The sequence below is a fragment of the Campylobacter concisus genome (assembly GCF_902460715.1).
Lineage (GTDB): Bacteria > Campylobacterota > Campylobacteria > Campylobacterales > Campylobacteraceae > Campylobacter_A > Campylobacter_A concisus_AK.
This window is the reverse complement of the sequence record NZ_CABPUX010000001.1, coordinates 691,431-749,101: the sequence shown is the minus strand read 5'-3', so window position 1 is coordinate 749,101 and position 57,671 is coordinate 691,431. Positions and strand designations below refer to the sequence as shown.

Here is a 57,671-nt window from a genome sequence, read left to right as displayed (position 1 = left end):
CACTTCAAGCAGGCGACGTGCCAGCGACATTTGCTGATGTGAGCGATTTAGTGACTGACTTTGACTATAAGCCAAATACAAAGGTAAATGACGGCGTGGCTAAATTTGTCGAGTGGTATAGCGAGTTTTACGGCATAAAAATTTGAAATTTATAGCCATTTTCTTAGTATTTTGCCTTAGCTTTGCCTTTGGAGCAGGGCAGGGCAAGCTTGAGTTGCTACGCCTTAGCGAATTTAAAGATCAAAACGTCAGTGGCTGGTTAGCTAGCGAGAAGCTTGATGGCGTGCGTGCCTACTGGGACGGAGAGAATTTGCTCTCAAGGCAGGGCAAAAAGTTAAATGCACCGCTAAGTTTTACTAAAAATTTCCCCAAATTTGCACTTGATGGTGAGCTTTACGCAAAGGAGCTTAAATTTGAAGAGATTCAAGCAAGCGTGATGGATAAGCTGCCAGATGAAAAGGCGTGGAGCAGGCTTAAATTTCACGTTTTTGACGTGCCAGAGGCGAGCGGCGGACTACTTACCAGACTGGAAATTTTGGCTAAATTTCTAAAAAATAAACCAAATCAAAATTTGATCATCATAAAGCAGATAAAAATGCGTAATAACGCTCAATTTTTAAAATTTGCTGAAAGTATCATCGCAAAAGGCGGCGAGGGGGCAGTCGTGCGTGAGCCAAATGCGCCATACGAGCGAAAACGAAGCAAAAATGCGCTCAAATTTAAGAAATTTAAAGACGCCGAGTGTGAGGTTATCGCCGTAAATAAAGGCAGCGGCAAATACGCAAATTTTGCTGGCTCGCTTACCTGCAAGGCACTTGGTAGCAAAGATGATAAAGAAAAAGCTGGCGAGCCAAAAGAGGGCACTATCTTTAAAATAGGCTCAGGACTAAGTGACAAAAACCGTCAAGATCCCCCAAAGATAGGCTCTATCATCACATATAAATTTCAAAATTTAACCTCTAATGGCAAGCCAAGATTTCCAATATTTTTAAGGATTAGAGAGGATTAAATTTTGTCCGCGATCTCTTTTAACGCCCTAAAAGAGTCAAGCTGCGCCCTTTCATCAAAAATAAAGCTTTGAGCCATGATCTCATCGACTTCAAGTCTGTTTTGAAACTCTAAAATTTGCTCTTTAACGCTTTGCTTTGAGCCTATAAAAGAGCACGCCATCATCTCTTCCGTGACGCTTCTTTCTCTATTTTTTAGCTCTATTTGCCTAAAGTCGATCGGTCCAAAATGTGGAGCTTTGGCACCTGTTTTGTAAGACGCAGCAAATACTTCGTCGTTATCCTTTTTTGGTGGTTGCAAATACTCTTTTTCGCCAGTTACTATGTTTAAGAAAAACTGCGTTTGCGTAGTGGCTAAACTCTTTGCTAGCTCGTCACTTTGGGCTATTATCACATTTGCTCCTGCGATGACATAGGGTGCTTTTAAAAAGGGCGATGGTTTGAAATTTTGACGATAAATTTCTACCGCTTTTTCTAGCGCATGTGGTGCAAAGTGCGAGGCAAAGGCGTAAGGCAGGCCAAACTCAGCCGCCACGTATGCGCTATATATGCTTGATCCAAGTATATAAATAGGCGGAAATTTTTCAATTTTTGGATAGGCTTTTACGGCTCTTTTGGCGTTAAAATAGTCCATTAGCTCGTTTATCTGCATGTTAAATTCCATCTCTCTTGCGCCTCGTCTAAGCACCGCAGCTGTCTCTTGGTCAGTCCCTGGAGCTCTGCCTAGTCCAAGATCGACGCGGTTTGGATATAGAGTCTCAAGAGTGGCGTACTGCTCGGCGATAGAGTAGGGGCTGTGGTTTGGTAGCATCACGCCACCAGAGCCCACACGAAGGCTTTTTGTATGCTCTAAGATGTGCGCGATGATGAGCTGCGTGGCTGAGCTTGCTAAATTTTGCATGTTGTGATGCTCGGCAACCCAGTAGCGATTTATGCCGATATTCTCGGCAAATTTAGCCAGTCTGACGGCCGCATCTATGGCTTCTTTTGCGTCACCGCCTTGTTTTATCGGTAGTAAATTTAAGATTGAAACATTCATTTTTGTCCTTTTTTGTAGATGAGGGATTATAAAGATTAAATTTAAAATAGATTGTAAGTCTATTTTAAATTTATAAAGGCAAAGACCTATCCACGCAGCTTTCAAGCAAAATTTAAAAACTAACCTTGCTTTACTTTTGCTTTACTCTATTTTTGATAAAATTAACCACTTTTTTATGAAAGGCTTAAACTTGAAGATTTTAGTAACAGGTGGAGCTGGATATATCGGCAGCCACGTAGTAAAAGCACTTTTAAAGCAAGGCAAAGATGAGATAACCATCATCGACAATCTCTGCAAGGGCTCACAAAAAGCACTTGAGGCACTCCAAAAGATAGGAAATTTCAAATTTATAAACGCAAATTTAGAGGATGATCTAAGCGAAATTTTTGCAAATGGCAAATTTGATGCGATCATCCATTTTGCAGCGTTTATCGAGGTCTTTGAGAGCATGAGCGAGCCGCTAAAATACTATCTAAACAACACCGCAAACGTCGCAAGGGTGCTAAGATATGCAAAAACTTACAATGTAAATAAATTTATATTTAGCTCAACTGCCGCAGTTTATGGCGAGCCAGATGTGGCGGAGGTGAGCGAAACGACAGCTACAAATCCGATAAATCCATACGGCAGAAGCAAGCTAATGAGCGAGCAGATCATCAAAGACTACGCTACGTCAAATGAAAATTTCAAATTTGCGATTTTGCGCTATTTTAACGTCGCAGGCGCAGACGAGGAGGGGCTTATCGGTCAAAACTATCCAAACGCCACTCACCTTATCAAAGTAGCCGTTCAAACAGCACTTGGCAAGCGCGATAGCATGGGTATCTTTGGCGATGATTACGCGACAAAAGATGGCACATGCGTAAGAGACTACATCCACGTTAGCGACCTAGCAGACGCCCACATCAGCGCACTTGATTACATCAGTCAAAATGGTAGCGAAACTTTTAACGTGGGATATGGCAGGGGATTTAGCGTAAAAGAGGTAATCGAGACCGCAAAAAAAGTAAGTGGGGTAAATTTTAAGGTGCTAAATGCACCAAGAAGGGACGGCGACCCAGCTATCCTCATCTCAAACGCAAGCAAACTGCGCTCGCTAACAAGCTGGAAGCCAAAAAGAGACGATCTAGCGCTCATCATAAAAACCGCCCTTGAGTGGGAAAAGAGAATTTAGGGGAAAACATGAAAATAGCAGTAATTGGAACCGGATATGTTGGGTTAGTAAGTGGTGCATGCTTTGCGAAAATGGGCAACAGCGTCATCTGCATTGATGTCGATAGCAAAAAGATCGAGGCGCTAAAAAACGGCGTCGTGCCGATATATGAGCCTGGGCTTGCTGATATCGTGAGTGAGTGCTACAAAAATGGTTCGCTTAAATTTAGCACGCAGATAACCGAGGCGTTAGAGCATGCAGATGTGCTATTTATTGCAGTTGGCACGCCTATGGGTGCTGATGGGCAGGCGGATTTGAAATATGTCCTATCAGTTGCGAAATCTATCGGAGAAAATTTAAGCAAACCGCTAATTGTAGTCGATAAATCAACCGTTCCAGTAGGCACTGGAGCTAAGGTGCATGAGGTGATCGAGGCTGAGCTTAAAAAGAGAAATGTAGATGTTAAATTTGAAGTAGTCTCAAACCCAGAGTTTTTAAAAGAGGGCGCTGCGGTCGAGGACTTTTTAAAGCCAGATCGCGTAGTTATCGGAGCTAGCAGCGAGTGGGGCTTTAGCGTTATGAGAGAGCTTTATGAGCCATTTATGAAAAATCACGACAGACTCATTTGCATGGACGTAAAATCAGCCGAGATGACAAAATATGCTGCAAATTCGATGTTAGCAACCAAAATAAGCTTTATAAACGAGATAGCAAATATCTGCGAACGCGTGGGCGCTGATGTAAATTTAGTAAGAAAAGGCATCGGCAGCGACTCAAGGATCGGATATAGCTTTATCTATCCAGGCTGCGGATATGGCGGCAGCTGCTTTCCAAAAGACGTCGAGGCGCTCATCTATACAGCTAGACAAAATGGCTTTGAGCCAGAGCTTTTAAACGCGGTCGAATCAAGAAATAAGGCTCAAAAAAGAGTGCTTTTTGATAAAATTTATAACTTCTTTGGCGGCGATCTAAAGGGCAAGACGATCGCACTTTGGGGGCTTGCGTTTAAGCCAAATACCGATGATATGAGAGAGGCTAGTTCGCTAACTTTGATAAAGCTTTTAGACGAGGCTGGCGCAAAAGTGGTCGCTTACGATCCAAAAGCGAGCGAAGAAGCTAAAAAATATATGCCAAATTTAGATGTGAAATATGCTAAAAATAAGTATGACGCTCTTAATGGTGCCGATGCAATGGTGCTTGTGACTGAGTGGAGTGAGTTTAGATCGCCTGATTTTATGGAGATCAAAGAGAGGCTAAAAAACGCTGTCATATTTGACGGACGCAACCAGTATAACGCTAAAGCTTTGGCTGAGCATGGATTTAAGTATTTTCAAATAGGCGTCAAAGCGTGAAGCCAATTTTATCTCTCATAGCTTGTTTGCTACCTTTTGTGCTTTTTGCTAGCGAGGCTACAGGTAAAAGTGAAGCAAAGACGCAAAAACAGGTTTTTGAGCTGCCTGTCTCAAAGATGCCGAATGATTATTTTAAATATGAAGCTGCATTTTTTAAAGAGGTGCAAACGGATTGCGAATTTGCTATGCTAGAGGGCGGACATTTAGATAAAAAAGAGGATAAAAGCGGGGTTTATTATGAATTTAGCGCAGATGATGAACCGCTTAAGCCTTGCAACGGCAGAAATAAAAAGAGGCAAATTTATTATGAATTTACTCAAATTTTGCCTGGCATTAGCCCCATTAAGATAGTAACTCCGCAAGGCGTGGGCGCAGAGATAAGAATTTATGAACGTTTAAAAACAATAAAACCAAAAATTTTAAAAAGGAAAGAGAAATGAAAATAGCAGTAGTAGGACTTGGATATGTGGGACTTCCACTAGCAGCAGCTTTTAGTGAAAAGTACGAAGTAGTCGGCTTTGACGTAAATGCAAAACGTATAGAAGAGCTTAAAAGTGGCTATGATAGAACGCTTGAGCTTAGCAATGAGCAGATGAAAAAAGCGATCGATAATGGCATGAAATTTAGCTTAAATTTAGATGACATCAGAAGTTGCAACTTCTTCATCGTAACCGTCCCAACTCCGATAGATAAGAACAAACGCCCTGATCTAACTCCAGTGGTAAAAGCGACTGAGAGCGTGGCAAAGGTGCTTAAAAAAGGCGACATCGTTGTCTATGAAAGCACCGTTTATCCAGGCGTTACAGAAGAAATTTGCGTGCCACTTCTTGAAAAGAGTGGGCTTAAATTTAACAAAGACTTCTTCTGCGGCTACTCTCCAGAGCGCATAAACCCAGGTGATAAAGAACACACTGTTACAAAGATCAAAAAGATCACAAGTGGCTCAACTCCAGAGATCGCTGATAAGGTCGATGAAATTTACCGCTCGATCATCACAGCAGGCACTCACAAAGCCTCAAGCATCAAAGTAGCAGAGGCTGCAAAGGTCATCGAAAACACTCAGCGTGACATCAACATCGCCTTTATAAACGAGCTTGCGATGCTCTTTGAAAAGCTTCATATCAACACCATTGACGTGCTTGAGGCTGCAGGTACGAAGTGGAATTTCTTAAATTTCCGCCCAGGTCTAGTCGGTGGTCACTGCATCGGCGTAGATCCATACTACCTAACTCACAAAGCTCAAGAGGTAGGCTACAACCCTGAAATGATCCTAGCAGGTCGCCGCATCAACGATGATATGGGCAGATACGCAGCCGATCAAGTGATCAAACTAATGATAAGAAAAGGTGTGCTTATCAACAAAGCACGCGTGCTTGTTCTTGGTATGACATTTAAAGAAAACTGCCCAGATATAAGAAACTCTCGCGTTATAGACGTGGTTGATGAGCTAAAAGACTTTGGTTGCAAGGTCGATGTGACTGATCCTTGGGCTGATAGCGCTGAGGTAAAACACGAGTACGGCTTTGATCTAGTAAAAGAGTATAACCTAGACGACTATGACTGCATCGTGATCGCAGTAGCTCACAATGAATTTAAAAAGCTCAACCTAAAAGGCCACTTGGTTTATGATATAAAAAATATCTACCCAGAGGCTGACGCTAGGCTGTAAGGAATTTAGTGCACAAAGTAAGCGTAAATTGTAAAATTTTACTTATCTTTCTAGCTGCTTATCTGTTTGGATTTGCAGCTAGGATGCTTTGGGTATTGTGGGCAAAGGATATGCCAGAGTTTTACTTTAATGGCGAATTTATGCTTACGACAAATGACGCATACTATTACGCAGAGGGCGCTAGAGATATGCTTGCTGGCTTTCATCAGCAAAATGACTTTAGCCCCTTTAATCACTCAATCTCAACCATAGTTTTTTATATTTGCAAAATTTTACCTTTCAAGATCGAAAGCGTGATGTTTTATATGAGCGCGCTTTTAGCACCCCTTATCGCGCTTCCAGTTATCTTGATATCAAATGAGTTTAAAGCCCTAAAAGCTGGGGCCGTGGCGGCATTTATGAGCGTTATCTTGCCAGGCTATCTTGTAAGAACGTCACTTGGTTACTTTGATAGCGATATGCTAAATGTAACGTTTGCGCTTTTTATCATCTATCTTTTGATCAGACTTTTAAATGCAAATGAACAAAAATTTATCGTTTTGCCTGGAGTTTTTGTATCGCTTTATCTTTGGTGGTATCAAAGCTCTTATGCTCTTATTTTAAGCATCATTTTTATCTTTTTTATCTACACGCTTGCTTTTATGCGAAAGAAGATAGAAAACTACCAAGCGATATTTTTTATGTTTATAAGCATCGTTAGTTTTAATATTTTTTCAAAAGATCCACTCATCGCAAATAAAATTTTGATTTTAAATTTAGTGGTCATTGCTTCATTTTACGTCATTTTTTGCAAATATAAAAAACTATTTTCACCTAGAAATTTAAGAATTTTTCTAGCTATTATGCTAGCTATTTTTATCTATTTTGGCGGTTTTGATTTTATTGTCTCAAAGATTGGCAGTTACGTTTTAAAAAGCAGTTCAGAGGTTGCAAGTAAATTTCACTTTATAAGCGAATACACGCTAATTGACGAGGTAAAAAGCGCTAGCCCTTTATACTTTGTCTATTTCATGGCTGGAAACATCCTTATTTTGCTAGCTGCAGTGATTGGATATCTGGCGCTTTGCTTTAAATTTCGTCCATTTTTACTTAGCTTGCCACTGCTTGGACTTGGTGCTTTATCGCTATTTGGCGGAGTTAGATTTGCTATGTATATAACGCCACTTGTTGCACTTGGTTTTGGATATTTCTTACACTTTTTTTTAAATTTATTTGACCTTAGAAATTCTCTTAAAAATTTATCCTTTTTTATCTTTTCAGCTGCTGCACTTGATCCAAATTTAGAGATCGCTTACTCTTATAGACCGCATACTTTGATCACGCACGATGAGGCAATGGCGCTTGATCAGTTAAAAAAGGCTGCTAAGCGCGATGACTACGTGCTTTCATGGTGGGATTATGGATATGCGGTAAGATACTTTGCTGATGTTAAGACACTAAATGATCCTGGCAGGCAAGGTGGCGAGAACAGCTATTTTGTTAGCCTTGTATTAAGAAAAGATGAGGCAACCTCAGCCAAGCTAGCTAGAGTAGTGAGCGAGTATAGCGACATCTCGTTTGAGAAAAAGAGTAGAGCGCTAGAAGAAATTTTAAAAGATCACAACACAAGCGATCTAAACACCTTTTTAGGTCAGCTTGAAAGCACAAATTTCACTCTGCCAGCGGCAAAAAAAGAGGTTTTTTACTATCTTGTGCCAGACATGATAGATATCGCTCCAAACATCTTTAGGTATAGCTACATCGACGTTATGAGTGGCGAGCGGCCAAAAGAGGAGTTTTTTTACTACATTAGCCCTATAAATAGCGTTAGTGAAGCGGGCATAGACCTTGGAAATGGCTATATTTTGCCGCTAAAAGAGCCAAAATTTATCACACAAAATGGCGAAAAAGTGGCGGTAAAGTCCTTTTATAAGATAAAAGGCTCTGGCAAAGAGCTGCAAATAGACGAGAAAACTATCGACGAAAAGGCGAAAATCTCTGTTTTGTTTTTAGAGGACTACGCTCGCGTGGTTTTAGTTGATGAAAATGCCTTAAATTCAGCCCTTGTGCAGCTTTTTATATTTGAGCGAGCCAATGAGCGATACTTTGAGCCATTTATCATCTCAAGTGGCGTAAAAATTTACAGGTTAAAAGTCTAATGCTAATCAATCTAATAAGCTCGATCGTCGTTTTTGTCGTATCAATGGGCATAAATTTCTTTCTTACGCCATTTATCTTAAAAAGCCTTGGCAACGAGGCATTTGGCTTTGTGGGGCTTAGCAACGCCATAGTTAGCTACGCAGCGGTCGTAAGTGTAGCCATAAACTCGGTAAGCGGGCGCTTTGTCGCTCATGCGTGGCACAAAAAAGATCTAAGCCTTGCAAACACCTACTACTCATCAGTCCTTGTTGTAAATATCTTTTTTTGCGCCGTTGTCGTGGTACTTAGCTCCATTTTCATACTAAATTTGCAAAGCTTTTTAAATGTCCCTGAAAATTTACTCTTTGATGTGAGAATGACCCTTGTTTTTTACTTTATAAATTTCTGCGTTGGGCTATTTAACGGCGTTTTGACGGTTTGTGCTTTTGTGACAAACAAGCTCTACCTACTCTCCATCAGAAACGCCATCTCAAGCGCGATCCTAGCAGCCCTCATCGTGGCGCTCTTTTTCTTTTTTAAGCCATTTATCTCATACATCGCCATTTCAGCGCTAGTTGCTAGCCTTTTTGTCTTTTTTAGCACCATTTTTATGTCAGCTCGCATCACGCCAGAGCTAAAATTTAGCCTTAGTAAATTTGACTTTTCTAAGATCAAAGAGCTTCTAAGCTCTGGTATTTGGAACAGCTTTAATGCGCTAAATCGCATACTTTTAACGGGCATGGACCTATTTATCTGCAACATTTTCGTAAATGCAAATGCCACTGGCCTTCTTTCTGTAGCCAAGGCCGCTCCTATCATACTTGAGAGCTTTGTAGCGCAGCTTAGCGGTATCTTTGCGCCAAAATTTGTCGAGCTTTACTCTAAAAATTTGATCACGGACCTCATAAACGAGGCTAAATTTTCGATGAAGGTGATCGCCTTTGTGATGAGCGCTCCGGCCGCATTTTTCGTCGTTTTTGGGCTGGATTTCTACACGCTTTGGCTACCTTTTAAAAGTGCTGACGAGGTCAAATTTATCTATAACGTCTCGATGATCACGCTAGTGCCGATCGTCTTTATAAGCTTTGTTTTTTCGCTTTTTAACCTTGATAGCGCAACAAACAAGCTTCGCCGACCAGCCATTGCCAACACTATCCTTGGCGTTAGCACGATCATAGCGCAGATCGCACTGCTTAAATTTAGTGACTACGGCGTTTATGGTATCGTCATCGTCGCAGCCGTTTTTTACAGCATAAGAATTCTTGGCTTTGACCTTATAAATGCTGCTTTAAATTTAGAGGTGAAGCTCACCACGTTTTACGGAGTTTATTTTAAAAATTTAGCCGTTTTTGCGCTCTGCATGCTCGCGATGTTTGCCTGCAAGGACTTTGTGAGCTTAGATAACTGGCTAAAATTTGCTATCTTTGCTGCGATATACGCCAGCGCAGCTTATATTTTGGGATATTTTTTGTTTTTTAATGCCTTCGAGCGAGGCATAGTCTGGCGTAAAATTTTAAAAAAATTTAAAAGGTCTTAAATGGATGAAATTTATCTGATCTCTTTGGCAAAAGATACCAAAAGGCGCGAGCTTTTGCAGCAGAAATTTGGCTCTTATGATAGCTTTAAGCTAATAGACGCAGTTGATGGCAGGGAGCTAAACGCGAGGGAGTACTATAAGATCATTTCGCCATCATTTAAAGCTTACGGCAAGGTTTTAAGCCCAGCAGAGGTTGGCTGCTCGCTCTCGCACATGAAAGCTTATGAGGCATTTTTGGCAAGTGAAGCGAAATTTGCCCTCATCTTTGAAGATGACGTGATAGGAGATGACAATGCCATAAAAGAGGCCTTTTTAGCAGCTAGCAAGATGCCTGAAAACAGCGTGCTGATATGTGGCATGCAAGATGGGCTGGAGGGTAGGTTTAGCGCCTTTGGCAAAAAGGTGGATACTAGCCTAAGTAAGCCACTTTGGCAGGTCTCAAAGCACTCATTTTCAAGCATTTATAGAGCAGGGGCTTATGTGCTAACTAAAAAAAGTGCTAAGAATTTGCTTGAAATTCACAAACGTGCGCTTTGCACGACCGATGTTTGGGACTATTTGCTTGGCGTTAATGATATGCAGATGTATTTTTGCGATCTTTTTGCACACCCAACAGATCTTAGTGGCTCAAACATCGAGGGCGAGCGCCTTGAGAGGGGATATAGCGCAAATTTAAAGGCTTACATAAAAACAATTAAATTTATACTTTTTTCACGTCTTGAAAAGCTTCAAGGCTATGAGAGAATTTTTAAAAGGGGCTAAATGAGTGAGCCATTAATCAGCGTCGTAACAGCGACATACAAGCGTCCAGAGCTTTTAAAAAAGGCCATAAAAAGCGCTCTAGCTCAAAGCTATAAAAACCTAGAGATAGTTGTAACGGACGACGGCGATGACGAGAGTGCGAGAGAAATTTGTAAGAGTTTTAACGATGCTAGGATCAAATTTGTAAAAAACAGCGCTCACAAAAAGAGCCCAAATGGCAACAAAAATAACGGCTTTGATAACGCAACAGGCGAGTTTGTCTGCTTGCTTGACGATGACGATGAGCTTTTGCCAGAGGCGATTGCTGTGTGCTATGAAATTTTAAAAAGTAGCGAGTATTCGTGCGTTTTTGCAGACGCGATCTGCGAGAAAGATGGCGTGATGACCGAGATGATAGCTGGTAGAAGCCCATATAGCAAGAGTGGGGCGATGAGCAAGGTTGATTATCACTGCGGGCGGATAAATGGCGAGTATTTTAAACTTTTTTCGCGTGAATTTATAGACGGCTTTAGATTTGATGAGAGCAGTTTTGGCGGCGAAAATGAGCTTTATATCCGCTTTTTTGAAAAAAATGTCTTTTATCTTAAAAAGCCACTTTACATCTACCGTATCGCAAGAAGCGATAGTGTGACGCTAAATGCTGGCAAACACGCGTTAAACGTGGCAAACGCCTACATAAAAACAGCAAATTTGCACTACGACATCGCTATAAAAAATGAGCCAAAATTTCTAGCTATGCAGTATAAAAACGCCGCTTACTACGCCAAAATAGCAGGCGAATATGGCCTTATGCTAAGGTGTATCTTTAAGAGTCTTAGCATTAAATTTAGTAAAGAAGCGTTTATTTTTTTGCTACTTAGCCCGCTACCAAGTGGCATTTTACCGGCACTCTCAAAGCTTAGAGTAAAGATAAAACAAAGGTTTGGCGTATGAAGGTTTTATTTGTCACATCAACGCTTAGAAGTGGCGGTGCGGAGAGAGTTTGCGCGGTGATCGCATCAAGATTTAGCATGGATCATGATGTAAGCCTTGTTAAATTTGACAAAGATGAGCCATTTTACGAGCTGGCAAGTGGCGTGAAGCTCATAAATTTGGGCGTTGGGGCTGATGAGCTTGGCTTGGTTGGAAATTTAAAAAAGAGAGTTTTAAAGGTGCTTGCCTTAAGGGCGCTCATAAAAGAGGGCAAATTTGATGCTGTTATATCATTTTTAGACGCCGTAAATACCTTGGTGCTCTTTAGCTCAGCTGGGCTAAAAACGCCTATTATCATAAGCGAGCACACAAACTATCTTGCGCCAAAAAGAGCCATTTTTAAGGTGCTAAGACGCCTTAGCTATCCATTTGCAAACGCACTTAGTGTCTTAAGCGACGAGGATCTTGGCTACTACTCGAAATTTTGCAAAAATGTGATGAAAATTTACAACCCGCTCTTTGAAGAGATACGCAGTGAGAGCTTTACTAAAGAAAATTTGATCATATTTGTTGGCAGGCTAAATAAGATAAAAAACTGCGAAATGTTTGTAAGAGTGGCTGCAAGCTTAAAGCAAAGCGGCTATAAATTTGTTGTCGCTGGAGATGGCGGCGAGAGGTCAAATTTAGAAAATTTAGCTAAAAATTTGGGTGCAGAGGTGGAGTTTTTAGGAAATGTAAGCTACATCGCCTCTCTTTATGAAAGGGCAAAGGTGCTGCTATCTTGCTCAAATTTCGAGGGTCTTGGAAACACATTGATAGAGGCGATAAACTATGACTGCGTGCGGGTTGCGACAAAAACTAGCGGGGCAAAAGAGCTTATAAAAGATGGTTTTGATGGCTTGCTTTGTGAGATAAATGACGCTGGGCATATGAGCGAAAAGCTTGCAAATTTGCTGCAAAATGAGGCTAAAATGGGCGAATTTGCTAAAAACGCAAGAGCTAGACTTGATGAGTTTAGCGTGGAGCAAATTTATAAAAAATGGCTGGAGCTTTTAAGACTTGGAGGTGTGAAGTGAAAATTCTTTTTGTCATCGCTGCACTTAGAAATGGTGGGGCCGAGCGCGTGCTAAACGTGCTTGCAAATGAGCTTTGCAAAGACAATGAGATCACTATCGCCCTGCTTGAAGAGGATCTTGGACTTTATAAATTTAGTGAAAAGACAAAGATCATAAACCTTAATGTGAGTGGCTCTGGGCTGGCTTTAAAATTTAAAAAAATCCTCGCTCTTAGAGCGCTTTTTAAGGAGCAAAAAGCTGATCTCATAATTAGCTTTATCGACTGGACAAACGTCGCTTGCGTGCTGGCAAATTTGGGGCTAAAGAGCAAACTAATAGCAACCGAGCACCACGAGCATAGCTACTTAAAAAGTAAAGTCGCAAGCGCTATGCGTGACTTTTCGTATAAATTTGTAGATGGTTTAAGCGTGCTAAGTAAAAGCGACTACGACTACTATAAATTTGCCAAAAATCGCGAGGTCATACATAATCCACTTTTTATCGACGTGCCTGAAAATTGCGAGAAGCAAAACGTCATCTTAAGCGTGGCAAGGCTGGAGGCGGTAAAGGGCTATGATATCTATTTTGAGGCGCTTAGCAAGGTGGATAAGGGCTTGCTTGATGGCTGGGAGATAAAGATCGCAGGCAGTGGCAGACAGGAAGTGCAGCTAAAAGAGATGGCTTTAAATTTAGGGCTTAATGTCAAATTTCTAGGTCATATGAGCGACGTTGCAAAGCTTTACAGCGAGGCAAAAATTTTTACTCTTTGCTCAAGAAGCGAGGGGCTTTCAAACGTGTTAATCGAATCAGGCGCATTTGGCTGCGCTAGGCTAAGTAGCGACACTGTGGGCGCAAGAGAGCTTATAAATGACGGCACAGACGGGCTTATCTTTAAAAACGGCGACGCAAATGATCTAAAAGAGAAGCTTGAGATGCTTTTAAAAGATGAAAATTTAAGGCAAAAACTAGCAAAAAACGCCAGCGAAAGTGCAAATTTATTTAGCAAAGAAAATATCATCAAGCAGTGGCGAGAATTTATAAAAAAGGTTGTTAGCAAGTGAAAAAATTAGCCGTTTTTTTATACTCGATGGGGCCTGGCGGGGCTGAGCGAAATGTGGCAAATTTACTGCCATTTTTGATCAAACGTTATGAAGTTCATCTCATCTTAATGAGCAAGGTCATCGCTTACGAGATCCCAAGTGAGGTGCAAATCCACTTTATAGAAAATAGCGATCCTTACGAGAGCGGGCTAAAGAAGCTTGCAAGGCTCTTTTTAGCGATGCCAATGCTTGCCTTTAAATATAAAAATCTTTGCCAAAATTTAGGCATCGACACGCAGTTTGTGCTGATGAACCGTCCATGCTACATCGCTGGGGTTGCTAGGATTTTAGGGCTAAAGGCTAGGCTGGTTATCAGCGAGCGAAGCTGCCCGTCGATCTTATATAAAAACGATCTAAGCGGCAGGGTTAATAAATTTTTACTCACTCATCTTTATAAAAAGGCTGATCTAATCCTCGCAAATGCAGCTGGCAACAAAGATGATCTGGTGCGAAATTTTGGTATGAGCGAGGCAAAAACAAAGGTGCTTTATAACGCCCTTGATCTAAAAACTATAAATTTGCTAAAAGATGAGCCGCTTGAGAGCGACTTTAAGCCATTTTTCATAAACATAGGCCGCCTTGATAGCGGTAAAAATCAAGCCATGCTAATAAAAATAATCGCCTCTATTAGCGACCCTCGCGCTACGCTTGGCATCCTTGGCAAAGGGCCTTTAAAGGACGAGCTTCAAAATTTGATAGATAAATTTGGCGTGGGCGAGCGAGTAAAGCTTCTTGGCACTGATAAAAACCCTTTTAGGCACATAAAAAACGCCTCTTGCTTGCTTTGTGCTTCGCGTTTTGAGGGCTTTTCAAATGTCCTGCTTGAGGCACTTGCATGCGAAAAAACTATCATCTCAACTGAGCACAAGAGCGGTGCAAAGGAGCTTTTGGGTGAGAGCGAGTTTGGCATCTTAGTGCCTGTCGATGACGAAAATGCGATGAAAGAGGCGATGATAAAAGTGCTTAACGAGCCAAAGATAAGGCAAAATTTTGAAAATGTTGCGTATAATCGGGCTAAATTTTTTGATAGTGAAAATATAGCGAGCGAGCTTATAAATTTTTTGGAAAATCCTAATGAATAGAAATTTGTTTTTTAAAAATTACTCTTTATACCTTATGATATTTGTCGCGGTCCTTTTTGGCATGGTTTGTAGGCTTTACTGGGTCTTTTGGGCGAGCGAATATCCAGTCTTTTTTTGGAACAACGAGCTGATGATCAGCACAAACGACGGCTATGCATTTGCCGAGGGTGCAAGGGATATGCTAGCTGGCTTTCATCAAGAAAACGACCTTAGCTACTACGGCTATCCGCTCTCGACACTTACTTACTGGATCGTGAAATTTCTAGGCATCAAACTTGAGACGGCGATGATTTATATGAGCGTATTTTTCTCATCGCTTGTGGCTGTGCCTGTTGTCTTGATCGCAAATGAATACAAAGCAAAAATGGCTGGCTTCATCGCTGCACTTCTTGCAGTGATCGCAAATAGCTACTACAACCGCACTATGGCAGGTTACTACGACACTGATATGCTCATCATTCCACTTAGCGTTTTTGTCGTTTGGGGGCTTGTTAGAGTGCTTGAGAAAAAGGACGCAAAGAGCCTGATAATAGCACCTTTAAGCGTGCTTATCTATATGTGGTGGTATATGAGCGCCTTTTCGCTTATTAGCATTTTAACTGGGCTATTTTTGCTTTACACGCTTATTTTTGATAGGAAAAATCCACTTTTTTACCTTGAAATTTCGCTGCTTTTACTTGCTATCTCAAACCTTGATCTAACTCTTAAATTTATCGTTGTTATCGTTATTTATGCACTTTGCCTACTTAAAAAAGAGGTGATAAATTTAAAATTTGTTCTTAGCGTTTTGGCGGTTATATTTATCGTCTTTGTCGTCCGTGGCGGGCTAAATCCGATAATCTTTCAACTTAAATTTTACGTCTTTAGAGATGCGCCTGAAGTTGGCGGCATGAGCTTTCACTTTTTTAATGTCAATCAAACTATCCAAGAGTCAAGCGTCGTTGATTTTACGCTATTTTGCGAGAGGATCAGCGCAAATGTCATCACATTTTTGATCTCGCTTGCAGGCGTCGCTTTGTTTTGCTACAAGCACCGCTCATTTGCCGTTTCGCTTGGCATGCTCGCACTTGGCTTTTTGGCATTTAAAAGCGGTCTTAGATTTACCATTTACGCTGTGCCTGTAATGGCGCTTGGTTTTGGCTATTTATTAGAGTTTGTGCTTGCAAATTTAAAGCTAAAAGAGGCCGTTTTAAATCTCATAAGAGCGTTCATAGCGGCTTTAGTGCTTGCTCCAGCGCTCATTCACATCTATGGCTACAAGGCTGAGCCAGTCTTTGTAAATAAAGAGGTTGAAATTTTAAACAAGCTAAAAGGCATCGCAGGACGCGAGGACTACGTGGTTGCGTGGTGGGACTATGGATATCCGATTAGATATTACAGCGATGTTAAGACGCTAATTGACGGCGGAAAGCACCTCGGACGTGAAAATTTTGCCGTGAGCTTTGCTCTTGGAAGCGATGAGATGAGCTCGGCAAATATGGCAAGGCTCGATGTAGAATACACTGAGCGAAATTTCAAAGAGCACTTTAATGGCAACTTGGCTCAAATTTTAAAAGATAGAGATTTAAGTGTTGATCAGTTTTTTAGCGAGATAAAAGAGGCAAATTTTAGCCTGCCAGCAAAGAGCAGAGAGATATATTATTACCTGCCAGATAGGATGCTTAGTATTTTCCCAACCATTTTGCAGTTTAGTAAGATCGATCTAAAAAGCGGTAAAAATTTAAACAACGGACTTTTTGTCACCACAAGAGCGATCTCGCAAAGCGAAAAGGGCATTAGGCTAAGTGGTGGATTTACACTAACAAGCGATGTCACAAGTTTGATCTATGATGGCAAGGTCTTACCGTTAAGATCTTTCATAGAGACCGACTACAACGAGGCTGGCAAGCTAAATGTAAAAGAGTATAAAAATAACGAAATGTCAAACATTTCTGTCATTTATATGAGGGATTATGGCAGATTCATCATCCTTGATGAGAGCATTTTAAATAGCGCCTACATACAGCTTTTCGTGCTTGAAAGATACGATCCAAATGTCTTTGAGCCAGTCATACTTGACGGGGCGGCAAAAGTTTATAAACTAAAGAGGTAGAGATGGCAAGGATAGGATTTTTAAGCCACGCTGATATGAGCATACACTTTTTTAGACGCCCTATTATGCAGGCTTTAAAAGATATGGGGCATGAAGTTTTTGCTATCGCTCCAAAAGGAAATTTCACTAATGATCTTGCTAAAAGCTTTCACACCGTCACCTACGAGCTTGATAAGGCTAGCCTAAATCCACTAACTGTGATAAATAACTCAAAAAAACTATCTCAAATTTTAGGTGAGTTAAATTTAGACCTGCTGCAAACTGGCGCTCACAAGTCAAATGTCTTTGGCACATTTGCCGCTAAAAATGCTGGCATAAAGCACGTGATAAATTTGGTTGAAGGGCTTGGCAGCTTTTATATCGATGATGATCTTAAGACAAAGGCCGTACGTTTTGTCATGGAGAGTCTTTATAAGCTCTCTTTTGCAAAGGCTGATGCTTGTATCTTCGTAAATGACGCAGATCCAGACTATCTGATCTCTAAAAATTTGATAGATAAAAGCAAAGTGTACCGCATAAAAAGTGTCGGCGTGGATACTGCTAAATTTGACCCAGCTATCACGCAGGCGGCTGACCTTGGTGAAAAAAAGGTTATTTTAATGATCGCAAGAGCCATGTGGCACAAGGGTGTTCGTGAATTTTACGAGGCAGCAGAAATTTTAAATGGTTACAAAAACTGCGAATTTGTCTTTGTTGGCGAAGGCTTTGCTGGCAATAAATCAACCGCGGACGAGAGCTTTTTAAAAGGTGGCAAAGTGCGATATTTAGGAGCCAGAAACGACATACCACAGCTTTTAAAGGCTTCTTATTTACTTGCTTTGCCAAGTTATAAAGAGGGCTTTCCAAGAACGGTTTTAGAGGCGATGAGTATGGCTAAAGCAGTCGTTGCAAGTGACGTGACAGGCTGCAATGAAGCTGTAAAAGATGGCTACAACGGACTTTTATGCAAGGTAAAAGACGCAAGCGATCTAGCAGAAAAGATCAAAATTTTGCTTGATAATGAGGAGCTTTGCGCTAAGCTTGGACAAAATGGCAGAAACTGGGCGGTTAGCGAGTTTGACGAGAAGCAAATCGCAAAAAGATATATAGAAATTTATAGGAAATTTATAGATGTATAGAAATTTTTTAAAAAGGGTGATTGATATTTTGGGGGCTTTGTTTTTGCTCATTTTAACATCGCCTATTATCATAGCAACGGCGATTTTTATCTATTTTAAGGTTAGCCGTGATGTCATTTTTACGCAGGCAAGACCAGGGCTTAATGAGAAAATTTTTAAAATTTATAAATTTAAGACGATGAGCGACGAGCGTGACGCAAATGGCGAGCTCTTGCCAGATGAGCAGCGTCTTGGTAAATTTGGCAAACTGATCCGCTCTCTTAGCCTTGATGAGCTACCACAGCTCTTTAACGTGCTAAAGGGCGACATGAGCTTTATTGGACCAAGGCCGCTTTTGGTTGAGTATCTACCCATCTATAACGAAACGCAAAAGCATCGCCACGACGTGCGCCCCGGTATCACGGGCCTTGCGCAGGTAAATGGCAGAAACGCCATAAGCTGGGAGAAAAAATTTGAATACGACGTCTATTACGCTAAAAACTTAAGCTTTATGCTTGATACAAAGATCGCTTTGCAGACAATAGAAAAGGTGCTAAAACGAAGTGGTGTAAGCAAAGAAGGGCAGGCGACAACGGAGAAATTTAATGGCAAAAACTAAGAAAATTTACATCTACGGCGCGAGTGGGCATGGGCTTGTGATCGCTGACATCGCTAGAGATAATGGCTATGATGAGATAGTTTTTTTAGATGATGCTAGTGAGTGTAAATTTAGCCCAGAGCTTGAAAAAGCTGACATCATAATAGCCATAGGTGATAATAAAACAAGGCAAAAGATCAGCCAAAAGGTCGAGGATGTTGGCTTTGAGATAGTAAATTTGATCCATAAAAGCGCGGTCGTGAGCAAAAGTGCTGTGATAGAAAAAGGTGTGGTTGTCATGCCAAATGCCGTGATAAACGCAAAAGCTCGCATAAAAGAGGGCGCTATTATAAACTCTGGCGCGGTGATAGAGCATGAGTGCGTGATAGGTAAATTTGCTCACATCAGCCCAAATGCAGCCCTTGCTGGAAATGTGAGCGTGGGTGAATTTACGCATGTTGGCATTGGCTCAAGCGTCATTCAAGGCATAAAGATCGGCAAAAACTGCATCATCGGCGCTGGAAGCGTGGTCGTTAGAGATATAAAGGACGGCATAAAGGCGTATGGCGTGCCTGCATGTGAGCGCGCTAAGATATAAATTTAAAAATAAGTGCTAAAATCGCCAAAAAATCACGAAAGGTATGAAAATGGATAGGGTTTTTTTATCTCCACCAAATATGAGTGGAAAAGAGCAAGAATATATAAAAAAAGTTTTTGAAAGCAACTACATAGCGCCACTTGGCGAATATGTCAATAAATTTGAAGATAGCATAAAGGCTTATACTGGCGCCAAAGATGCGCTTGCACTATGCGCTGGAACCGCGGCACTTCACCTAGCACTGCGCGTCCTTGGCGTAAAAGAGGGCGATCTTGTGCTGGCTTCTAGCTTTACTTTCATGGCTTCAGTCTCGCCGATACTTTATGAAAAGGCAACTCCAGTCTTTATTGACTGCGACGAGAGCTGGAATTTAAGCCCAGAGCTACTTAAAAAAGCGATCTCAAATTTACCTAAAAAGCCAAAAGCGCTAGTCGTCACTCATCTTTACGGACAAGCTTCAAAGATGAAAGAAATTTGCGAAATTTGCCAAAATGAAGGCATCGCTTTGGTCGAAGATGCAGCTGAAGCACTTGGTGGATTTTACGGCGGCAAGGCACTTGGCACATTTGGCGTGATGGGCGGATATAGCTTTAATGGCAACAAGATCATCACCACTTCAGGTGGCGGCATGTTGGTTGGAGATAGCGAATTTGTAGAAAAAGCTAGATTTTACAGCACGCAAGCAAGAGAACCTTTGCTTCACTACGAGCACAAAGACTACGGTTACAACTACCGCTTAAGCAACGTTTTAGGCGCTATTGGCGTGGCTCAGATGGAGGTTTTAGAAAAAAGAGTCGAGCAAAAGAGAAAAGTATTTGAAATTTATGAAAAAGAGCTTGGCGATATTTTAGAATTTATGCCAGAGCTACCAAATTCTCGTGGAAACAGATGGCTCACAACTGGCGTTTTTGCTAAAAAAGATGCACATTTAAAAGTTATAAAAGCACTAGCTGATGCAAACATCGAGAGCCGCCCACTTTGGAAGCCTATGCACTTGCAGCCTGTCTTTAAAGGTGCGTTAAGCTTTGTTGATGGATATAGCGAAGATCTATTTTCAAGAGGAATTTGCTTACCAAGCGGCAGCGATATGAGCGAGCAGACACAAGAAAGAGTGATAAAAATAGTCAAGGAAAATGCGTAAATGTTTCATGCAACGAAGTTAAAAAGGCTCGTATTTTTCCTTCTTGGCGATGTTTTTATATTTGTTTTTTCGATATATGCGGCTTATCTTTTAAGATTTAATGCCGATATCCCAGATATCTACGTGCAAGGGCTTTTTGTAACGGCTGGATTTTTGATCGTATTTAAGCTCTTTTTTATGTGGATGTTTAAAATTTACAAGGTGCCGTGGAGATTTTTTGGTTTAAATGAAGCTCGTAAAATTTTCCTAGCTCACGTTTGTGCAGCGATCTTATTTACGCCACTATTCTTTGTATTGCAAGACATATTTGCGATGTATCCAAGAAGTGTTATTTTGATAGATATGCTCATATCATGCTTATTTATTGGAATATTGAGAATTTCAAAACGAATGGCACTTGACTTTTCAAACAGACCTCATAAAGGCGAGCCTTGTATAGTTATAGGCGCGACATCAAAGGCGCTTCACGTCTTGCGTGGCTTAAAGCAGGGTTATCTTGACTACTACGCAGTTGGCGTGGTAGATGGCAGAAGCGACCTTGTTGGCACATATTGTGATGGATTTTTAGTTCAAGATAAAAAAGATATACCAAGCCTTATAAAAGACTACGACGCAAAGACTGCTATCATCGCACTAGCACTTGATCAAGACGAGCTTCAAGCTTTAGTTGATGAGCTAACTGGATATGGCATAAGAGATATGAAGCTCTTTTCGCTTATCGAAAATGAGCCGATCAAAGATATCTCGATCGAAGATTTGCTCGCTAGAAAGCCAAAAGACCTTAATCCAGAAGCTATTTCAAATTTCTTAAAAGATAAAAAAGTGCTTGTCACTGGAGCTGGCGGAAGTATAGGAAGCGAAATTTGTAAGCAGTGCTTGAAATATGGCGTCAGTGAGCTTATAATGGTCGAGCACAGCGAGTTTAACCTTTATAAAATAGGCGAAGATACAAGAGATAAAAGAACTGTTAGCAAGCTTGTAAATATCACAAATTTAAAAGACTTTGAAGAGGTTTTTGAAGAATTTAGACCAGAGATCGTCATCCACGCTGCAGCCTACAAACACGTGCCACTTTGCGAGCTAAATCCTCGCTCAGCAGTTGAAAACAACATCCTTGGCACAAAAAATGCAGTCGATCTTTCTAAAAAATATGGTGCTAAGAAATTTGTCATGATCTCATCAGACAAGGCAGTGCGCCCAACAAACATAATGGGTACAACTAAGCGTGTTTGCGAGCTTTATGCGCTAAATTCAAACGAAGCAGGTGTGTGCGAAATAGTTTGTGTGCGCTTTGGTAACGTCCTTGGCTCAAGTGGCTCAGTCATACCTAAATTTAAAGCGCAGATCGCTGCAAATAAGCCTTTAAGCGTCACTCACCCAGAGATCACAAGATACTTTATGCTTACATCTGAAGCGTGCCAGCTAGTCCTTCAAGCAGCCTCTATCGCAAAAGGTGGAGAGCTTTTCGTGCTTGATATGGGTGAGCCTGTTAAGATCGTCGATCTTGCTAAAAAGATGCTTCTGCTTTCAAATAAAGAGCATCTGGGCATCGAATTTGTAGGGCTTAGACCTGGCGAGAAGCTTTATGAGGAGCTGCTTATCAACAAAGATGACGTTCAAACTAAGTATGAGTCGATCTTTGTGACACACTCACAGCCTTATGATCTGACCCTTTTAAATTCACAGATAAATGGGCTTTTGCTGCTTGAAGATGACGAGGTGGCACCTGCTCTTAAGGCGATCGTGCCAGAGTTTAATCATGCATTAAATTTAAAAGGCTAGTTTTGGTTATAAAAGATATTAAGAGATTTAGTGACACGAGATACAAGGCAAGGGCGTATATCTGCTATTTATTTAGTAGAAATTTGCCAAACAGACTGCCTGGAGTGTGCTTAGAAAACATAAAAGCTGGCTTTGATAAGATCAGCCACGAGATAGAAAATTTTGATGCACTATACATCTTAGATGAAAATGGTATACAGATCGAAGACTCGATCAGCCTAAATGAAAAGTATAAAATCCCAAAAGGTGAAAACCGCGCAAACAAGGCATACTACTACACCGCTGTGCGCGAGAAAAGGTGCGTTTTAAGTGATCCATATCCATCAAGCCTAAATGGAGGTTTGTGCGTCACAGCAAGCGTGCCTATCTATAATGAAAAAAATGAGCTTAAATTTATCGCTTGCATCGATATAAGCCTAGAAAATATCCTAAATATGGTCGATAGCGGCTTTGTAGAGGAGCATTTTGGTAGATTTTTAAAGACAGTTTATGCGCTCTTTTGTGCATCGCTTTTTATGATCTGTGCATTTTTATTTTGGCATGGCGTAAAGAGCTTTATCTCAAAGAGCATCGAGCATATAAATGTCGAAGAAATTTTTGAATCAACCATCATTTTAACGCTGGCTCTTGCCATTTTTGACCTTGTTAAGACGATATTTGAAGAAGAAGTTTTAGGCAAAAATCACGAAGAAAATAGCGTTATTTATAAGACGATGGTGAGATTTATCGGCTCAATTATCATCGCACTTGCGATCGAAGCGCTTATGCTTGTGTTTAAATTTGCTATCACTGCACCTGAAAATATCATAAACGCTATCTATCTAATAGGCGGCGTGGCGATGCTGATGGCAGCACTTAGCTTTTATCTCTTTAGCGTAAAAAGACAAGAGAACAAATGATTGCTATTATTGATTATGGTGCTGGAAACATCAAAAGCGTGATAAATGCTTTTAAATTTCTTGGTCATGAGTGCGTTTTACTAAGTGAGCCTGGGAGCATAAAAGAGCACTCTCACATCGTTTTACCAGGTGTTGGGGCGTTTGGTGAGGCGATGAAAAAGCTCAAATTTAACGGCATGGATGAAGCGATAAAAGAGGCTGTGAAAAGTGGAAAAGCCTTTATAGGAATTTGCCTTGGTATGCAGCTTTTGTTTGAAAAAAGCTTTGAATTTGGCGAGCATGAGGGGCTTTCTCTTTTGCCAGGAGAGGTCGTTAAATTTGATGAAACTAAATTTGATAAACCACTAAAGATCCCACACGTTGGCTGGAACACACTCGAGTTTAAACAAAATAGCGCTTTAAGATTAGGATTAAAAGAGCTTGAGTATTTATACTTTGTGCATAGCTACCACGTGGTTTGCGATGATAAATTTGCACTTGCAAAGACAACTTATGGATATGAATTTACAAGCGCGGTGCAGCATGAAAATCTCTTTGGCTTTCAGCCTCATCCAGAAAAAAGCCACGAGGTTGGGCTTAAAATTTTAGAAAATTTTGCGAGGTTGTGATGGAAATTTTCCCAGCGATAGATCTAAAAGAGGGGCAAGCAGTTAGGCTTAGCAAAGGGCTAATGCAAAGCGCTAAAATTTATAGCAGTGAGCCAAGTGAGCTTGCTAAGAGGTTTGAAGATTACGGCGCAAAATGGCTGCATGTGGTTGATCTTGACGGAGCATTTGCAGGGGAAGCTATAAATTTTAACACGATAGAAAAGATAGTAAAAGCTACAAATTTAAAGGTACAAGTTGGCGGTGGTATAAGGGATGAAGAGCGTATAAAGCGCTATTTGGATCTTGGAGTTAGCAGAGTGATCCTTGGCTCGGTTGCTCTAAAAGATCCAGAATTTACAGCAAAAATGGCTGGAATTTACAGAGTCGTAGTTGGCATAGATGCCAAAGATGGCTATGTGGCAGTGCAAGGCTGGGGTGAGGTTTCAAGCATAAAAGCAGTCGATCTTGCAAAAAAATTTGCAGATGTGGGTGTAGAAGCTGTGATTTGCACCGATATTAACAAAGATGGAATGCTTGGCGGGGTTAATGTTGATTTTAGCTTGCAAATAGCTAGAAGCAGCAAGCTTGAGACCATAGCAAGTGGCGGTGTGAGCGATATAAACGACATTTTGGCGCTAAAAGAGACAAAAGAGATAGCTGGTGTGATCGTTGGTAAAGCTTACTATGAGGGACGACTTGATTTAAAAGATGCTTTCAAACAAGTTGGCTAGCGTTAAAGCTTTTATAAATTTTAATTAGCTAGAATAGGGCAATTTTTACTAAAAGGATATTATGTGAAGATTTTGGTTGTAGATGACAGCTCAACAATGAGAAGGATCATAAAAAATACTTTGCAAAGGTTAGGACATCAAGAAATTCTCGAGGCTGAGCACGGGCTTGAAGCTTGGAATATCTTGACACAAAACGAGGGTATTGAGGTTCTTATTACTGACTGGAACATGCCTGAGATGAATGGTCTTGAGCTTGTTAAAAAGGTAAGGGCTGAGCAAAAATATGTTGATATGCCTATCATAATGGTAACAACAGAGGGCGGAAAAGCCGAGGTTATAACAGCTTTAAAAGCAGGTGTTAATAACTACATCGTTAAACCTTTTACGCCACAAGTTTTAAAAGAGAAGCTTGAAGACGTTCTTGGTTAATGAAAGATAAATTTTACGAATTAAGCATCAAAACATCAAATTTTTATGATGAAATTTTAGAGTTAGTTTTTTCTTTTGGGGTCACCTGTGTAGAAGAGCTAGACCATGAGATCATCATCAGGGAAGAGTATGATCTAAAAGATATAGCTTGGGGTGTCGAAGAGTATGCAAAAGGCCTCTCTAGCGTTCGTAAAATTTCAAATGATTTAAAAATTTCTCTTAATTTAAAAGAAAATAAAGACTGGCTAGGCGAATATAAAAGGGCAGTTAAGCCTATTTTGGTTGATAAAATTTATATTAGACCTAGCTGGGAAGAGCCACTTAATGGCGTAACAAATATAATAATCGACCCAGCTCTAGCCTTTGGCTCAGGGCACCATGAAAGCACAAATTCTTGCTTGCAACTTTTACAAAAATATGCAAAAAGTGGTGATACCGCTTTAGATGTGGGATGCGGAAGCGGGATATTAAGCATAGCTTTAGCAAAGCTTGGCTGCAAGGTCGATGCCTGCGATACAGACGAGCAGGCCACGCAAAGTTCGCTAAGTAACGCCCAGCTAAATGAGGTTAAATTTAATAAAATTTGGACAGGTTCTATTGCAAATTTAGAGCAAAAATATGACATCGTCGTAGCAAATATCATTGCTGATGTCATATTTATGCTCTCAAATGACTTGAAAAAATCGCTTAAAAAGGGCGGCTATTTAGTATTGTCAGGAATTTTGAACAAATACGAAGATAGGATTAAAGATACGTTTAAGGATTTGGAGCTAGTTGAGATAAAACAGGCTAATGATTGGGTTAGCTTTGTTTATAAGGAAATGGATGAATAATCAAAATAATAACCAAAATAATGGCGATAATAACGGGTTTTTTAACAAAAATCCCATCTTTATCTTTGCTATTTTTGCGATAGTTATAGTTCTAGCTTTTAGAAGCTTTAGTGGCGACGGACTAGGCGGTACTTTTGGGCTTGGCAGCAACGCTCAAAGCAAGATGGTGGCCTACTCCGAATTTAAAGATATGCTAAAAAATAAGCAACTAAATGAGGTTGCGATATCTGAAACTACGATAAAAGGCGTTGGTAGTGACAAAACCATCTACCTCGCAAAGCGCATAAATGATCCAACGCTCATTGGCATACTTGAGCAAAACGGCATAACTTACAGCGTTTATAGTGAAAATAACTGGTTTGGAGATCTTATATTTTCATGGATCATACCGGTGTTTATATTTTTTGCTATTTGGATGTTTATCGCTAGTCGTATGCAAAAGAATATCGGCGGTGGCATACTAGGTATAGGAAGTGCGAAAAAGCTTATAAATTCTGAAAAACCAAAAGTTAAATTTGACGATGTTGCAGGTGTTGAAGAGGCAAAAGAAGAGGTTCAAGAGATAGTTGATTATCTAAAGAGCCCAGATAAATATCTAAGACTTGGAGCTAAAATTCCAAAAGGTATTTTGCTAGTTGGCCCTCCAGGCACTGGTAAAACGCTTCTTGCAAGAGCAGTTGCAGGCGAGGCTAGCGTGCCATTTTTCTCTATGTCAGCATCAAGCTTTATAGAGATGTTTGTTGGCGTTGGTGCAAGTAGGGTTAGAGACCTTTTTGAAAATGCCAAAAAAGAGGCCCCAGCGATTGTTTTTATAGACGAGATCGATGCGATCGGTAAGAGTAGAAATTCTGGTCCTATGGGCGGTAATGACGAGAGAGAGCAAACGCTAAATCAGCTTCTTTCTGAGATGGACGGCTTTGATGCGGACAAGTCGCCAGTCATCGTTATAGCAGCTACAAATAGACCTGAAGTTTTGGATGCTGCACTTTTAAGACCGGGTAGATTTGACAGGCAAGTGCTTGTTGATAAGCCTGATTTTAAAGGACGTTGCGACATCTTAAAAGTTCATATGAAAGATGTAAAGATCGGCAAAGACGTTAATATTGAAGATATAGCAAGGCTTACTACAGGTTTAGCAGGTGCTGATCTTGAAAATATCATAAATGAGGCGGCACTTCTTGCAGGACGTAAGTCAAAGACTTTTGTCGAGCAGGCTGATCTAGTGGAGGCTGTCGAGAGATCGATAGCTGGTCTTGAGAAAAAATCACGCCGCGTAAATCCAAAAGAGAAAAAGATAGTCACTTACCATGAAAGCGGCCATGCCTTGATAGCTGAGCTAACAAAAGGCGCAAAAAGAGTGACAAAGGTCTCAGTCGTGCCACGCGGTCTTGCAGCGCTTGGCTATACGCTAAATACGCCTGAAGAGAATAAATTTATGATGCAAAAGCATGAGTTGCTTGCAGAAGTAGATGTGCTTTTGGCTGGTAGAGCTGCTGAAGAGGTATTTATAAAAGAGATATCAACTGGAGCTAGCAACGATCTAGAGCGTGCAACTGATATCATAAAAGCTATGGTTAGCATGTATGGTATGAGCGATGTTGCTGGTCTTATGGTACTTGAAAAGCAACGCGCAACATTTTTAAATGGCGGACAAAGCATAAAAGACTATAGCGACAAGATGGCTGAAAAAGTCGATGAGTTTGTAAAAGCGCTTCTTCATGAGAGATATACAGCTGTGCTTGGTCTTCTTGAAATTTATAAAGGTGCCATTGAAAACATGGTATCAGCGCTTTATGAAGAAGAGACTATCGAGGGAAAAAGAGTTAGAGAGATCATCAAAAGCTACGAAGAAGAAAATGGTCTTGAAAGCAGGCTTGTAGAGCTTGAGGAAGAGGAAAAAGGCAAAAAAGAGGAATAAAAATGAGTGGCTACATCGCAAAAGCAGGGTATAAATTTATATTATTCTTTTTGATTTTATTTGCTATATCTGCATTGTTTGGTATTGCGCCACTATTTTTTCTAGCACTGCTTCTTTTAACTCTATATTTTTTTAGAGACCCTGAAAGAGAGCCTTTTACTGATGATAAGCTAGCCTTACTTTCGCCCATAGATGGTAAGATAAAAGAGATCAGCGTTTCAAATTTTGATGATAAAGAGGTGGCTAAGATAGTTATCTCAAAACCATTTTTTGGCGTAGGTACGCTAAGGGCTATAAGTGATGCTAACGTCATTGAAGTTAAAAAAAGGCATGGGCTCTTTTTATGCCAGGCGATGAAAATTTCAGAGATGCTAAACGAAAGAGCGATAATTCGTTTTGAAAAAGGAAATATCAAATTTGCTATGAAAATCATAGCTGGAGTTTTTAGTAGAAGTTTAGAAATTTATAACATTACCAGTCTAAAAGCCTCTAGAAAATTTGGCTTTTTAGGAAGTGGCGAAGTGATTTTATACTTGCCAAGAGATACTAAAATTTGTGTAAGTGTTGGCGAGAGTGTTAAAGCTGCTTCACTTCTTGGATACTTTGAAGAGGAAAAATAAAATGAATAGCATACAAAAAATGCAGTTAATGTATATCTTGCCAAATTTATTTACAGCAGCAAGCGCTTTTTTGGGCGTTATAAGCATCATTTCATCTATCCAAGGAAACTACTTTAAGGCGATCATCTACATCATTCTTTCACTGATTTTAGACGGACTTGATGGACGCGTGGCAAGGCTTACAAAGACTACAAGTAAATTTGGAGTAGAGTTTGATAGCCTTGCAGACCTTGTAGCATTTGGTGTGGCTCCAGCGATTTTATTTTATCTAACAGTTGGTGCAAAATTTGGCAGATTTGGCGCGCTAATAGCAGCTATGTTTGTTGTCTTTGGTGCTATTAGGCTAGCTCGTTTTAACGTCACTACCGGCACATACGAACCAAATGTTTTCATCGGACTTCCTATACCATCAGCAGCCATCATCGGAGTGCTTTGGGTTGGTGTTTATCTAAAGCATGAATTTTTATATGGTTTTGAGTGGTGCTTGATATTGCTTGAAGCAGTTTTAGCTATCTTGATGGTTAGCAACATCCGCTACCCAAGCTTTAAAAAGATGAATTTAAAACAAACTCATGTTATGCGAATTTTAGTAGCACTTGTAGTTGTATTTTCTATGCTTTATCTATATCCTTACGAGAGTGCGACCTTTTTTATGAGCGTTTATATGCTTTATGGTATTATTAGAGCGGCGATAATGTTTAGCAAAAATCACAAAAAAAAGGAGAGCGAATGAGCGAAAATGGCATAATAAAATCGCGTAAATTTTTACCAAAAATCGAAATCAAAAACTCTCTACTGCTGCTACTTAGGTAGCAAATTCTTCTTTACTTAACTCATTAAATCTAAATATAAAAAATCATAAAAGGACAAAAAATGGATAAAAATAAAATTATAATCTTTGATACGACTTTAAGAGATGGCGAGCAAAGCCCAGGAGCTTCTATGAATACAGCTGAAAAGCTTCAGATCGCACTTCAGCTTGAAAGGCTTGGTGTGGATGTGATGGAGGCTGGATTTGCAGCTGCAAGTCCAGGGGACTTTGACGCGGTAAATCAGATCGCAAAGCAAGCTTCAAACATCACTGTCTGCTCGCTTGCACGTGCGGTTGAGCGTGACATCAAGGCAGCTGGCGAAGCATTAGCTCCGGCCAAAAACAAAAGAATTCACACCTTTATAGCAACAAGTCCGATCCACATGCAGTACAAGCTAAAAATGAGCCCAGACGAGGTGATCAGGCGTGCAGTTGAGTCAGTACAATACTCAAAAACATTTTGCGATGACGTGGAGTTTAGCTGCGAGGATGCGTGCAGAAGCGAGATGAGCTTTTTAAAAGAAATTTGCGACGCAGCGATAAACGCAGGGGCAAAAACCATAAATATCCCTGATACGGTTGGCTACTTGTATCCAGAGGAGATCACAGCTCGCATTAGCGAAATAGTAAAATTTATAGGTGGTAGAGCGGTAGTTTCGGTGCATAACCACAACGATCTAGGCATGGCTACGGCAAATTCACTAGCTGCTATAAAAGCTGGTGCAAGGCAGGTTGAAGGCACGATAAATGGCATCGGCGAGCGTGCTGGAAACGCTGCACTTGAAGAGATCGTGATGGCTATAAAAACTCGTCAGGACGTCTTTGCGCCACTTTACACAGGCATCATCTCAAAAGAAATTTATCCGACTTCAAGACTGATCGCTAGCATCACAGGTATCGAGCCACAGCCAAACAAAGCAATCGTTGGCAAAAACGCCTTTGCACACGAGAGTGGCATCCATCAAGACGGCGTGCTAAAGCACAAAGAGACCTACGAGATCATCAGCGCTGAGAGCATCGGCTTAGAGAAAAACTCGCTCGTTCTTGGCAAGCACAGCGGCCGCCATGCGTTTAAAGATAAGCTTGCTAGCCTTGGATTTGACCTTGATAGCGATGCGCTTAATAAGGCGTTTGAGAAATTTAAAGAGTTGGCGGATAAGAAAAAAGAGATATTTGACGATGATATCAGAGCGCTTGTTGCAGAGGAGATCACCAAGATCCCGCAAGCTTACGAGATCACAGACTTGCTTCAAAGTAGCGGTGGCAGCTTAGCAAGTGCCTCTATGAGCATCAGGCACAATGACGAGATCGTTAGCGACTCAGCCCTTGGCAATGGCACAGCAGATGCGATATTTAAGGTAGTTGATCGCATCAGCGGCATTAACGGCACGCTCAAAGACTATAAGGTCACAGCTGTTTCTCAGGGCAAAGACGCTCTTGCAAAGGTCGATGTAAAAGTCGAGTTTGAGGGCAAAACAGCCGTAATGGGTCACGGACTTGATATCGATACGATGATGGCAAGCGCTAAGGCCTATGTTGGCGCACTAAATAGCTACCTTCGCATCCATAAAAACTAAAATTTTAGCTGGCTGCTGAATTTGCAGCTGGCTAATTTAAATTTAGCTACTCTTTAGACAAAGACTTAAATTTACTGCGTTTTTTAAATTTTAAAATTCCATTCACTCGCAAGAATTGACTACTAAAATTACTCGTTCATAAAATTTTAAAATTTACTTGACGCTTGCTCGATATTCAAACACATGCAGTGCGAAGTGCCGAAGCATGCCACCTTGAACGTGCGAGGGGTTTAGGGGATTTAAAAAAGGGGGATAATGGGACGGCCTCGTAACTCGAGTCCCCTTGTCTCCCTTTTGAATAAAAAGAAATTTACAAATTTAATCAAGCTATTTTACAAATTTTAAAACTTTCATTCACCCCTAAGAATTGACTACTAAAATTTGGCTTCGCTTGCAGCTTAGCTCAAATTTTAGAGCCGAAATTACTCGTTCATGAAATTTTAAAATTTGTCAGAATTGCTTAAACAAACCGCATGCGGCGCAAGCGCTATCGCATGCCACTTCTAACGTCGTAGGGGTTAGGGGATTGTTAAGGGGGAAGGGAGCGACTTCGTAATTCAAGCCTCTTCCCCCTTAACAAAGAAATAAACATTTAAATTTAATTAGGTTGCTTTGTAAATTTTAAAACTTTCATTCACTCGCAAGAATTGACTACTAAAATTTGGCTTCGCTTACAGCTTAGCTCAAATTTTAGAGCCGAAATTACTCGTTCATGAAATTTTAAAATTTACTTGACACTCATTTGATTTGACAAAACAAATTTGCAATTTTTAAAATTTACTAAACACTTTTGTAGTCGCAAGAAGTAAATTCCTACATATCCAAGAATTTAAACAAATATCCTAAAATAACCAAAAAATTTAAAGGAAATTTCATGCAAAATAAGCTTTTTGCGCCGCTTAAGATAGGTGGCATCGAGATCAAAAACCGCATTATTATGGCTCCGATGTGTATGTATGAGGTTAAAAAAGAGGATGGTCGTCCAAGGTGCTTTCACAAGCTCCACTACGCTACAAGGGCGATCGGCGGTGTCGGCATGATCATCGTTGAGGCGACAGCTGTGGAGGCGCGCGGCAGGATCACCAAAAAAGACCTTGGGCTTTGGAGTGACGAGCAGATCGAGGCTCACGCGGAGCTTGTAAAAGGCTGCAGCAAATACGGCGCCAAAATGGCCATCCAGCTAGCTCACGCTGGCAGAAAGGGCACTTGTGAGGGCATCATAGCGCCAAGTGCTATCAAATTTAGCGAAGACTACGCCACGCCAAAAGAGATGAGCGCAGAGGATATCGCAAGCGTCAAGCAAAGCTTTGTGGATGCGGCCATTAGGGCAAAGAGCGCAGGATACGAGGCTGTGGAGATACACGCGGCGCATGGATATTTGATAAATCAATTTTTATGCGCTGGCGCGAACAAGCGAAGTGACGAATACGGCGGCACTTTTGAAAACCGCATAAGGCTGCTGCTTGAAATTTTAAGAGAGATCAAGGCTGGCGCTAATATCACAGTTGGCGTGAGGATAAGTGCAAGTAGCTGGCTTAAGGGCGACTGGGACGTAGAAGATAGCGTAAAGCTAGCGCGTGAGCTAGAGAAAAATGGAGCTAACTTCATCCACGTATCAGCTGGTGGAGTCTATGCAATAGTTGATGCTGCGCCTAAATTTACGCCTCTTTATCAGGCTGGCTACGCAAAAGCGGTGAAAAATGCAGTTGATATCCCAGTCTTTGCAGTCGGTCTTATCACAAAGGCTAGCGAGTGCGAGGCGTTACTGCTAGGCGATGTTTGCGACGGCGTGGCGCTTGGCAGAGAGCTACTGCGCAACCCATATTTTGCTTTTAGCGCCATGAAAGAATTTGGTGAAAATGACAAAATAGAAAACGCCTACAAAAGGGCATACTAAAATTTACGGCAAGGTGAGAGCCTTGCCAAATTTCATTTTTCTTAAATAAAAATCACTAGAATTTGCTTACTATTTTTTTACAATAATAAATCAAAATTTCTATATTTATAGCTATAAAATCGCATTTATTTTAAATTTTTACCTGAAATTTATATTTAAAATTATAATATTCAATTTCAAAATTAGACTATAAACTAAAATAGTAATTTTAATAATCAAACTAGGAGGAGAGATGAGATTTAAGGGCTTATTTAAGCTTTCTCTTGTAGCGAGCGTGGCAGTTTGTGCAAACGCAGCAGGCGAGAGCGTGCTCAGCGGTGTTGAGGTGACAAGTAGTAGTGGCGGATACGGCGTTGATGACATCAAAATTTCAACTAGAAACGCTGGTCTGGCAAAAGACGTGATGAGGGATATCCCTGGCGTCTATGTGGGCGGCACAAACGGCATGAACCAAAAAATTTATATGCGTGGTGTGAGCGATCGCGGACTAAATATCACGATAGATGGCGCAAAACAAAATGGAAACACCTTTCACCACAACGCCGACTTGCTGATCGATCCTGATCTCATAAAGGCAATAGACGTCGAGGTTGGCTCAAGATCAGTCGTAAATGGCTCTGGCGCGCTTGGCGGCTCGGTCGCTTTTAAAACAGTCGACGCAAGGGACTTGCTTGAAAGCGGTGAGAAGATCGGCGCAAAGATAAAGACCGGATATGCCTCAAATAACAGCGAATTTTCTCAAGGCCTTATGCTCTTTACCGCCCCAGTTGAAGGGCTCGACTTTATAGCTGCGATAAACCACAAAGGTTACGACTACGGCAAAAGCGGCAATGGCAATAAAATAGGCGGCGACGGCAACGACCTTAGCTATCTTCTAAAGCTTGGTTATAGCTTCCTTGATGCGCATAGAATTTCTATTTCAAGAGAGCATAATGAATTTAAAGGTATTTATCCATTTAGAGCAGAATTTGGTAGCTGGCATAATGGAGCAAATGTCGATGACTACCGCAAATACGAGCGTGATACGACAACGCTAAAGTATGAGTATAAACCAAGCGATCTTTTAAATTTAGATGTGACAGCTTATAACACAAGACACCAAAGGATCGATGACTCAAAATGGGGCGTAGAGACGAACGGCATAAATGCAAAGGCTAAAAGTGTAGTAGAGAGCGGCGCTTTGATGCAGACTTTTAGATATGGCGCTGAGTTTTATCAAAGTAAAAATTTCAACAAACCAGATAATCACTACCCAGAAAAGGTAAATAACTACTCAATATACGCAGAAGATGCGCTAAATTTTAGCTCGCTAACCGTTACACCTGGCATCAGATACACTCATCACGAGCTAAAAAGCTACGATGGCAGAGCTGGAAATGTAAAGAGCTACACCTATAAATTTAATGAATTTACCCCAGCGCTTGCACTTGATTATGAGATCATTAAAGGGCTTAACGCATTTGCAAGCTATGCGAGGGTCTTTAGAGGACCTGACGTCATGGAGTCGATGATGGCAAGTGGAAGTAGTAGGGGCAGGGCTTTAAACTGGGCGGCAAATAAAGATCTAAAAGCAACAACTGGCAATAGCTACGAAACCGGTCTTAAATACCATGGCGACATAAGTGAAGCTAGCTCATATAGCCTATCTGCAAAATACTTCATGACAAAATATAAAAATTTAATAGTCGATAACAACGCAGCAGGTGGCGCTGTAAATCAAACTCTAGTCAGGATAAACGCTGGTGGGGCTGATATAAGTGGCGTTGAACTACTTGCAAGGCTAAATTTAGACGCACTAAGCCTAGCTGCTAGCTACACTCACCAAAAGGTAAAATATAAAGATAGGGTCGCTAAACCAAATGGCAGCTACTACACCTCAAACATTATCGGCTACCGAGATCAGGGCGATAAATACACATTTAACGCCGAGTACGCATTTTCAAGGATCGATACGCTAATAGGCTACAACCTAATCTACTTTGCATCAAAAAACACCATCTCAGCTGGCGATAATGAAAATGTCAAGATACCAAGCTACGCAGTTAGCGACATCTACGCTACCTATGCGCCAAGTAGCGGTAAATTTAAAGGGCTTGAGATAAATGCTGGAATTTACAACCTCTTTAACAAGGCATACGCTTCGCAGTCTCAACGAACGGCTGATTATATAGGCGATCCAAACTATGTAGACTGGGAGCCAGGTAGAAATTTCAAGGTAAACGTCTCTTATAAATTTTAGCTTTGTGGCAAGGTGAGAGCCTTGCCAAATTTCACTTTTACACAGCCTATTTTTCACACCTCGCTTTTTGCTGTTTGATTTAAATTTAATATAGTATCATTTGTGCGACTAAACTTTCAGGGGAGAAAATGAGGCAAAAGCACTTTGAAGTGGCAATTGTTGGAGCGGGCATTAGCGGGACGGCACTCTTTTACGAGTTGGCTGCATTTAGCGATATAAAAAAGGTCGCGCTTTTAGAAAAATATGACGGCGTAGCGACGCTAAATTCAAGCGGCAAGGGCAACTCACAGACCATCCACTGCGGCGATATCGAGACAAACTACACGCTAGAAAAGGCAAAAAAGGTCTCGCAAGTGGCAAATATGCCAGTAAAATATGCTCTAAAATACAACTTAGAGGGCAAATATATGTTTGCTCATCAAAAGATGACGCTAGCCATCGGAGATGCCGAAGTAGAGCGCATCAAGGAGCGATATGAGAGCTTTAAAGAGCTGTTTTCTTATCTTGAAATTTATGACAAAGAGAGGTTAAAACAGATCGAGCCAAACGTCGTTTTTGACGCAAATGGCAATGAGCGCCCAGAAAATATCATCGCAATAGGCGCGCAAAATGGCCAGTATACGACGATGGACTTTGGTGGCGTGGCAAATTCGCTCGTGCAAAATGCGCTAAATTTGGGCGGAGATGGCTATGAGATCAGCCTAAGCTCAGAAGTGACTGATATGAAAAAGGTTGGCGATACCTTTCACATCAAGATAAATGACGGCGAGGTGATCACCGCAAACTACGTTGTAGTCGATGCTGGAGCGCACTCGCTATTTTTAGCTCACAAGATGGGTTATGGGCTACATCTTAGCACGCTGCCAGTTGCTGGAAGCTTTTACTTTGCTAACAAGCGCCTGCTAAACGGCAAAGTCTATATGGTGCAAAACGACAAGCTACCATTTGCCGCGCTTCATGGCGACCCAGACATCCTAGCTAATGGCAACACTCGCTTTGGCCCAACTGCCCTTGTCATACCAAAGCTTGAGAGATTTCACGGCTGTTCTAGCTTTTTTGACTTTTTAAAGTGCTTAAAATTTGACAAAAACGTCCTTGAAGTCTTTACAAATTTACTAAAAGATGGAGACATCAGGTCATATATTTTGCGAAATTTCTTATTTGAAGTGCCATTTATCAACAAAAAAGAATTTGTTAAAGACGCTAGAAAGATCGTGCCAAGTCTAAGCGAAAATGACCTAAGCTATGCTGTAAATTTTGGTGGCGTAAGGCCGCAGGTGATCGACCGCAATAAAAAAAGACTAGAGCTTGGTGAGGGCAAGATCAGCACAGGCGAGGGCATAAGCTTTAACATGACGCCAAGCCCAGGGGCTACTAGCTGTTTTGAAACGGCGAGGGCTGATATGGAGGAAATTTGCAAATTTTTGGGCAAAAATTTCAACGAAGAGAAATTTAACGCCGAGTTTTTTGGGTAGAAAATGGGAGTGTTTGATATTTTTAAAAGAGGTGTGGATATGCCAAAAACAGCACAACAAAGAAAAGATGAGAGCATAAAAATTTTAAAAAAAGAGGGCGTAGCGGTGCTTGAGAGCTTGCCGCTTCGCTATGAAAACAGCGAGGTTACACCAAGAGACGTGGACGAGATAATAAGGCGCGCAGTTTGTTCATTTACAGCTATAATGTGTGCTTGCACGATCCGCGATGAAGGCTCTTTGGGTGAAGAAAATATGGCGTGGGCAAAGAGCTTTTTGGGTGAGGCTTACGAAGGACTTAGCGTAAAAGAAAAAGAGGTCGTTGAGGATAGAGCTGATATGAAAACAGCCGTAAATATGGGCTGGAAATATGAGTCGCTATGGATATTGCTTTGGGCGCTTGGAATAGCCGAAGATATCGGTCAGATGGATAAAATTTGCGACTGTGAGTTTGTGATGAATGTCTTTAGAGAGGGCGGGCTAAAAAGCCGCTCAAAGCTTCGCAGCATGGATGAAATTTTAAGCAAACTTGATCTAGTTTATCGCTACCACTGGGCCTGCGTAAATGCAAGGGTAAATGGCACAAAGGCGGCTGGACTTGACGAAGAGGTCGTTATGGAGAGGCGAGCAGGACTTGAGTGGCTATGCTGCAAAGGGCAAGAAAATGACGATATGACGGCTGAATTTAACTGCTGGGACTATCCTGATCTAAACACTTGATCTAAGAAATTTTAAGCTCAAATGAGCTTAAAATTTATCTTAATGTAAATGCTATCGGAAAACGAAGATAGCTTGCTTTTTACTCGCCTTTAATAAGTTGTTAAAATGCTCGTATATGTCACAATAAGCATTAAGCAAATTTAACTAGCTTAGCACGGTTTAAACGGTAGAAAAACTAGCTCTCAAGTCCTAAATTTGCTCTGTATTCTTCGTATGTGCCTTTAAAATCAACGATTTCGCCATTACCTTTTAGGTGTAAAATTCTATTTGCAAAGGCGTCTATCAACTCCCTGTCGTGGCTCACGCAGATGACTGAGCCATTAAAGTTGTAAAACGCCTCGCCAAGCGCGATGATAGCCTCGAGGTCGAGGTGGTTGTTTGGCTCGTCCATGACGAGTAAATTTGGTCTATGAAGCATGAGCTGAGCTAATCTTACTCGGTGTTTTTCGCCACCGCTTAGCGCTCCGACTGCCTTTTCTTGCTCAGCACCACTAAAGAGCATCCTGCCAAGGCACTTTCTGATCTCGTCGATGTCCTTGTTTTTGGCATCTTGTAAGTACTCATAAAGCTTTAGCTCGCCATCTATCTTATTTACCGTATCTTGCGCAAAATATCCTAGCTCAATGGTCGCACCTATATGCACCTCGCCCGCGTCAGGCTTTATTTCGCCCATTATGATCTTGCAAAGTGTGCTTTTACCAACGCCGTTATGACCGATGATAGCTAGCTTGTCGCCCTTTTCAAGCTTAAAGTTAAAGTTTTCAAATATCACTTTATCATCAAATTTCTTACTTATGTTCTTTAGCTCAATTAGCTCGTTGCCTATCTCGCGGTTTGCACGAAAGAGTATGCTTGGATCACGCCTGCTTGAGACTGCGATCTCGGCGATATCTAGCTTTTCAAGCTGTTTTGCACGTGAGGTCGCCTGCTTTGCCTTGCTCGCATTTGCTGAAAATCTCGCGATAAATTTCTCCAGCTCCTCTTTCTCTTTTAGCTTCTTATCACGCTCCATCTCATGCTGCTTTGCGATCAAATTTGCAGCCATATACCAATCATCGTAGTTGCCTGAAAACTCGCGAATTTTCTTAAAATCCACATCCAAAATGTTTGTGCAAACTCTATTTAAAAAGTGTCTGTCGTGGCTGATAACCACAAGTGTGCCCTCGTGGCGGTTTAGCTCGTTTTCTAGCCATGCGATCGCGTCTATATCAAGGTTGTTTGTTGGCTCGTCTAAGAACAAGATGTCTGGCTTTGGAAATAGCACTTGAGCTAGCAAAACTTTAACTTTATCTGAGTTTTCAACCTCGCTCATGAGCTTGTCAAATTCATTTAGTCCAAGTGAGCTTAGGATTTTTTCTATCCTAGTCTCGTACTCGTAGCTTGGATCCTCCTCGGCACTTATCATCTCAAGCTCGCTTAAGCGCTCGTTTATCTCATCTGTAAATTCCTCGCTCATATAGAGCTTCTCTTTCTCTTTAACAGCATCGTATAGGCGCTTGTTACCATAAAGCACCGCATCTTTTAGCGTGAAATTTTCAAACGCAAACTGATCTTGCCCAAGCACGCCAACCTTTAGTCCATTTTCTATGATGATCTCGCCGCTAGTTGGCTCGATAGCTCCGCTTAAAATTTTTAAAAATGTCGATTTACCAGCGCCATTTGCACCGATTAGTCCGTATCTGTTATGGCGATTTAGCTTTAAATTTACATCCTCAAATAGCAAACTGCTTGCAAATCTTTGAGTAAGTCCCCTAACTTCTAGCATTATTTTTCCTTGAATTTATTTTTTGCGATTTTGCCTAAAATTTGATTAAAAAGCCATTTGCTACTTTAGTCTAAAATGCCCCGTGATCTTGTAGCTATAAAGTATGTTTTCTTCTTGCACGCCAGAGCCGATATTGTGGATGACAAGCGGCGTTTGGCCTTCAAATTTATCTGAGATCACGCCGATGTGAGGTAGATTTCTTGGTAGCATCCATGTGACGATATCGCCTGGCAGAAATTTATCATCACTCACCTCAAAACCTTTTCTTTTTAGAAAGGTAGCGATGTTTAAAACACGCCTGTGATCGATGTTTTTATCAGCCTTTTTAAGGCCCCATTTTTTAGGATAGCTTGCGAAATTTCTACTCATATCTTCAAAAATGAACCTTTGCAGATCCATCTCTTGATGACGTAGTGCTCTTACCACAACGTCGGTACAAACGCCCTTTTTGATATCCACGTCGCCCATAGGATAGGCGAGCTTTTCATAGCTTGGATCGTAACTTAGCGTCACACCGATCTGCAACCTAGCGTCATTTACAAATTTACTCGCCGAAAAGGCAAAAATTTGCGTGGCAAAAAGAGCCAAAAGTAGAAATTTCTTCATTTTCTACTTTAAAAGCATTGTTTTTAAGATACGCTTTCCTATCTCAACGCCTGGCTGATCGTAGGTGTTGATGCCTAGCATGATACCAGTGGCCGAGGTTAGTAGCTCGTAGTAAAAAATGAGCCAGCCAGCGTGAAACTCATCAAGTCTCTCAAGTGTGATCGTATCGACACTTATGCCCTCTTGCACCAGCGCCATAGCCGTCGCGTCGCACTGCAAATTTATAAGCTCATTTAGGCTTAGACCCGCCACAAAATCGCACTCTTCAAGCCCTTTTAGGCTAAAGCTTGGGATAGTCTTGTCGCTTGCGTGATCTTTTATCTTTATAAATGTCACGCTCTTATCTTTTACGCCGTCCATTATAAGCTGCAAAAAGCTGTGCTGATCGCGGCTACCAACAAGTCCAACTGGCGTAAGGCCGACCCTTTTATAGCCTCTTTTTTTACCAAGGCTCTCCGCCCAAAGCTGCACATACCAGTCGTTAAATTCAAAAAATCTATCGCAATAGCTAAAAATGACATTTATGCTGGCACTTCTGCTAGTGGCGTAGTGATAGGCTTTAGCGACTATGGAGCTATCTTTTTGCTCGATGTATTGCTTTTTGCAAGCAAGCGCACCTTCCAGAAGTGCCTTTATATCGTAGCCGCAGATACCAAGAGGCACAAGGCCGATCGCGCTTAGCACGCTAAATCTCCCGCCAACATTTTTTGGGATGTTAAAAAATTTGATCCCATTTTCTTTGGCGAAATTTTCTAAATTTGTACCTGGATCAGTTATGATGAGGAAATTTTTGCCTAAATTTTGAGGTTTAAAGTCATCAAGTAAGCACTTAAAAATAGTGATCGTCTCGATCGTGTTGCCTGATTTTGAGCTTATTATAAAAAGTGTCTCGTCAAAATTTAGCCCATCAAGCGTGCTTTTGTAGCTGCAAGGATCGACGTTATCTAAAAATAAAAGCTCTCTTTTTATCCCCTTTGTACCTTCAAGCATCGATTTTAGTGCCTTTACGCCAAGACTGCTGCCACCAATGCCAACAAGTACTACATTTTTGATATGAGCTAGCCCCTTTTCATACTCTTCGATCTCGCCAAGTAAATTTTGCCCGAGCACTGGCAGGTGGTAGTAGCCTATCTCGCCGCTTTCGTATTCGTCGTTTATGCGTTTGGCGTAGGAGTCGATGACATCGCTACTTGCAAAGTTAAATTTAAATGAAGTTTCTATCATTTACTGCGCTCGTAAAAGAAATTTGTAGCCTCGACAAAGCCATCGATGCTGCCACAGTCAAACCTCTTGCCCTTAAATTTATAAGCTAGCACCATGCCATCTTTCGCCTGAGTTTTTAGCGCGTCAGTGATCTGGATTTCGCCGTTTTTGCCTGGTTTTGTTCGCTCTAAGATGTTAAAAATATCTGGCGTTAGGATGTAGCGGCCAATTATCGCTAAATTTGTCGGAGCCTCAGCAGGATCAGGCTTTTCAACCATATCATCAACCATTATGAGATCATCTTCTATAAACCTACCGCTTACGACGCCATAAGACTTGGTCTGCTCTTTTGGCACCTCCATCACAGCTACGACGCTGCAACGGTATTTCTCATAAATTTTAACCATTTGCGAAAGCACGCCCTCGCCATTTTCATTTATGCATAGATCATCTGCCAAAATGACCCCAAATGCCTCATCTCGAACTAGAGTTTTGCCCGTATAAATGGCGTGTCCAAGCCCTTTCATGGCATTTTGCCTAGTAAATGAAAATGTGCATGAGCTCATTAAATTTCTAACTTCGCTAAGCAGTGACTCTTTTGAGCTGCCTGCGATCTCTTTTTCTAGCTCGTAGCTGATGTCAAAATAGTCCTCAAGCGCCCTTTTTCCGCGTCCTGTGACAAAGGCCATATTATCCATGCCAGCCTCAAGCGCCTCATCAACGCCGTAGTGAATGAGCGGTTTTGTAAGGATCGGCAACATCTCTTTTGGGAGCGATTTTGTAGCTGGTAAAAACCTCGTTCCATATCCAGCCGCTGGAAATAGGCAAGTTTGTATCATTTTAGTCCTTCATAAAAAATTGCAAAATTCTACTATCTTTTCCTTAATAATATAAATTTGTCTGAATTTACAAGGCTTTAATTAGCAAATTGATAAGATTTTTAAAATTTTTAAAAAAGAGCAAATTTGCAGACGATTGATAGGATTTTCAAAGCCCAGCTTGATATAAAAAAGTCAAATTTCTTAGCATTTTTGTGCCCGATAAGCTCGTTTAAAAGCTTGCACGAACACCTAAAAGAGGAGCATTTTAAGGCTGTTCACGTAGTTTGGGCGACAAGGGAGTTAAACAAATACGGTCAAATCGTTGAAAATCAAAGCGATGACGGCGAGCCAAAGGGCACTAGCGGCCAGCCAAGCCTAAACGCGCTAAGAGGAGCACAGCTTATAAACGTTGGGGTCTTGATAGTTCGCTACTTTGGCGGGATAAAGCTTGGCACTGGAGGGCTTGTCAGAGCCTACTCAGGGGCTGTGAATGAAGCGATAAATGAAGCCATAAAAGATGGTGGCGTGATGAAATTTGAGTTAAAAGATGAGGTTAAATTTTTTACGCCATTTTCGCTGATGAGCCGCTTTGAGCACTACTTCGCCACTAAAAATTTAAGTGAGCTTGAAAGAGATTTTAATGATGCTGGAGCGAATTGGAGCGTAAATTTAAATGAGGCCGAGTTTGCTGAGCTATTTAAATTTTGCAAAGAATTTGAAGTAAGCGAGTTTAAATTTCTAGCCTTGCCACTTGGTAGCAAGGCGCTGTTTATTTATTAATTGTAAAATCGCACAAATTTAAAAAGAAAGTAAAAAATGGAAATTTGGAACGACATTTATAACCACTTTAACCCAGTCGCCTTTAGCCTCTTTGGCTTTAGCGTGCACTGGTATGGGCTTATGTATATTTTGGCCCTTGTTTTGGCACTTGCGATGGCAAAATATCTCGTTAAAAAAGATGATATCCCTATATCAAATCAACTTTTAGATAACTACTTTTTTTGGGTAGAGATAGGCGTCATTTTAGGCGCTAGGCTTGGCTGGGTTTTAGTTTATTCTGGCGAAGCAGGATATTATCTAACGCAGCCTTGGCAAATTTTTAATCCAATCCACAACGGCGAGTTTATAGGAATTCGCGGCATGAGCTATCACGGCGCTGTGGTTGGCTTTTTGCTAGCTACGATTTTATTTTGCAAAAAGTATAAACAAAACGCTTGGCAGCTACTTGATCTTTGCGCCATCTGCATACCTTTTGGCTACACCTTTGGCAGGATAGGAAATTTCTTAAATCAAGAGCTTTTTGGCAGGGTCACAGACGTGCCTTGGGCGATAAATGTCTTTGGTCAGCCAAGACATCCAAGCCAGCTTTACGAGGCATTCTTAGAAGGTTTAGTTATTTTTGTCATTTTATTTTTATATAGAAAATATAAGAAATTTAATGGCGAACTCATAGCACTTTATGCCATTTTATACACATTTGCAAGATTTATTTGCGAATTTTTCAGAGAGCCTGATTCTGGACTTGGATTTATTATCTTTGGTCTATCGATGGGGCAAATTTTATCACTTATTATGTGTGGGCTCGGAATTTTTGTCTATATTAAACTCTATAAGAGATTTACGAAAATTTAATGTCAATATTTAAAATTTATTAAAGTAAAGTTCTGATAACATTAGCTTTATCAATTAATGCTAATGTTTAAATTAGTATTAAGAAATGATAACTTATTTCAAATTTCTTAGGAGGGCTCATGACCGGGCTTATAGAAGGTTTTTTGGGGAAACGGTCGGACGGCAAAAAAAGCCGCACTCCAGCCGCTTGGGATAGATGGCAAAGTATTACAGGATTTATTCTAGCCTGTTTCATATTGTGCCATATGGTTTTTACTTCTACTATACTACTTGGCAAAGACGCATTTAACGCTGTCGTAGGATTTGCAGAGGCTAAATTTTTATTTGGCGAGGCTACTTGGTGGATCACAAATGTTATAGCTGCTGTTATCTTTGTAGTTTTTGTAACTCACGCCTTCTTGGCAATGAGAAAATTTCCTGCAAATTATAGACAATACTTAATGTTTAGAGGCCACAAAGACCGCATGAAGCACCTTGATACCACACTTTGGTGGTTCCAGTTTTTAACAGGCTTTGCTCTATTTTTTGCAGCAAGCGCCCACCTCATCGACATCATCTTTGGCGGACACATCACTGCTGACAAATCAGCTGCTGCTTTTCACAAACTAGAAATTTTCTACTTCGCACTACTTGTTTTCATGGTCGTTCACGCTAGCGTTGGCATGTACCGCTTATATGTCAAATGGGTAAGCATTGATGGCGTAAATAAACACGAAATGTTTGCTAAAAGAAACAAGGCAAAAACAGTTGTATTTGTCATTTATGGCATACTTGCTGTGATCGCTTTGATCGCTGATTTCGTGTGGATCAGCCATTAAAAAGGAGCTAGAAGATGAATGTAAAATATTATGACGCATTGGTAATTGGTGGCGGTCTAGCTGGTCTTAGAGCTGCTGTGGCTGCTGGAGAAAAGGGCTTAAGCACCGTAGTTTTGAGCCTCATCCCTGTAAAACGCTCTCACTCTGCTGCTGCACAAGGCGGCATGCAAGCAAGCCTTGGCAACTCTAAAATGAGTGAAGGCGATAACGAAGATGTACACTTTGCTGACACAGTAAAAGGTAGCGACTGGGGTTGTGATCAACAAGTTGCACGTATGTTTTGTCAAACTGCACCAAAAGCGATTCGTGAGCTTGCAGCTTGGGGCGTGCCTTGGACTAGGATCACAAAAGGCGAAAGAAGCGCTATCATCAACGCTCAAAAGACAACTATCGTTGAAAAAGAAGAGGTTCATGGCCTTATCCACTCACGTGACTTTGGTGGTACAAAAAAGTGGAGAACTTGCTACACAGCTGACGCAACTGGTCACACCATGCTTTTTGCTGTTGCAAACGAAGCGCTTAAACACAATGTAGAAATTCACGACCGTAAAGAGGCGATCGCTTTGATACACCAAAATAACCGCTGTTACGGCGCGATCGTTCGTGACCTAGTAAATGGCGAGATCACAGCCTATGTTTCAAAAGGCACACTTATAGCAACTGGCGGTTATGGTAGAGTTTATAAACACACTACAAACGCTGTTGTTTGCGAAGGTATCGGCGCTGCGATAGCACTTGAGACTGGCGTAGCTCAGCTTGGCAACATGGAAGCTGTTCAGTTTCACCCAACTCCGATCGTCCCATCTGGCATTCTTTTAACAGAAGGTTGCCGCGGTGATGGTGGAATTTTACGTGACGTTGATGGATACCGCTTTATGCCTGATTATGAACCAGAGAAAAAAGAGCTAGCTAGCCGTGACGTCGTTAGCCGCCGTATCATGGAGCACATCCGTGCAGGCAAAGGCGTACCTAGCCCTTATGGCTATCACGTTTGGCTTGATATCTCTATCCTTGGACGCGAGCACATCGAGAAAAATTTACGTGACGTTCAAGAAATTTGCGAAATTTTTAACGGCATCGATCCTGCTGACACTGAAGTATATACTGACGAGACAGGACATCAGCGTGGCAAAGGCTGGGCGCCGATCCTACCTATGCAGCACTACTCAATGGGCGGCATCAAGACAAAACCAACTGGCGAGAGTCCAACACTAGCTGGTCTATTTAGCGCTGGCGAGGCTGCTTGCTGGGATATGCACGGCTTTAACCGCCTTGGTGGTAACTCAGTTTCTGAGACAGTCGTCGCTGGTATGATCGTTGGTGATTATTTTGCAGATTATTGTGCTAGCCACGAGATCGAGATAAACACAGCTGATATCGAGAAATTTGTTAAAAAACAAGAAGACTATCTAAATAGCCTCGTCACAAAAGAGGGTAAATTTAACGTCTTTGATATCAAAAACAAGATGAAAGAGGTAATGTGGGAGCACGTTGCGATATTTAGAACAGGCAAAGGTCTAGAGCTTGCTGTTAAAGAGCTTGAAGCACTCTACAAAGAGTCACTTGATGTAAAAGTAAGCAACAAAGCACTATTTGGCAACCCAGAGCTTGAAGAGGCTTACCGCGTGCCAAAGATGCTAAAACTAGCACTTTGTATCGCAAAAGGCGCGCTTGATAGAACAGAGAGCCGTGGTGCTCACTGCCGTGAAGACTATCCAAAGAGAGATGACCTTAACTGGCTAAACAGAACGCTTACAAGCTGGAAAGAAGGCGACACTATGCCAACTATCACTTATGAGCCACTTGATATCATGAAGATGGAGATGCCGCCAGCATTTAGAGGTTATGGTGCAAAAGGAAATATCATCGAACATCCAAACAGTGCTATCCGCCAAAAAGAGGTCGATGAAATTCGCGAGAAAATGCAAGCAGAAGGCAAGAGCAGACAAGAAATTCAAGAGGCTTTGATGCACTATGACCTTCAACCAAAATATAAAGCACCAAATGAAAGAGCAGGTATAGGAAATGAGTAGAAAAATAACCATAAAAGCTTTTAAATACAATCCTTTAAGCAAAGTTTCAAAGCCTCATTTTGCGACTTATGAGCTTGAAGAGACTGATGGTATGACGCTATTTATCGCGTTAAATCAAATTCGTGAGAAATTTGATCCAGATCTTAGCTTTGACTTTGTTTGTCGTGCGGGAATTTGCGGAAGTTGTGGCATGCTAGTAAATGGCAAACCAAGCCTAGCTTGCAGAACCCTAACAAAAGACTTTGAAAGCGGTGTCATCGAGCTTATGCCTTTGCCAGTCTTTAAACTACTAAAAGATCTAAGCGTAGATACTGGCAATTGGATGAACGCTATGAGTAAGCGTGTCGAGAGCTGGATACACACAGATCATGAGACAGATATCTCTAAGCTTGAAGAGAAAGTTGAGCCAGAAGTCGCCCAAGAAGTTTTCGAGCTTGATCGCTGTATAGAGTGCGGAATTTGTGTCGCATCTTGCGGAACAGCTATCATGAGACCTGATTTCATCGGCGCTGTTGGTCTAAACAGGGTTGCTAGATTTAAGATAGACGCACTTGATAAGAGAACTGACGAGGACTTTTACGAGCTAATCGGCGATGATGATGGCGTATTTGGTTGTATGACTTTGCTTGGCTGCGAAGACAACTGCCCAAAACACCTACCACTTCAAAGCCGCATAGCTTATATGCGTAGAAAAATGGCTGCTATAAAGTAGCAAAGGGGCTGTAAAAAGCCCCAAATTTATTTAAATACTCTGCAAACTGACGCCAAGATACAGATACAAATATCTAACGCTGCAAATAAGAAAAATACAAATATTAAAAGCGGAAACGACAAGACTAAGCCCATTATATAACCAAGTGGCAAGGTAATAAAAAATAAAAGACCAAAGCCAACACTAAAGCAAAAAAATAGTGCAAATAATGAAGCGATTATGTTTATAAATAAGTTGATATTATCAAAGAAAAACTCTGTTAGGCTTATATATTTCATGCGGTGTTTATAGCTTTTAAGATTACAAAAACTGGTGAAAATTTATCTAGCATTTTAGAAAAAAATGAACTATGGAACTAGATGTCGATTAGACGGCGTCATGGATGAGCTAGGACTTTCTAAAATTTACATCCAAGCAAAGAGATATAAAGATGGTAGCAACATAGGCAGGCAAGAGATACAGCAGTTCATCGGCGCTATCTCAAATAAAAATACCAAAAAAGGCGTCTTTATCACTACAGCGAAATTTACAAAAGAAGCCCAAACGTTTGCCAAGGATAGTCAAAACTTTAGCGTAGTCTTGATAGATGGCAACAGACTGGCTGAGCTAATGATAAAGTATAAAGTAGGCGTTCAAACAAGCCAGATATATGAAATTTGCAAGATTGACACTGATTTTTTTGATGAAAATAATTTTTAGTAACTAGGATAAACAATATTTTTTCATATAAATTTATCTGCGTCGCCACCATAGAAAACTCAAATTTTACCAATCCAAAACACATTTTAAACCAAATTTCACTCTTATAAACGCCGTCTAAATTTTAAGTGTTATAATTACGGCAAAATAACGATTTTAAGGAGAAAGTATGCGATCACGCATAATTACTGGCGTTTTGATGTTTGTTGCTATTTTGGTAGTTTTTTTTATAGATAATTATATTTTAAATTTTATTTTGCTTGGCGCTGTGCTTTACTTTGCCTTTAATGAGTCGCTCAAGCTTTATGGCATCGATCACAAACAGCTAGTTTATGCAGCGCTTGCATTTTACGTGCTTACATATTTTACAAATCCGATCTTCATCGCGATCCTTGCAATCATGCTAGTGGCATCTATCCTTGCACATATAAAAAGCGAAAATTTAAAGCTAGTCGCCCCTTTTGTCTATCCGACAACTCCTATCTTTATGATGTGGATGCTCTACTCGGAGTATGGCATGGGCTATCTTGCGTGGCTTATCTTAAGCGTCGTTGCAAGTGATAGTGGCGCATTTTTCGTTGGTAAGATGTTTGGCAAGCACCCATTTAGCCCAAGCTCACCAAACAAGACCATCGAGGGCGCAGTTGGCGGCGTGGTAGTAGGCACCATAGTTGGTTGCGTCGTTGGAAATTTCGTAACAGATGGATTTTTTCAAATTCTATTTTCAAGCTTTTTAGTCTGCGTCTTTGCGGTCTGGGGAGATCTATTTGAGAGCTATCTAAAGAGACTTTGCGGCGTCAAAGATAGCGGCACGCTTTTCCCAGGTCACGGCGGTATGCTTGATAGGATAGATGGCTATTTATTTGGCGTTGTTGCGCTACTTTGGTCGCTATCGTGGTAATACTTGGCTCAACTGGCTCGATCGGCAAAAATACTCTAGCGCTCTGCGAGAAATTTGACATTAGCGTCGAGGCGCTAAGCTGCGCTAAAAACGTAGCTTTGCTAAATGAGCAAATTTTAAAATTTAAGCCAAAATTTGTCTGCGTGGGCGATGAAAAGTTAGCTAAAAATGTAAAAAACATTGAAGCTAAAAACATCTTTTTTGGCGAGGCTGGACTGCTTGAGATGCTTGAAATTTCAAGCTCAAAAAAGGTGATAAACGCCCTTGTTGGCTTTGCTGGGCTTGCTCCTAGTCTAAAGACGCAAGCACTTGGCAAAAGGCTGGCACTTGCAAATAAAGAGAGCCTTGTAGTTGGTGGCAAGTTTTTAAAAACAAGAGAAATTTTGCCCATTGATAGTGAGCATTTTGGGCTTAAATTTCTACTAGAAAACAAAACTCCTGCCAAAAAACTCATCATCACAGCAAGCGGCGGGGCATTTTATAAAAAGCCGATCAAATTTCTAAAAGATGCCACGCCGTCTGACGCGCTAAAACACCCAAACTGGGATATGGGCGCAAAGATAACGATTGACAGTGCGACGATGACAAACAAGCTTTTTGAGGTGATGGAAGCCTACTGGCTTTACGGCATAAAAGATATCGAGGCTGTGATAGAGCCAACCTCAGCCATCCACGCCGTGGTAGAGTTTATCGACGGCTCAAGCACGATGCATCTCTCACGCACAGATATGAAGCTAGCCATTTCGCATGCTATCTTTGAAAAAGTTGAGCAAAATATCGTCTCTCACGCAAATTTACTTGATCTAAAAAGTATCAAATTTCATAAAATAAGCCCTAAAAAATATCCAGTCTTTTCGCTAAAAGATGAAGTCTTAGCAAATCCTGATCTAGGCGTAGTGATAAACGCTGCAAACGAGGTTGGAGTATTTAGCTTTTTAGAGAAAAAGTGCTCATTTTTGGATATCTCAAGGCTCATTTTGGGCTCTGCAAAGAAATTTAGAAATTTAAAGATAACAACCCAAGATGAAATTTTTGAAACCGACAAAGAAGTTAGAAATTACGCAAAAAGGATGCTAAATGCAAAGGTATGAGGGGTATAAATTTGATCTTAGGCAAAGCTTGATCGGTGTGCAGTTTCTGTTTGTCGCCTTTGGTGCGCTCGTGCTCGTGCCTATCCTTACGGGGCTTGATGCAAACGTAGCGCTCTTTACCGCTGGCCTTGGCACGCTGCTTTTTCAGCTAATAACTAGAAAAAATGTCCCGCCGATCTTTCTAGCAAGCTCGTTTGCTTTCATCGCTCCGCTTCAGTACGGCATCGAAAAATGGGGCATACCAGTGACTATGGGTGGCGTTATATTTGCTGGATTTTTCTACGTCGCGCTAAGTCTTGTGGTTCGCTTTGGCGGAGAGAAAATTTTGCATAAAATTTTACCTCCAGTTGTCGTTGGCCCAGTTATCATGACCATAGGCCTCATACTCGCTCCAAATGCCGTTAAGATGGCTACTTCAGCTACTGAGATCTACACCCAAAACGTAGCTATGATGGTAGCAGCCACCTCGCTTATCGCCACTATCGTTGTCATGATGCTAGGACGGGGGATGTTTAGGCTCATACCAATCCTGCTTGGCATCATCGCTGGCTACATCGTGGCTTACTGCTTTGGTATGGTTGATTTTAGCGCCATCGCAAGTGCCCCTTGGTTTAGAGTGCCAAGCTTTAGCGCACCAAAATTTGAACTCGAAGCGATCATATATATGATACCTATCGCCATCGCCCCAGCGATTGAGCACATCGGCGATATGCTCGCTATCTCAAACGTCACAAAAGAGGATTTTTTGAAAAATCCAGGGCTTAAAAACACCCTTTTAGGCGACGGCCTAGCCACCTCGCTAGCTGCTGCCTTTGGTGGTCCGCCAAACACCACCTACTCAGAGGTCACAGGCGCAGTTAGCCTTACAAAAGCGTATAATCCAGCAATCATGACCTTTGCAGCGATCACTGCTATCGTGCTAGCCTTCGTTGGCAAGCTTGGCGCGGTACTCTCAACCATCCCAGCTCCAGTCATCGGTGGCATCATGCTGCTACTTTTTGGCATCATCGCAAGCGTTGGCATGGAGACACTTATAAAAAACAGAGTCGATCTTGCTGATCCTAGAAATATGATAATCGTAGCCCTCATCTTCATCTTTGCCATCGGCGGCATGGTGCTTGACCTTGGAGCGGTTAAATTTTCAGGTATCGGACTTGGCGCGGTTACTGGTATAGTTTTAAATTTGCTTTTGCCAAAAACAAAGCATTACGAAGGATATTAATGCATAAATTTAGACTTTTTCTAGCAGCTCTTGCGGCTGCAAGCCTTGCAAATGCAAGCGCACTGGACTATGCACTTATCAAAAAAGGTGAGCCAAGTAGCAATACTATGCTCTTAATCGGTGGCATACAAGGCGACGAGCCAGGCGGCTTTTTGGCGGCCTCTATCGTGGCGACTGACTATAACATCACAAAAGGCTCGCTTTGGGTCGTGCCAAATTTAAATTTCCCAAGTATCATCGAGCGAAGTCGCGGCACAAAGGGCGATATGAATAGAAAATTCGCCCACGTCGAAAAGGACGATCCAGACTACAACTCAGTGATGAAGATAAAAGACGTCATAACCGACAAAAACGTCACTCTCATCTTAAATTTACACGATGGCAGCGGATATTACAGAGATACTTTTATAAATAAGGACGAAAACCCCGACAAATGGGGCAATACCTGCATCATAGACCAAAGCACACTGCCAGGCTCAAAGTACCCAGAGCTTGAAAGCATCGCCTCAAGCGTAAAAGACGTGCTAAATAAGCACCTCATAGATCCAAAACATCAGTATCACGTCAAAAACACGCACACTGCTATGGGCGATAAAGAGATGTTAAAAAGCCTCACCTACTACGCTATCACGCAAAACAAGTCTGCCTTTGCAAACGAAGCTAGCAAAAATTTAAACGCCGAGCAAAGGACATATTATCACCTTATAGCGATCGAAGAGTATATGAAAAAGGCTGGCATTAGCTTTACTAGGCCATTTGAGCTTGATGTCAAAAGCGTGAAAAAGGCGATCGAAAAGGAGATCAGGCTTGAGCTATTTGACAGCTACGCTCTTAGCCTTAAAAATTTAAAGCCAGTGATAAGCTTCGTGCCATTTAAAAAGGGCGAGCTAAGCTACCACTCGCCAAATCCGCTAATCGCCGTCATAAAAGATAACGACACTTACAAAGTGCAGTATGGCAACCGCTCTGTCACAAGGCTAAAACCGCAATACTTCGAGTTTGCAAAGCCACTTGATAAAATTTCTCTTACGATCGACGGCAACGAGCAGGAGCTAAAAAGTGGCGATAAATTTAGCGTTAAAAAGAGCTTTAAGATAAAATCGCTCAAAAACGTGCGCGTAAATGTCATAGGATACGGCACTAAAAGCGTTGATGAGAGCGAGCAAGAGATCGATAAAAACAGCCTAAACAAAAGCTATAGCATAGATAAAGATGGTAAAATTTACCGAGTTGAGTTTTACAAAAGCGAAAATGGCAAAGAGAAATTTGCTGGCATGATACTAGCGGAGTTTAGATGATACTTGGCATCGAAAGCAGCTGTGATGACAGCTCTGTCGCGCTCATAGATGAAGGCACGCTGGAGCAAATTTATTATAAAAAGATCTCGCAAGAAGAGGAGCACGCTATCTTTGGTGGCGTGGTCCCAGAGCTTGCGGCTAGGCTTCACACAAAGGCGCTGCCAGCACTTTTAAATGGCATCTTGCCAAATTTAAAAGATATAAACGCCATCGCTGTGACAAACGAGCCAGGGCTAAGTGTGAGCCTGATAGGCGGCGTCAGCATGGCAAAATCGCTAAGCATCGCCCTAAATATCCCGCTAATCGCCGTAAATCACCTAGTTGGCCACATCTACTCGCTATTTTTAGACCGCGAAGCCACCTTCCCACTTGGCGTTTTGCTAGTTAGCGGCGGACATACGATGATACTTGAGATTAGCGAAAATGGCGAGATTTTAGAGCTTGCAAGCACAAGCGATGATAGCTTTGGTGAGAGCTTTGACAAGGTGGCAAAGATGCTTGATCTTGGCTATCCAGGAGGTGCTGTGGTGCAGGAAAATGCACTTTTGTGCGAGGACAAAGATAGGTTTAAATTTACCGTCCCACTTCTTCACGATAAGCGCCTTGAATACAGCTTTTCAGGGCTTAAAAACCAGGTTAGAGTTGAAATTTCAAAGCTTGAAATCATCACACAAAAAGATATCGCCGATATTTGCTACGCCTTTGAAAATACGGCCTGCGAGCATATTTTAAATAAGCTTGAAAAGGTTTTTAAGCTAAGAAATTTCAAGCGTTTTGGCGTGGTTGGTGGAGCGAGCGCAAATTTAAATTTACGAAAAAGACTTGAAGCGCTTTGTCAAAAAAATGGATGTGAGCTTTTGCTAGCTCCACTTGCGTTTTGCTCTGATAACGCGCTGATGATAGCAAGAGCTGGACGTGAGAAATACTTAAAAAAAGAGTTTATCTCGCATGATAAACTGACTATAAATCCAAGGGTTAGTTTTAAGAAAATAGAAATTTAAAATTAAAGTAAATTTGATGGTGGCTAAAGCTAGCCACCTTGCTTAAATTTAAAGCCTTGTCTTCATCTTTTCAAATTCATCTTTTATCACTTGTTCGTGTGGCTCGCTAGTCATTTTATTTATCGCGTCGCCCCAGATACTGACCATGATGATGGCTAGGCTTGAGGTTAAAATGCCTGGTAAAATTTCATAAACATAGGCATTTAGCCCTGATGTTATCCAAAATATCACGGTCACACCCCCAGCTATCATGCCAGCAAGCGCTCCAAGTGCGCTCATGCGTTTCCAGTAAAGGCTAAAAAGAAGCACCGGACCAAAGCTCGCGCCAAATCCAGCCCAAGCGTTGCCAACAACGTTTAGAACGTTATCTGTAGAGATAAAGGCAAGTACGGTAGCAATTATCGCTACAACCACGACTGCATAGCGGCTGATCGCTGTTTGAGTGCTTTGGCTCACCTCTTTTTTATAAAAGGCAAAGATAAAATCCTTTGTGACAGAGCTTGAAGTGACCAAAAGCTGGCTTGAGATGGTACTCATGATCGCTGAAAGCACGGCTGAGATGATGATACCTATAAAAAATGGTGGGAAAAGTAGCTCACCAAGCTTTAAAAACACTGTCTCAGGATCGCTTAATCCGCCTCTTTGGCTAAAATAGACAAAGCCGATAAGTCCGCTCATAATTGCACCTAGTAGGCCGATCGTCATCCAGCCGATACCGATCCTTCTTGCCTTTGCAAGCTCTTTTGAGTCACGTATCGCCATAAATCTAACGATGATATGTGGCTGTCCAAAGTAGCCAAAGCCCCAAGCTAGAAGGCCCAAAATGCCCCAGAAAGTCTGATCTCTAAATGGATTTAGGTGATTTGCATCAAGCCTGCTTATCTCTTTTATCAAATTTGTATCGCTTGGCAAGTCTAAATTTAGATATGCCACGACTGGGATCGAGACTAGAACGCAAAACATCAAAAGTCCCTGAAATGCGTCAGTTATGCTAACAGCCTTAAACCCGCCAAAAAATGTGTAAAAGACTACGATTATGAGCGTAAAGACCGCTCCGTATGCAAATTTTAAGCCAAAAAAGCTCTCAAATGTCTTGCCGCCAGCGATGATGCCACTACTTACGTAAAGTGTGAAAAATATCAATATGATAAGACCTGAGATGATCCTTAAAATTTTCGTCCTATCTTTAAAGCGGTTTTCTAAAAAATCAGGTATCGTGATACTGTCGCTCGCAACCTCAGTATAGACCCTAAGCCTTTTTGCTAGAAATAAGTAGTTGCAGTAAGCTCCCACGATAAGACCAGCTATCATCCAGACATTTGCCACGCCAGTTGCGTATAAGGCCCCGGGCACGCCAAGTAGCATCCAACCACTCATATCAGAAGCGCCAGCGCTAAGTGCGGTGACGACTGGACCCATTTGACGGTTATCTAGCAGATATTCGTTCATACTTGCATTTTTATCGTAGAAATATCGTCCGATGAAGAGCAAGAAACCAAAATAGATGGCGATGGCTAAATAAGACCCAAAGCTCATAAAATTCCTTTCAAATAAAATAAAACGCTTATGTTATTATAAAATCATTTAAATTTCAATGAGCGGGCTCATTCCTTAAAAATTTTTAAGCAAAATGATATATTTTTTTTCGTATCATTTAAGGCTACATTTTAAAGAAAGGACGAAGTTGAACGCTCAAAATTTAGCCAAATTTCTATTTTTTATAATAATTGTCTCACTTGGAACATATTTTTTCTATCCAAGAGATCTTAGTGAGGCGCAAGAGATCGCATATATCAAAAGTTACGGAGTGACGCTAGGCCTTACGATAGGCGGTATTGCTATAGGTATAACACTTGGATTTATTTTAGCTTTTATTAAATTTTTAGATATCAAGGTTTTAAATTTCGTCATAGATGAGTATATCGACATCTTGCGTGGAACGCCTGTAATACTTCAACTTCTAATATTTTCAGTAGTCATTTTCGCCACTTGGAGTGACAACTTCTATGTCGCCGTGATCGCACTTGGACTAAATAGCTCAGCTTACGTTGCTGAGATCGTAAGAAGCGGCATAAATAGCGTCGATAAAGGTCAGATGGAGGCAGCTAGGGCGATGGGGCTAAACTACTACGTTTCGATGCGTGAGATAGTCTTCCCACAAGCTACTAAAAATATCTTGCCAGCGCTTGCTAATGAGTTTATATCGCTTTTTAAAGAGACCTCAGTCGTTGGCTACATAAGTGTCGTTGATATTACGATGCAAAGTAAGAGCCTTCAAGCGGTATTTTACAGCCCAGAGCCAGTCATTTTTACGGGCATTGTATATTACGTGAGTGTTAAATTTTTCACCCTTTTGGTTAAGCTACTTGAGAGGAGACTAAATCGCCATGATTGAGATTAAAAATTTAAACAAAAGCTATGGCGATTTGCGTGTTTTAAATGACATTAGCGTGAATATCAAAAAAGGCGAAGTCATAGCGATAATTGGCCCAAGTGGCGGCGGAAAAAGTACATTTTTGCGCTGCATAAACCGACTTGAAGAGCCAGATAGCGGGCATATCAAGATAAATGGTGAAGATATCCTCAATAAAAAATCAGACATAAATAAAATTCGCCAAAAAGTAAGCATGGTCTTTCAGCACTTTAACCTTTTTGCAAACAAAAACGTCTTGCAAAATTTAACTCTAGCTCCTATAAAAGCTGGGATCTTAGACAAAGAGAGTGCTGAGAGGAGGGCAGATGAGCTGCTAAAGAGCGTTGGGCTAAGCGATAAGAAATTTGCCTACCCGCACAAGCTCTCAGGCGGTCAAAAGCAGCGTATCGCCATCGCTAGAAGCCTAGCTATGGAGCCGGAGGTGATACTATTTGACGAGCCAACAAGTGCGCTAGATCCTGAGATGATCGGCGAGGTGCTTGATATCATGAAAGATGTCGCAGCAAAGGGCATAACGATGCTTGTGGTGACTCACGAGATGGGCTTTGCAAGAAACGTGGCAAATAGAATTTTCTTTATGGACAAAGGCAAGATAGCAGTTGATGACACACCAAAAAATGTCTTTACAAATCCGCAGCACGAGCGTCTGCGAGAGTTTTTAGGTAAAATTTTAAATCACTAATAAGGGGTAAAATGAAAAATTTATTAAAAGTTTTAGCGTTAGGGTTAGTTATGTTTTTTATAGGTTGTGGTGATGATAGTGGCAAAAAAACAGCTGCAACTGCGCCAGAAGCTAGCAAAGAGGTAGTTTATAAGGTAGGATCAAGTGCTGATTATCCTCCGTTTGAGTATCTTGATGATAAAAATCAAATCGTTGGCTTTGAGATCGATCTTCTAAACGAGATCACTAAAAAAACTGGGATCAAATTTGACGTTGCAAATATGAGTTTTGATGGGCTAATACCAGCTTTAAAAACAGGCAAGATCGATATCGTGATAAGCGGCATGAGTGCAACTGATGAGAGAAGAAAGTCTGTTGATTTTACTAAGCCATATTATTTTTCAGAGAATTTGTTTATCCGCAAAAAAGGCTCAGATGTAAATAAAGACAATCTTAAAGATAAGAAAATTTCAGCTCAAGTTGGCACGCTTCAAGAAGAGGCAGCTAAAAATATCACAACTCAGTCAATCCCAGCTGAAAATGTAGCAGCAGCTATAATGTCACTAAATGCCGGTAAGATCGATGTTGTGCTTACTGATAGCCCGATAGGCGTTGAGTTTTTAAAACAAAATCCAGACTTAGAGGAGTTTTTGAGACTTCCTGACGGCACAGAGGGCTTTGCGATGGCATTTGATAAGGGCAAACATACTGATCTTATCAAAAAGATAGATGTTGCGATCGAAGAGCTTCAAAAATCTGGCGAATTTGACAAAATGCTCGCTAAATACGACCTTAAAAAATAAATTCTAATATAAATTTGCAAGAGGCAAAAATGCTTCTTGCAAAAAATCTCACAAATTTCTAATTTATAAAATTTAATATTATTTAAATATATTGTAATAAAATTGTCAATTTACTTTAAGGAGAATGCAATGAAATCACTCAGGATGAGAACAGCACTTGTGCTAAGTGTCATGATCTTGGTTTGTGTCAGTGTAGTCGGCCTTATTACCTATAATATGGCTAAAAATTTATATACCGACAGGGTCGAAAGTAAAGAATTCCCACTTGCTGTCAATGAAGTTGGTTATAAAATAGAATCTTACATCGATAAGATAATCGACGCTTCTTATCAAATAACTCAAAATAGCTTTTTAATAGACTGGGTTAAAAATGGCGAGGACGAGCACGGTAGAAAGGTCTTGTTTGACTATTTTCAGACTCTTGCTAAAAATTTAAAGCTAGATACGATAATGTTTGGCTCAGATAGAACCCTAAACTACTACGTCGAAGATAAAATTTTAAAGGTCATTAACCCAGAAAATGACAAATGGTACTACGCCTTAAAAGATGGCAGCAGCCCAAGCCTAATCGACATCAACAAGGCTGAAGACGGCAGCGGCAAGATAATGATGTATATAAACTACAAAGTTCAAAAAGATGATAAATTTTATGGTATCGCAGCGACTGGCGTAAATTTAAGCGAGATAGTAAATTTTGTCCAGTCACAAAAGATAGGTCGTGGCGGTAAATTTCTACTAGTTGATGAAAAAGGCGACATTAAGATCGGCAAAGACGTAAGCGGCAATCTAAAAGATTTAGTTGGCGATGCAAACCTTAAAAAGCTAATCAACGAAAATGGCGGCTACATATCGCTGGATAAGGATGGCAGAAATTTATTGATCGGCTCAAAATATATCAAAAGTATGGGCTGGTATCTTATTGGAGAGCTTGATAAAGACGAGCTTTTAGAGGATTTAAACTCACTTGCTTATGCATCTGTTGGAGTGCTTGTGGTGGTGCTTATTTTAGGACTATTGCTCTCACTTTATCTATCTTCATATCTTTTAAAAATCATCCTCAAACTAAAAACAGGCCTACTATCTTTCTTTGATCTACTAAATCACAAGACAAACAAAGCACAGCCTATAGAGATAACATCTAAAG

At 41.1% G+C, this 57,671-nt stretch carries 53 protein-coding genes (1 of these 53 only partly in view); 47 read left to right on the top strand and 6 right to left on the bottom strand.

Translation table 11 applies throughout. The annotated features are described in order from the left end of the window. Together F3G91_RS03685 and F3G91_RS03680 are read left to right on the top strand one after the other, a co-directional pair. On the top strand, positions 1 to 146 hold the 3' end of the coding sequence (locus tag F3G91_RS03685) for an NAD-dependent epimerase (protein WP_149700726.1). The gene continues 913 nt to the left of window position 1, outside the view; 146 of the gene's 1,059 nt are visible here — the last part of the coding sequence; its start codon lies beyond the left edge, outside the window; its stop codon occupies positions 144 to 146. Continuing rightward, on the top strand, positions 143 to 1,009 hold the full coding sequence (locus F3G91_RS03680; RefSeq protein WP_149700725.1) for a DNA ligase: 867 nt from the start codon (positions 143 to 145) through the stop codon (positions 1,007 to 1,009). Before F3G91_RS03685 ends, F3G91_RS03680 begins: the two co-directional genes overlap by 4 nt. On the opposite strand, the gene F3G91_RS03675 is transcribed toward F3G91_RS03680, so the two are convergent. Then, entirely contained in the window at positions 1,006 to 2,046 is a 1,041-nt protein-coding gene (locus F3G91_RS03675) for an LLM class flavin-dependent oxidoreductase (protein WP_149700724.1), read from the bottom strand. The two genes, F3G91_RS03680 and F3G91_RS03675, sit on opposite strands and share 4 nt — an antisense overlap. Positions 2,047 to 2,236: 190 nt before the next feature. Here F3G91_RS03675 and galE point away from each other — a divergent pair, with 190 nt between their 5' ends. From galE to F3G91_RS03525, 30 genes are all read left to right on the top strand, one after another. Further along, the gene (gene galE / locus F3G91_RS03670; protein WP_149700723.1) at positions 2,237 to 3,220 is read left to right on the top strand and encodes a UDP-glucose 4-epimerase GalE; all 984 of its coding nucleotides are present in this window, start codon (positions 2,237 to 2,239) and stop codon (positions 3,218 to 3,220) included. A gap of 8 nt (positions 3,221 to 3,228) precedes the next feature. Further along, positions 3,229 to 4,551: a UDP-glucose dehydrogenase family protein gene (locus tag F3G91_RS03665; RefSeq protein ID WP_149700722.1), complete on the top strand. Its 1,323-nt coding sequence runs from the start codon at positions 3,229 to 3,231 to the stop codon at positions 4,549 to 4,551. Further along, the gene (locus F3G91_RS03660) at positions 4,548 to 4,991 is read left to right on the top strand and encodes an ecotin (RefSeq protein WP_149700721.1); all 444 of its coding nucleotides are present in this window, start codon (positions 4,548 to 4,550) and stop codon (positions 4,989 to 4,991) included. The genes F3G91_RS03665 and F3G91_RS03660 overlap by 4 nt, the downstream gene beginning before the upstream one ends. Beyond that, the gene (locus tag F3G91_RS03655; protein ID WP_002939912.1) at positions 4,988 to 6,220 is read left to right on the top strand and encodes a nucleotide sugar dehydrogenase; all 1,233 of its coding nucleotides are present in this window, start codon (positions 4,988 to 4,990) and stop codon (positions 6,218 to 6,220) included. Before F3G91_RS03660 ends, F3G91_RS03655 begins: the two co-directional genes overlap by 4 nt. Positions 6,221 to 6,228: 8 nt before the next feature. Next, a complete protein-coding gene (locus F3G91_RS03650) occupies positions 6,229 to 8,358 on the top strand; it encodes an STT3 domain-containing protein (RefSeq protein ID WP_149700720.1) in 2,130 nt (709 codons plus the stop codon). Next, positions 8,358 to 9,875 carry an MATE family efflux transporter gene (locus F3G91_RS03645; protein WP_149700719.1) on the top strand — a complete coding sequence of 506 codons (1,518 nt, stop codon included), beginning with the start codon at positions 8,358 to 8,360 and terminating at the stop codon, positions 9,873 to 9,875. Before F3G91_RS03650 ends, F3G91_RS03645 begins: the two co-directional genes overlap by 1 nt. Further along, positions 9,876 to 10,637, top strand: coding sequence for a glycosyltransferase family 25 protein (locus F3G91_RS03640; RefSeq protein WP_149700718.1), 762 nt, complete (start codon positions 9,876 to 9,878; stop codon positions 10,635 to 10,637). It begins immediately after the preceding gene. Further along, on the top strand, positions 10,638 to 11,570 hold the full coding sequence (locus tag F3G91_RS03635) for a glycosyltransferase family 2 protein (protein WP_149700717.1): 933 nt from the start codon (positions 10,638 to 10,640) through the stop codon (positions 11,568 to 11,570). Beyond that, complete coding sequence (locus F3G91_RS03630) at positions 11,567 to 12,625, top strand: glycosyltransferase (RefSeq protein WP_149700716.1); 1,059 nt, start codon at positions 11,567 to 11,569, stop codon at positions 12,623 to 12,625. The genes F3G91_RS03635 and F3G91_RS03630 overlap by 4 nt, the downstream gene beginning before the upstream one ends. After that, the gene (locus F3G91_RS03625) at positions 12,622 to 13,665 is read left to right on the top strand and encodes a glycosyltransferase (RefSeq protein WP_149700715.1); all 1,044 of its coding nucleotides are present in this window, start codon (positions 12,622 to 12,624) and stop codon (positions 13,663 to 13,665) included. The genes F3G91_RS03630 and F3G91_RS03625 overlap by 4 nt, the downstream gene beginning before the upstream one ends. After that, complete coding sequence (gene pglJ / locus F3G91_RS03620; RefSeq protein ID WP_149700714.1) at positions 13,662 to 14,786, top strand: N-acetylgalactosamine-N,N'-diacetylbacillosaminyl-diphospho-undecaprenol 4-alpha-N-acetylgalactosaminyltransferase; 1,125 nt, start codon at positions 13,662 to 13,664, stop codon at positions 14,784 to 14,786. Before F3G91_RS03625 ends, pglJ begins: the two co-directional genes overlap by 4 nt. After that, positions 14,779 to 16,878, top strand: a complete 2,100-nt coding sequence (locus F3G91_RS03615; RefSeq protein ID WP_149700713.1) for an STT3 domain-containing protein — start codon at positions 14,779 to 14,781, stop codon at positions 16,876 to 16,878. Before pglJ ends, F3G91_RS03615 begins: the two co-directional genes overlap by 8 nt. A gap of 2 nt (positions 16,879 to 16,880) precedes the next feature. After that, the gene (gene pglA / locus F3G91_RS03610; protein ID WP_149700712.1) at positions 16,881 to 17,996 is read left to right on the top strand and encodes a N,N'-diacetylbacillosaminyl-diphospho-undecaprenol alpha-1,3-N-acetylgalactosaminyltransferase; all 1,116 of its coding nucleotides are present in this window, start codon (positions 16,881 to 16,883) and stop codon (positions 17,994 to 17,996) included. After that, positions 17,989 to 18,594: an undecaprenyl phosphate N,N'-diacetylbacillosamine 1-phosphate transferase gene (gene pglC / locus F3G91_RS03605; protein WP_149700711.1), complete on the top strand. Its 606-nt coding sequence runs from the start codon at positions 17,989 to 17,991 to the stop codon at positions 18,592 to 18,594. The genes pglA and pglC overlap by 8 nt, the downstream gene beginning before the upstream one ends. Beyond that, on the top strand, positions 18,581 to 19,171 hold the full coding sequence (pglD, locus tag F3G91_RS03600) for a UDP-N-acetylbacillosamine N-acetyltransferase (RefSeq protein WP_149700710.1): 591 nt from the start codon (positions 18,581 to 18,583) through the stop codon (positions 19,169 to 19,171). The genes pglC and pglD overlap by 14 nt, the downstream gene beginning before the upstream one ends. Positions 19,172 to 19,220: 49 nt before the next feature. Then, the gene (gene pglE / locus F3G91_RS03595; protein WP_103594142.1) at positions 19,221 to 20,312 is read left to right on the top strand and encodes a UDP-N-acetylbacillosamine transaminase; all 1,092 of its coding nucleotides are present in this window, start codon (positions 19,221 to 19,223) and stop codon (positions 20,310 to 20,312) included. Continuing rightward, complete coding sequence (pglF, locus tag F3G91_RS03590; protein ID WP_149700709.1) at positions 20,313 to 22,094, top strand: UDP-N-acetylglucosamine 4,6-dehydratase (configuration-retaining); 1,782 nt, start codon at positions 20,313 to 20,315, stop codon at positions 22,092 to 22,094. It abuts the gene before it with no gap. Between the two features lie 2 nt (positions 22,095 to 22,096). After that, positions 22,097 to 22,993 (top strand): PDC sensor domain-containing protein, encoded by an 897-nt coding sequence (locus F3G91_RS03585; protein ID WP_103620578.1) that lies wholly within the window; start codon positions 22,097 to 22,099, stop codon positions 22,991 to 22,993. Continuing rightward, complete coding sequence (gene hisH / locus F3G91_RS03580; protein WP_103650433.1) at positions 22,990 to 23,601, top strand: imidazole glycerol phosphate synthase subunit HisH; 612 nt, start codon at positions 22,990 to 22,992, stop codon at positions 23,599 to 23,601. The genes F3G91_RS03585 and hisH overlap by 4 nt, the downstream gene beginning before the upstream one ends. Next, positions 23,601 to 24,311, top strand: coding sequence for a 1-(5-phosphoribosyl)-5-[(5-phosphoribosylamino)methylideneamino]imidazole-4-carboxamide isomerase (hisA, locus tag F3G91_RS03575; protein WP_103650434.1), 711 nt, complete (start codon positions 23,601 to 23,603; stop codon positions 24,309 to 24,311). The genes hisH and hisA overlap by 1 nt, the downstream gene beginning before the upstream one ends. A 63-nt stretch (positions 24,312 to 24,374) precedes the next feature. Continuing rightward, positions 24,375 to 24,740 carry a chemotaxis response regulator CheY gene (locus F3G91_RS03570; RefSeq protein ID WP_002939933.1) on the top strand — a complete coding sequence of 122 codons (366 nt, stop codon included), beginning with the start codon at positions 24,375 to 24,377 and terminating at the stop codon, positions 24,738 to 24,740. Then, entirely contained in the window at positions 24,740 to 25,573 is an 834-nt protein-coding gene (locus tag F3G91_RS03565; RefSeq protein WP_149700708.1) for a 50S ribosomal protein L11 methyltransferase, read from the top strand. The genes F3G91_RS03570 and F3G91_RS03565 overlap by 1 nt, the downstream gene beginning before the upstream one ends. Next, entirely contained in the window at positions 25,566 to 27,491 is a 1,926-nt protein-coding gene (ftsH, locus tag F3G91_RS03560; RefSeq protein ID WP_149700707.1) for an ATP-dependent zinc metalloprotease FtsH, read from the top strand. The genes F3G91_RS03565 and ftsH overlap by 8 nt, the downstream gene beginning before the upstream one ends. Positions 27,492 to 27,493: 2 nt before the next feature. Further along, positions 27,494 to 28,111: a phosphatidylserine decarboxylase gene (locus F3G91_RS03555; protein WP_087581518.1), complete on the top strand. Its 618-nt coding sequence runs from the start codon at positions 27,494 to 27,496 to the stop codon at positions 28,109 to 28,111. A gap of 1 nt (position 28,112) precedes the next feature. Further along, on the top strand, positions 28,113 to 28,844 hold the full coding sequence (gene pssA / locus F3G91_RS03550; protein WP_009294672.1) for a CDP-diacylglycerol--serine O-phosphatidyltransferase: 732 nt from the start codon (positions 28,113 to 28,115) through the stop codon (positions 28,842 to 28,844). Positions 28,845 to 28,984: 140 nt separating this feature from the next. Further along, positions 28,985 to 30,499: a 2-isopropylmalate synthase gene (locus F3G91_RS03545; RefSeq protein WP_149700706.1), complete on the top strand. Its 1,515-nt coding sequence runs from the start codon at positions 28,985 to 28,987 to the stop codon at positions 30,497 to 30,499. A gap of 874 nt (positions 30,500 to 31,373) precedes the next feature. Further along, the gene (locus F3G91_RS03540; protein ID WP_149700705.1) at positions 31,374 to 32,396 is read left to right on the top strand and encodes an NADH:flavin oxidoreductase/NADH oxidase; all 1,023 of its coding nucleotides are present in this window, start codon (positions 31,374 to 31,376) and stop codon (positions 32,394 to 32,396) included. 232 nt (positions 32,397 to 32,628) lie between these two features. Further along, positions 32,629 to 34,635 (top strand): TonB-dependent receptor domain-containing protein, encoded by a 2,007-nt coding sequence (locus F3G91_RS03535; protein ID WP_149700704.1) that lies wholly within the window; start codon positions 32,629 to 32,631, stop codon positions 34,633 to 34,635. A 128-nt stretch (positions 34,636 to 34,763) separates the two neighbouring features. Next, the gene (locus tag F3G91_RS03530; RefSeq protein WP_149700703.1) at positions 34,764 to 36,110 is read left to right on the top strand and encodes an FAD-dependent oxidoreductase; all 1,347 of its coding nucleotides are present in this window, start codon (positions 34,764 to 34,766) and stop codon (positions 36,108 to 36,110) included. Positions 36,111 to 36,149: 39 nt separating this feature from the next. Further along, a complete protein-coding gene (locus F3G91_RS03525; protein WP_149700702.1) occupies positions 36,150 to 36,827 on the top strand; it encodes a DUF4272 domain-containing protein in 678 nt (225 codons plus the stop codon). Between the two features lie 175 nt (positions 36,828 to 37,002). Here the strand turns inward: F3G91_RS03525 and abc-f are convergent, their stop codons facing one another. The 4 genes from abc-f to galU are packed head-to-tail and all read right to left on the bottom strand — an operon-like array spanning position 37,003 to position 41,240. Further along, positions 37,003 to 38,592, bottom strand: coding sequence for a ribosomal protection-like ABC-F family protein (abc-f, locus tag F3G91_RS03520; protein ID WP_149700701.1), 1,590 nt, complete (start codon positions 38,590 to 38,592; stop codon positions 37,003 to 37,005). A 60-nt stretch (positions 38,593 to 38,652) separates the two neighbouring features. Continuing rightward, entirely contained in the window at positions 38,653 to 39,198 is a 546-nt protein-coding gene (locus F3G91_RS03515; protein ID WP_149700700.1) for a DUF1287 domain-containing protein, read from the bottom strand. A gap of 3 nt (positions 39,199 to 39,201) precedes the next feature. Next, complete coding sequence (locus tag F3G91_RS03510) at positions 39,202 to 40,422, bottom strand: glucose-6-phosphate isomerase (protein ID WP_149700699.1); 1,221 nt, start codon at positions 40,420 to 40,422, stop codon at positions 39,202 to 39,204. Further along, positions 40,419 to 41,240, bottom strand: coding sequence for a UTP--glucose-1-phosphate uridylyltransferase GalU (gene galU, locus F3G91_RS03505; protein WP_009294249.1), 822 nt, complete (start codon positions 41,238 to 41,240; stop codon positions 40,419 to 40,421). Before galU ends, F3G91_RS03510 begins: the two co-directional genes overlap by 4 nt. Before the next feature lie 126 nt (positions 41,241 to 41,366). Here galU and F3G91_RS03500 point away from each other — a divergent pair, with 126 nt between their 5' ends. The 11 genes from F3G91_RS03500 to tsaD all read left to right on the top strand — a co-directional run bounded on the left by F3G91_RS03500 (position 41,367) and on the right by tsaD (position 52,629). After that, entirely contained in the window at positions 41,367 to 42,002 is a 636-nt protein-coding gene (locus F3G91_RS03500) for an IMPACT family protein (RefSeq protein WP_149700698.1), read from the top strand. Positions 42,003 to 42,038: 36 nt separating this feature from the next. Continuing rightward, positions 42,039 to 42,854: a prolipoprotein diacylglyceryl transferase gene (gene lgt / locus F3G91_RS03495; protein ID WP_149700697.1), complete on the top strand. Its 816-nt coding sequence runs from the start codon at positions 42,039 to 42,041 to the stop codon at positions 42,852 to 42,854. Between the two features lie 119 nt (positions 42,855 to 42,973). Further along, positions 42,974 to 43,672, top strand: a complete 699-nt coding sequence (locus F3G91_RS03490; RefSeq protein WP_035160410.1) for a fumarate reductase cytochrome b subunit — start codon at positions 42,974 to 42,976, stop codon at positions 43,670 to 43,672. 14 nt (positions 43,673 to 43,686) lie between these two features. After that, a complete protein-coding gene (locus F3G91_RS03485) occupies positions 43,687 to 45,705 on the top strand; it encodes a fumarate reductase flavoprotein subunit (RefSeq protein ID WP_004317497.1) in 2,019 nt (672 codons plus the stop codon). Beyond that, positions 45,698 to 46,417 (top strand): fumarate reductase iron-sulfur subunit, encoded by a 720-nt coding sequence (locus tag F3G91_RS03480; protein WP_004317555.1) that lies wholly within the window; start codon positions 45,698 to 45,700, stop codon positions 46,415 to 46,417. Before F3G91_RS03485 ends, F3G91_RS03480 begins: the two co-directional genes overlap by 8 nt. A gap of 342 nt (positions 46,418 to 46,759) precedes the next feature. Continuing rightward, positions 46,760 to 47,116, top strand: coding sequence for a restriction endonuclease (locus F3G91_RS03475; protein WP_149700696.1), 357 nt, complete (start codon positions 46,760 to 46,762; stop codon positions 47,114 to 47,116). Positions 47,117 to 47,285: 169 nt separating this feature from the next. After that, positions 47,286 to 48,017, top strand: coding sequence for a phosphatidate cytidylyltransferase (locus F3G91_RS03470; RefSeq protein WP_149700695.1), 732 nt, complete (start codon positions 47,286 to 47,288; stop codon positions 48,015 to 48,017). Next, positions 47,999 to 49,108, top strand: coding sequence for a 1-deoxy-D-xylulose-5-phosphate reductoisomerase (gene dxr / locus F3G91_RS03465; RefSeq protein WP_149700694.1), 1,110 nt, complete (start codon positions 47,999 to 48,001; stop codon positions 49,106 to 49,108). Before F3G91_RS03470 ends, dxr begins: the two co-directional genes overlap by 19 nt. After that, the gene (locus tag F3G91_RS03460) at positions 49,095 to 50,330 is read left to right on the top strand and encodes a uracil-xanthine permease family protein (RefSeq protein WP_103611143.1); all 1,236 of its coding nucleotides are present in this window, start codon (positions 49,095 to 49,097) and stop codon (positions 50,328 to 50,330) included. Before dxr ends, F3G91_RS03460 begins: the two co-directional genes overlap by 14 nt. Beyond that, on the top strand, positions 50,330 to 51,628 hold the full coding sequence (locus tag F3G91_RS03455) for a M99 family carboxypeptidase catalytic domain-containing protein (protein WP_103611144.1): 1,299 nt from the start codon (positions 50,330 to 50,332) through the stop codon (positions 51,626 to 51,628). The genes F3G91_RS03460 and F3G91_RS03455 overlap by 1 nt, the downstream gene beginning before the upstream one ends. After that, a complete protein-coding gene (gene tsaD / locus F3G91_RS03450; RefSeq protein ID WP_149700693.1) occupies positions 51,625 to 52,629 on the top strand; it encodes a tRNA (adenosine(37)-N6)-threonylcarbamoyltransferase complex transferase subunit TsaD in 1,005 nt (334 codons plus the stop codon). Before F3G91_RS03455 ends, tsaD begins: the two co-directional genes overlap by 4 nt. Before the next feature lie 48 nt (positions 52,630 to 52,677). On the opposite strand, the gene putP is transcribed toward tsaD, so the two are convergent. Next, positions 52,678 to 54,165, bottom strand: coding sequence for a sodium/proline symporter PutP (gene putP / locus F3G91_RS03445; protein WP_149700692.1), 1,488 nt, complete (start codon positions 54,163 to 54,165; stop codon positions 52,678 to 52,680). Between the two features lie 148 nt (positions 54,166 to 54,313). Between putP and F3G91_RS03440 the strand changes: the two genes are divergently transcribed. The 4 genes from F3G91_RS03440 to F3G91_RS10420 all read left to right on the top strand — a co-directional run. Then, complete coding sequence (locus F3G91_RS03440) at positions 54,314 to 55,024, top strand: amino acid ABC transporter permease (RefSeq protein WP_012140157.1); 711 nt, start codon at positions 54,314 to 54,316, stop codon at positions 55,022 to 55,024. After that, the gene (locus F3G91_RS03435) at positions 55,017 to 55,745 is read left to right on the top strand and encodes an amino acid ABC transporter ATP-binding protein (protein WP_103612966.1); all 729 of its coding nucleotides are present in this window, start codon (positions 55,017 to 55,019) and stop codon (positions 55,743 to 55,745) included. The genes F3G91_RS03440 and F3G91_RS03435 overlap by 8 nt, the downstream gene beginning before the upstream one ends. 11 nt (positions 55,746 to 55,756) lie before the next feature. Next, positions 55,757 to 56,527, top strand: a complete 771-nt coding sequence (locus F3G91_RS03430) for a basic amino acid ABC transporter substrate-binding protein (RefSeq protein WP_149700691.1) — start codon at positions 55,757 to 55,759, stop codon at positions 56,525 to 56,527. Positions 56,528 to 56,656: 129 nt separating this feature from the next. Then, the coding region (locus F3G91_RS10420) for a cache domain-containing protein (protein WP_149700989.1) at positions 56,657 to 57,671 on the top strand (1,015 nt) is incomplete at its 3' end.

Coding starts and splice junctions, on each gene's coding strand:
- F3G91_RS03545 (WP_149700706.1), top strand. CDS start 28,985: ATGGATAAAAATAAAATTATAATCTTTGATACGACTTTAAGAGATGGC.
- F3G91_RS03535 (WP_149700704.1), top strand. CDS start 32,629: ATGAGATTTAAGGGCTTATTTAAGCTTTCTCTTGTAGCGAGCGTGGCA.
- F3G91_RS03480 (WP_004317555.1), top strand. CDS start 45,698: ATGAGTAGAAAAATAACCATAAAAGCTTTTAAATACAATCCTTTAAGC.
- lgt (WP_149700697.1), top strand. CDS start 42,039: ATGGAAATTTGGAACGACATTTATAACCACTTTAACCCAGTCGCCTTT.
- F3G91_RS03640 (WP_149700718.1), top strand. CDS start 9,876: ATGGATGAAATTTATCTGATCTCTTTGGCAAAAGATACCAAAAGGCGC.
- F3G91_RS03665 (WP_149700722.1), top strand. CDS start 3,229: ATGAAAATAGCAGTAATTGGAACCGGATATGTTGGGTTAGTAAGTGGT.
- pglE (WP_103594142.1), top strand. CDS start 19,221: ATGGATAGGGTTTTTTTATCTCCACCAAATATGAGTGGAAAAGAGCAA.
- abc-f (WP_149700701.1), bottom strand. CDS start 38,592: ATGCTAGAAGTTAGGGGACTTACTCAAAGATTTGCAAGCAGTTTGCTA.
- F3G91_RS03460 (WP_103611143.1), top strand. CDS start 49,095: ATGCAAAGGTATGAGGGGTATAAATTTGATCTTAGGCAAAGCTTGATC.
- galU (WP_009294249.1), bottom strand. CDS start 41,240: ATGATACAAACTTGCCTATTTCCAGCGGCTGGATATGGAACGAGGTTT.
- pglA (WP_149700712.1), top strand. CDS start 16,881: ATGGCAAGGATAGGATTTTTAAGCCACGCTGATATGAGCATACACTTT.
- F3G91_RS03655 (WP_002939912.1), top strand. CDS start 4,988: ATGAAAATAGCAGTAGTAGGACTTGGATATGTGGGACTTCCACTAGCA.
- pglF (WP_149700709.1), top strand. CDS start 20,313: ATGTTTCATGCAACGAAGTTAAAAAGGCTCGTATTTTTCCTTCTTGGC.
- F3G91_RS03490 (WP_035160410.1), top strand. CDS start 42,974: ATGACCGGGCTTATAGAAGGTTTTTTGGGGAAACGGTCGGACGGCAAA.
- F3G91_RS03615 (WP_149700713.1), top strand. CDS start 14,779: ATGAATAGAAATTTGTTTTTTAAAAATTACTCTTTATACCTTATGATA.
- F3G91_RS03515 (WP_149700700.1), bottom strand. CDS start 39,198: ATGAAGAAATTTCTACTTTTGGCTCTTTTTGCCACGCAAATTTTTGCC.
- F3G91_RS03430 (WP_149700691.1), top strand. CDS start 55,757: ATGAAAAATTTATTAAAAGTTTTAGCGTTAGGGTTAGTTATGTTTTTT.
- F3G91_RS03645 (WP_149700719.1), top strand. CDS start 8,358: ATGCTAATCAATCTAATAAGCTCGATCGTCGTTTTTGTCGTATCAATG.
- hisH (WP_103650433.1), top strand. CDS start 22,990: ATGATTGCTATTATTGATTATGGTGCTGGAAACATCAAAAGCGTGATA.
- F3G91_RS03435 (WP_103612966.1), top strand. CDS start 55,017: ATGATTGAGATTAAAAATTTAAACAAAAGCTATGGCGATTTGCGTGTT.
- F3G91_RS03555 (WP_087581518.1), top strand. CDS start 27,494: ATGAGTGGCTACATCGCAAAAGCAGGGTATAAATTTATATTATTCTTT.
- F3G91_RS03525 (WP_149700702.1), top strand. CDS start 36,150: ATGCCAAAAACAGCACAACAAAGAAAAGATGAGAGCATAAAAATTTTA.
- putP (WP_149700692.1), bottom strand. CDS start 54,165: ATGAGCTTTGGGTCTTATTTAGCCATCGCCATCTATTTTGGTTTCTTG.
- pssA (WP_009294672.1), top strand. CDS start 28,113: ATGAATAGCATACAAAAAATGCAGTTAATGTATATCTTGCCAAATTTA.
- F3G91_RS03675 (WP_149700724.1), bottom strand. CDS start 2,046: ATGAATGTTTCAATCTTAAATTTACTACCGATAAAACAAGGCGGTGAC.
- F3G91_RS03540 (WP_149700705.1), top strand. CDS start 31,374: ATGCAAAATAAGCTTTTTGCGCCGCTTAAGATAGGTGGCATCGAGATC.
- F3G91_RS03510 (WP_149700699.1), bottom strand. CDS start 40,422: ATGATAGAAACTTCATTTAAATTTAACTTTGCAAGTAGCGATGTCATC.
- F3G91_RS03565 (WP_149700708.1), top strand. CDS start 24,740: ATGAAAGATAAATTTTACGAATTAAGCATCAAAACATCAAATTTTTAT.
- F3G91_RS03475 (WP_149700696.1), top strand. CDS start 46,760: ATGAACTATGGAACTAGATGTCGATTAGACGGCGTCATGGATGAGCTA.
- tsaD (WP_149700693.1), top strand. CDS start 51,625: ATGATACTTGGCATCGAAAGCAGCTGTGATGACAGCTCTGTCGCGCTC.
- F3G91_RS03485 (WP_004317497.1), top strand. CDS start 43,687: ATGAATGTAAAATATTATGACGCATTGGTAATTGGTGGCGGTCTAGCT.
- F3G91_RS03470 (WP_149700695.1), top strand. CDS start 47,286: ATGCGATCACGCATAATTACTGGCGTTTTGATGTTTGTTGCTATTTTG.
- pglC (WP_149700711.1), top strand. CDS start 17,989: ATGTATAGAAATTTTTTAAAAAGGGTGATTGATATTTTGGGGGCTTTG.
- F3G91_RS03630 (WP_149700716.1), top strand. CDS start 11,567: ATGAAGGTTTTATTTGTCACATCAACGCTTAGAAGTGGCGGTGCGGAG.
- F3G91_RS03530 (WP_149700703.1), top strand. CDS start 34,764: ATGAGGCAAAAGCACTTTGAAGTGGCAATTGTTGGAGCGGGCATTAGC.
- F3G91_RS03455 (WP_103611144.1), top strand. CDS start 50,330: ATGCATAAATTTAGACTTTTTCTAGCAGCTCTTGCGGCTGCAAGCCTT.
- ftsH (WP_149700707.1), top strand. CDS start 25,566: ATGAATAATCAAAATAATAACCAAAATAATGGCGATAATAACGGGTTT.
- pglD (WP_149700710.1), top strand. CDS start 18,581: ATGGCAAAAACTAAGAAAATTTACATCTACGGCGCGAGTGGGCATGGG.
- hisA (WP_103650434.1), top strand. CDS start 23,601: ATGGAAATTTTCCCAGCGATAGATCTAAAAGAGGGGCAAGCAGTTAGG.
- F3G91_RS03635 (WP_149700717.1), top strand. CDS start 10,638: ATGAGTGAGCCATTAATCAGCGTCGTAACAGCGACATACAAGCGTCCA.